This is a genomic window from Alteromonas sp. MmMcT2-5, from assembly GCF_022348315.1.
GTDB classification, from domain to species: Bacteria; Pseudomonadota; Gammaproteobacteria; order Enterobacterales; family Alteromonadaceae; genus Alteromonas; species Alteromonas macleodii.
In genome coordinates this window covers 57672-102804 of sequence record NZ_JAKRFB010000016.1, presented here as the reverse complement: position 1 = coordinate 102804, position 45133 = coordinate 57672, and the positions used below count along the sequence as shown (strand labels likewise).

Sequence of the window (45133 nt, the reverse complement as noted above, 5' to 3'; positions counted from 1 at the left end):
AGCAAGAAATAATCACTCTGTTTGAGGACAAAAAAGACGGTTTTAAGTGGATCCAATACGCCGCAAATGGGTGGATCTATTAGGGTGCCAATCGACAACTCTCGTTATGTCTAACGATTCATTGCTTTCTGCACTAGATGAAACCGTAGGGCTTCTCTCTGCATTTCGTCACTGTGACACTCAGATGCACAGAATTGTCGAAGCCATTATCGTAATGCTCACGAACACGGGTTATATCAACGTCGACATTAATGATTTCAGTCACATTCTCTCTCTAGAAGGGGATACTGCGCTAGGTGTGGGTATAGCTGAAGATGACAGTTCATTAAGCGCAGCATTAAAACATGCTTTAGAAAACCCATTGGTCGACAAACAAAATATAATTGGGGCGCAGGGTGTTATTGCGCAGCTTACGTGTAGAGAAGAGCCCAGCTTAGCAATGTATGAAGAAATGCTAGCGACACTCCAATCTTTAGTCGATGGCCCTCAAACTCTTATTATTACAGGCGTAACCTTATCTCCAGAATTACCACACTTTGGTGAAGTCTTAGTTATCGCCACAGGTGTGCCTTCTAAGACTCAAAACTTTGAACAAGAGAAAAATGTGATACCCATGAAGCAAGCATCTGTTCCAGCATCATCCAAAAAGGACGCTGCATATTTGGATATACCTGCTTTTGTTAGGCTGCAGGGTAGGGAGTTATCTTAGTCTGAAGGCAATGGTCTTTCTTGCGCAAATTTTTCCTGGTAAGCGAAGAATAACCTTTCAGAAAGCTCAACAAAATACTGCCTCAGTTTTTGAGGGGCGATGACCTCTATGTTGTCGCCTAAACCTCTTAAGAAAGCGCGTAATTTATTGGTATCTTTCACCGTGGCGATCAATAAAGATTTATCTGCATGACTTGATTGCATAATGACCTGGTCGTTACTCAGCCTGTAGCCGTGAAGTAAAAATAAAGAGTTATTTTTAACCAATAGCTTAAGTTTAATGTCTTCTTTATTGTTAGCCGACAAGGTTTGGATATTTTCCTGCTCACTGAATTCTTGTTGGCAGTCTTCGTCAGTGACAGTAATGTTTCTTATAAACTGTAACGGTAGTGCGTAGCGTCTTTTGTGCAGCGAACCAAAAGTACATACAAAGAGTTGTCTGCCATCTTGTTTAACCAGCCCCATAGGGTTAACTCTGTCGTAGTGCTTCCAAACCATTTCATTGCCGCCGCTAAAAATACGCTTAATATCGGCAGAGATTTGTTTTTTAAAAAAGATTGCGCTTTTTAATCTTTCAAACGAAGTTGCATCTATTTCGGGTGGAATGAGCGGCTGGGAAACTTGCGAATCCGCCACTGATCTTAGCCAGTTTGTAAGTAAAGAGTCACTATCTTGCTCTAAGACCTGGCTCGCCTTTGCAAAGTAAGGCTGCATTTCTTTAAGTGTAGAATTTGGCAGTGTGGCACCGGACTGTTCAAGCACCTTAAATGCGAGAGCGGTATTACCATCCATCAAGCTTAAATTGAGTTTCTTAAAATTAGCGTTTATAAACCAGCCGTAGGGTTTTGAACGTTTATCAACGTCTAACCCAAATAGCCCAATATTTTCTAGGCTAACTAAGTCCCGCTGCACCGTGCGCATATCGATATTGTGATGACCGCAGTTTTGTAAATTTTCAAAAATTTGTCGGCTAGATACCTTTCTAGGTGCAGAAGGCACAAATTGAAGAATGTCGAGCTTGCGTTGAAATGCACTCATTGGGGAAAACTGACTTTTGCAATTATGTCTTCACCATAGCATAGAGATAGCATGCGACAAAAATTGTCGCATGCTCTTAGAAAACTATCAATCATGGCTTAAGCTGCAGTAATGTCGCAGTATGTGCTTAAAAAATCTGAGCAATTCACTAAAATAAGAGCTATTTTAAAGGTACTAAACGAAAAATACGTCAATATTCTAAATCAAGGATGAAAATGTTTAACTTAGCAACATTCCGTAATAGTGTTTTCCTTCAACATGAATATGCATTGGCAACAGGGCGTTCAATCGTGAACTTAATGACTCGCTCTAGAGATATTCATGGAAAAACTAACTTTTCTAACTTTCTCATACAAACTCAGTCAACCAGCAGCCCAATTAAATGGCTAGAGTACGAAGAATCTCTTGATGCTAGTGTTAAACCACTTAAACAAGCTGCGACATTCTTATCAGAGCTTGAGGCGTTGGCAGGGGCTACTATTTCAGAGCTATTAGAGGGCTTAAAAAGAAAACACAGTGGTACAACGCTTCGTAAAATATTTGGTTTAGAAAGCGAGGAGTGGGCTGATGTAACTAAATCAGAGTTGCTCCCATTACTCAAAGAGTTCGACTTCTGGATACGCTATCTTGATGAACTTGGGGTCTCAGAACAGTTAACCTCTGCTTATGATGTCCAGACACTTCTCAACATGCCTCTATTTTCCTCTGTTAAGCGCTTAGCGGATGTTATTGATTTAAACAGTGCTGGCTGGGAGCATGATCAAAAGATATTCGATAATTTGGTAGGTAGACTGGACAAGGAGAACAGCAATTTCGTCTCAGAATGGTTAACTTCGCCAGTACTAGAGGCGCATTATAACGCTCATACCCATCGTCAATATGACTCTTTATTCTCATGGCTTTTTTTGTCTTTAATATCAGAGCACCATGGTTTTAAAAGTAATTTTTGGGCAACAAAGAAACAATGGGAGAAAATGGGATGTGAATTAAGTGTAGATGCGAAACCAGCTGCTGTTTTTCATCACTTCACAATAAAAGCTAAAGAAGACGCTGTTCAGCTGGCAGAAGATGAAGTTACGAGTGGATTTGGGAGAAAGGTATCTATTGTCTATAACGCGAGTCAAGTAATAGGTTTTGATGGCGCTGATGCTGTCGATGTGAAAGTTAAACCTCTTTCTAAGTTGGATGAGATTATTAAAGCGTTAAATGTTCGTATTGAACACACAATAGAAGGTAAGGCGTTTTACGATCCCAACGACGATTATATAACTATGCCACAGAAAGAGATGTTCAAAGGTAAGGACGCAACAAAAGCCTACTATGGTACGTTGATTCACGAAATGGTTCATTGGACAGGTCATGAAAGTCGCTGTAACAGAGAAATAGGACATGAATTTGGAAGCGCGAAATACGCTTTTGAAGAACTAGTTGCAGAACTCGGGTCTTGTTTTTTGTGTACGCGCTTTGGTATACGAAAATTGCCTGGTGTTAACTCTGTGAGATACATCAACAGTTGGCTTTCTAGCCTGAATGTAAAAGACACAATGAAAAAGCTGGAATCAGCAGCAAGAAAAGCAAATCAAGCTAGCAACTATATTTACATCCCTCAGCGAGATGATTGATGAAATGTAGCTCATTCTTTAAGTTCGCTGGGGATGTTGAGGTAAATACAGGGTTGCCTAGTAGAATCAGTTAGCTCTCTTTGAGGTTTCAACATAGCCTGACTTACTGAAATCCTTTAATCAGGCTCAATGATAGTGTTCACATTTCTTACGGGGCATGCACACTCTAGTTATGAAAGCTATTGAATTATCTGGAAGTTGATTAATCTTGAATTGACGACGTGACGATTCAAGCGGCACGTCGTCGTGTCCGCTCATATTAATATACACTCTTACATCAGAATCAAATTTAACTACATGATCTAATCATAATCATTGCACCACCTTTCATAATTGACTACTATTTAGCGATAAGGTTTTAAAAATTATAAAAATAATGTCATTACTGGAAACCGCCAATCATGCCCAACGTGAACGTTTGGCATTTATAGACTTTAACCTCCAATACTTTGGTCAAGTAGCTAGGGCTGACTTGATTCAACGCTTTCAAACAGGCCTGGCAGCAGCCACTCGTGACTTTTCATTTTATAAAGAGTGTGCTCCAAAGAACTTGGTGTTGAAGCACCAAACTAAAAAGTATCATCGAACAAATTTGTTCAAACCTTTATTTGAACATGAACCAGAGGCCGTACTAACAGGTCTATGTCGCGGCTTTGGAGATGGTATTTCTCATGGAGTGCAGCCAAGCCAGGTCTGCATTGATGCAACGAGATTAGTCCATCCAGATGCTGAAGTAGTTTCGACGGTGACCCGTGCAATCACGAACCATCAGCCCATAAAAGTTAACTATGTTTCACTCTCTTCTGGCGAGTCTGTTCGTGAACTAGTACCTCATGCTCTGATCAACAATGGCCTTCGTTGGCACGTCCGAGCTTTTGATCGTAAGCATGAGGAATTTCGAGATTTTGTACTGACTCGTTTAGTCAGCATTGAAGTGCTAGATGAGCCAATAGCCGCCCAGGAAGCTCGAGAGGCCGATAAGCAATGGAATCGGATAGTAGATTTACATCTGATACCCCACCCAGAGCTAAAACATCCAAAAGCGATTGAACTGGACTTCGATATGGTTGACGGAGAGTTAACACTGGAAGTCAGAGCAGCTTTGGTGGGCTATTTGTTAAACCAGTGGAAAGTTGATTGCTCTAAAGAGTACTCATTAAATAGTGATGAATATCAATTGGCACTTAAAGCCAATGAAGCAATATATGGTGTAGAGAATCTAATACTAGCTCCAGGTTATAATTAAAAAATAAAGGGATTTAAATGCATTTACCAGAACCGAAGAATTTACCTTACAAGGCTCTTTTAGCTGATATTGAAAAAGGCTTGATTAAGATCCCTCAATTCCAGCGTGACTACGTATGGAGTAAAGACCGCGCGGCAGGCTTAATTGATAGTATTTTAAAAGGTTATCCTATTGGTACGTTTATTACTTGGAAAACCAAGGAAGCTCTTCGTGTTGTTAAAGATTTAGGTGGTGTTGAGTTACCGCCGGTGCCTGATGGTGATTTTGCTGAATACGTATTGGATGGCCAACAACGTATGACAAGTTTGTTTTGTGCGCTTAAAGGTGTCCAAATTAATCGTGGTAAAAAGGTTGATGACTTTTCAGAAATATACATCGACTTAAATGCAGACGAACATCAGCAGATTGTCTTAACCGATATCAGTGAATTGGAAGAAGGTTCTTACATTAAGCTTAAAGATTTAATTAGCTTTGATCTGAATTTCTTACAGAAATACCAACAGTTCTTCCCCAAAATAACAGAGTACTCCCAAACACTTCAGGGCTATAACTTTTCGCTTATAGAAGTGAAGGAAGCACCACTAGATGTTGCAACAGAAATCTTCACACGTATAAATGTTGGTGGAAAACCGCTTTCACTATTTGAAATCATGGTTGCAAAAACATTCGATGCTAATGAAGAGTTTGACCTCTCTGAAAAGTTTGAAGCATTGGTTGATAGATTACGCGAAGTGGGATACGACACTATTTCAGATGCCACCGTGTTACAAACAGTGTCCCTGGTAATTGGCAAGGAGTGCAAACGTCAAAACATCTTACGATTGGATAAAAAGCGATTTATCGAAGAATGGCCTAAGGTCGCTGATGCGATAGAAGCAGCGGTTGACTACTTTAGAGGTTATTACCGTATCCCCGTTTCCAGACTTCTACCATACAACTCGTTGTTAGCTCCATTTGCCTATTTCTTTTATCACCACAAAGATAAGCCACTCGAGAACAAACAACTCTTCTTAGAGGACTTTTTGTGGCGAGTTAGTTTAGGTGGTCGCTATTCGAGTTCTGTTGAAGGCAAGTTAGCGCAAGATGTGAAACGTATCGATAAAATACTGCAAGAGCAGCAACCTGATTATGATTGGAAAATAGATACATCAGCGCAATTCATACAAGAAAATGGCTGGTTTAATGCAGGTAGGAGCTATATCAAAGCATTACTTTGTATTTTAGCTTACCAAGAACCCAAATCATTTATCGATGGTTCGATTGTCCATATTAGCAATGATTGGCTAAAGCGTGCGAATAGCCGAAATTATCACCATTATTTTCCTAGGGCGTACTTACGCAAGCAAGGTTTAGGCGATGAGCATAGCAATCATATTGCTAATATCACTATCGTAGATGACTTTTTAAATAAACGAAAAATAGGTGCTCAAGCTCCTTCTGCATATATGCGTAAGTTTACAGAGCAAAACTCGGACCTTAAAGCCCATATGAAAACTCACCTAATTGAGCTGGAAGCTTGGGGCATTTGGGATGATGACTATGACACGTTTTTAACTAAGCGCTGTGAAGTCCTTTCTGAAGAAATTAGAAAACGTCTTGTATTACGTGAACAAGACAAGAATGCACATCAAAGTGTAAATATTGAAGATTTAGATGAGCTGGCTTTGGAAGCTGACTTATAACCACAGATTATCGAGAAAAAAATGATTGTTAGCAAAGAAGTAAAAGATGTACTCGCCATCGAAGATGGCATGATGTTGGATTATTTGACCAATAATCCAATCAAACAAACGCCTAAAGAATTGGTTCGTCAAAAGACCTTACGCGCCTTATTCCATGAGTATGGTTTAAGCGCCGAAGATATGGCACTAGATGTTCCAGTAAAGGTTGATGGTAAGCGTAAGAAAATAGATATCGCTATCTATGATCATGGTGCAGAGCATTTACCTGAAAATATTCGTCGTATTGTAATTTGTGATAAAGAACCAAAGAAAGGTAAAAAGTCAGCAGTTAAAATTCGGGACCATGACCAAGCGCAAAAAGATCTTCAATTGATGGAGGATATGATGCGTGAGCAGGTTGGTGATAAATACGTATTGGAAAAATGTCATTGGGGCTTATGGACAAACGGCATCGAGTTCTTCTTTGTTGAAAAAGAAGAATCACGTTTTGATGCTAAATTTAAAGCGGTAGGCGATTGGCCGTTAGCTGATGAAACGATGGGGAGCCGCGACGTTGCTTCAAATGCACAACTAAGAACGGCTGACCGTGAAATGTTACTTACTGCTTTCCGTCGTTGTCATAACTTCATTCATGGTAATGAAGGGATGCCAAAAGATGCGGCTTTCTGGCAGTTCCTATATTTGATTTTCTCAAAAATGTATGACGAGCGTATCGGCAACAGAGAGAGAGAGTTCTGGGCTTCTGCGACTGAACAGTTCGACGATGAAGGTCGCAAAGTAATCAGAGAGCGTATTGAGCCGTTATTTGAGAAAGTAAAAAAAGCCTATCCAGACATATTTGCAGGCAATGAAGAAATTACATTGTCTGACAGAGCGCTTGCTTTTATGGTATCTGAGCTTGCGAAATATGATTTTACGCGCACAGAAATGGACGCCAAAGGAGCTGCATATCAAGAAGTAGTTGGTGATAACTTGCGTGGTGACCGAGGTCAGTACTTTACGCCTCGTGGCGCAATCAAACTAATTGTTGAAATGATGGCACCACAACCACATGAGAAAGTGCTGGACCCATCATGTGGTACAGGGGGCTTCCTCGAGCAGACTTTAAGCTTCATCAATAAGCAATTACATGAAGAAGAAAAAGTAAAATTGGGTGCTGAAACCACTGAAGAATTCATTTCTATTCAACAACAAATTAAAGAGTTTGCCGAAAAAAATCTGTTTGGTTGTGACTTTGACCCCTTTCTGTGCCGAGCATCGCAAATGAACGTGGTGATGGCAAGTAATGCCATGGCTAACATCTACCACATGAACTCACTGGAATACCCTCATGGACATTTAAAGGGCGTAGACCCCGCCAAGAAAACGATTCCTGTCGGTGATTCCAGCGGTAAAGAAGGCAGTGTTGATGTGATCTTGACCAACCCACCGTTTGGTTCCGACATCCCAGTTACCGACAAGCAAATTCTAGAGCAATACGACCTTGCCTATGTGTGGGAGCGCACTGACAACGGCGGCTTTAGAAAAACAGAACGCCGTAAAGATGCAGTTTCGCCCGAGATTTTGTTTATTGAGCGTTGCGTGCAGTGGCTTAAGCAAGGCGGACGTATGGGTATCGTGTTACCAGACGGTATTTTGGGTAACCCTGGTGATGAATACATTCGCTGGTGGCTAATGCAAGAGTGCTGGGTGCTAGGTTGCGTTGACTTACCGGTTGAGTCATTTATCGTTGAAGCTAACGTAAACATCTTAACTAGCCTACTGTTCTTGAAAAAGAAGACTGATACTGAAAAAGATGCTGTTGCCATCGGTGGAGAGCCCGAATACCCGGTATTTATGGCGGTGGCAGAAAAAGTAGGCTTCGACCGTCGTGGTAATACGCTTTATGAACGTCACCCTGATGGTGAAGAAAAAGTTATTGAAGAAGAGGTTGAGGAGCGTATTCGTATCAACGGTCAAAATGTCGTTCGCAAACTAAAACGTCGCAGTAAAATTTTAGACGATGACTTGCCAAAGATAGCCAAAGCATGGAAAGAATTCAGAGCTGAAAACCCGGAGCCTTCAATATGATCACTCGTATAGAGGCTTACCGTTACAGGTGTTTTAAAAGGCTCGACTTACAGCTAGAACATTTGCACATTTTTGCCGGCTCTAATGGTTCGGGTAAAACGACCCTACTGGATATACCTGCTTTACTGGGTGATATCTTAATGGTGACCGATATAAACGATGCTTTTTTTGCACCTATGAGCGGTAGAGATAGAGCTAGGGCTGATAATCCAAAAGAACTTATTCACATGCTTAAGGGGGATAACTTTACTTTAGTGATTGAGGCAGAGATCCCAGAAAAGCAACAAGTTTTAGTTCAACAATTAGGTCCTAAGCGATTTAGAGATAAGCCAGAATTGAGAAGCAATACCATTAGATACGAGATATCTATAGGCATCATTGGAGATAAGTTGGAAATCAAAGAAGAGCACTTGATGCTCTTTAATGATAACAACAGAGTTGACCATGGCGGAGAAATTCAAGGCGGCAGATTTGATAATGATGATGTTTTCCAAGTAATTGAAAGGTCTAATAGACAAAAAGCTGTTTATTCTGCGGAGTGGGCAGACAAAAGGAAAACTAAGGATATTGAATTTGCTTTACAGAATGAACGCTCTGCTTTTGCTTCAATGCCTGCTGACGAAGTTAGCTTTCCTGCAGCATTTTGGCTCCTTGAGTTCCTTAAGCAAGGAGCACAAAGTTACGAACCACAATGGCCAGCAATGAGGTTAGCAGCTAGTCCTAGAAATAAAAAAGCTTTTAAATCAGATGGCAGTAACCTCTCTTGGCAGGTGTATGAGCTGCAAGAAAATAGCCTTGAAGACTTAGAAGAATGGATCGAAGTCGTAAAGATGGCTCTACCATCAATACAGAATATTAGAGCTAATAAACGAGACGATGATGGTTATTGTTACCTGCAAGTAATATATGACAATGGAATGGAAGTACCCTCAAGTAGTTTATCTCATGGAACTCTTCATATTTTTGCCTTAACGATTCTTCCGTATTTGAATGATGCGCCTAAAGTTATAACTCTGGAAGAGCCTGAAAATGGTATTCACCCCAAAGCAATAGACGCAGTATTGGAGGCCCTTGATTGTGCTCCAAACACTCAATTATTCATGTCGACTCATTCGCCGACGGTATTAGCGCATACTGAAATCGAAAATATTATTACGCTAAGGTTTGATGATGAAGGGGCCACCCAGGTGTTGAAGGGAAGAGAGCATCCCGCTCTAGTCGATTGGAAAGGTGATCTAGATTTGGGAACCTTGTTTGCTGCAGGAATATTCGAATGAGTAGGAAAGTAGTATGTTTGGTTCCGTGTAATGGCATAAAAATGGCTGTTACCGGATTCTTTGAGCGCGAGAATCTGTTTTCAGATATAAATTGCTCTCCGTTTGAATTTAGCCCTGTTCGAGATATAAAAAAAACACCAACAGGGCAAACTGATCGAAGTGTTTGGCTCAATGCACATAAGTTTTTAGAGCCTCTCAAAACTAGTTATGAAAAAGCAATAATCTTAGTTGATGCTCAATTTCCAGGTTCACCAGGAGAGTTGCAAATTAAGGCTGATATTGAAAAAAATATGCTAGCGAGCGGGTGGCAAGTTGATGATTTTTCGGTTGGCGTATTAACGCCTGAGCTAGAGGTCGTTTTATGGCCGGGAAATGATGGCTTACTAGCGGATTTAGTTAGATTTAATTTAGCAGAAAATATAAATGACTGGTTAGCGTCGAATGGTTGGGTATTTGATGAACAAGGTATTCCTTCTAAGCCCAAAGAAGCTCTTGAGTTATTAATTAAAATAAACCGAACGGGCAAAAACGTAAAACACGCGTTGGTGTGTAAAAACTTCGCAAAATTAGCACCGATTGATAATTGTATACATAACTCCTTTAACTTTGTTACTGAAAAAGTTAGAGAGTGGTTTCCTTTGGAGCAAGTATGAAAGTAAAGACAATACCGAGCAATTGGCTTAGTGATGAAGGAAAGCGTTTAGATTGCGGTCCATATATGACGGGTGCTAAGGAAGCGGAACAACTGATAACTGAGTGTACTCTACCCAAGAAAGAGCTGAAAAAGCTGTTAGTTAATGAAGCTAAAGGGGCATTTCATGCGGGAAGAGAAGGTCGAGTCTGGGTTAAAGAAGAACTATATGGCACTCCATTTATGGGGAGTGTCGATATCATCCAGGCAAACTTAGCTAGATTACCTTTAATATCAAAAGAACAAGTAACTCGAAAGCCACTATTTAAAATTTTCAAAAATTGGATTTTGATTACTCGTTCTGGAACTATTGGACGTATGACTCTAGCTCGTGAAGAGATGGATGGTAATGCCTGTTCAGAACACGTGATGAGAGTAGTTCCTGATTCTGAAAAAGTATCTCCAGGCTACTTATATTGTTACTTAAGAAGCAAGTTCGGAGTACCCCTAGTAGTCAGCTCTACCTATGGTGCAATCATCCAGCATATAGAGCCTCACCATGTCATAAATCTACCAGTCCCAATAGTTGATAAATCTCTGGAGATATCTGTCCATGCAAAAGTCGAACAATGCGGTGTAAATAGGACGGAAGCTAACAGTTTACTAAAACAAGCTGGAAAGCTAATTACTGATTACTTTAGCTTCCCTGAAAAATTAGCCTTATCACATCGTGTTTTTACGCATTCATCAGCTTCTTCCAAGCTAGTTCAGAAACGGATGGACTCCACCTATCACGATAAAATTGCTCAATTAAGCGACGAATTAGTTGTTAGTGCTGGTGGGACTGAAACATTAGCCGAGCTGGGAGTGACAACTGGTGAGTCTGGCAGAATGAAGTTGCTCTTCACTGAAAGTGACCATGGCGTACCTTTTTCAACTAGTGGTGAAATTTTTAGGGCTCGTTATGAGCCTAAGCGCTTTTTAGCTAAGTCTAAACTAGGTGACGTGTCAGAGTGGGGAGTTCAGCAGCAAGATTTGTTGCTGGCGCGTAGCGGCCAAGTTGGAGGTATTATAGGGACGGGTGTTTGGGCCGACTCACGTTTTGAAGACGCTGCGGTGTCGGTTGATGTGATTAGAATTAAGGCTCAGAAATCTCAGGTATTGCCCGGTTACTTATACGCTTACTTGATGTGCACAGACGTCGGCTATAGACAACTCATCAGAACTGCGGCAGGAAGTTCGATACCTCATTTGTCTTCAGACGATGTGTTAAAGCTGAAGCTACCTAGGGTTAGTAAAGAATATGAGAAGCAAATACATGAGATGGTAGTAAAAGCTGGTGAATTAGCTGCTGAAGCTCAAAAATTAGAGGATGAAGCTGTTCGAATGGTTGAAGACGCAATCGAGGCTGCAGCACCAAAACATTAAGGAGCATTTATGGCACAGGTATTTGCAATTGGTGAGGCGGTCAATGATGAAGAACGTAAAGCCATAGCATGGTTAAAGGATAAGTTACCAGACGATTATTTTGTTATTCATAGTTTTGAAGTAGAACAATTTGATCAGCTTTTTGAAGTGGATATCTGTGTAGTAGCTCCTCATGCTATTTATTTAGTGGATGCTAAGGGTATTCATGGACAGGTTGAGGTGGCCGGAAATAGTTGGCACACGACTCACACAAGCTATCGCTCGCCTTTACCTAAGTTGCGTGGTAATGCGAAATCGCTTTCGGGCCTTATTTGTAATCAAAATAGAGCCAATAAAGATCTAAAGAATATTTATGTTGATACAGCAGTTGTTTTAACAATTGATGACTGTATGTTTCTTGATCCTGAAGATAGAGAGCGTGGTCATGTAGTTTCTTTAAAAAACAGCACTCGTTTCTTCACCGATAGCCTCAGAATCCCAGAACGATTTGAACGCAACGTTACTAAGTATATTCAAATTATCGCTGAGGCCCTTGGCAAATCAGCCAAGAAGCGCAGTCATGGCGAGCGTTATGGTAATTGGGAAGTTGCTGAGACTTTAACGGTTAACGAATACTTCACTGAGTATCGTGCTTTTAATGTAACAGCCGGTCGTAAAGGTGGAACTGTTTTAGCAAAAGCATATAAGGCCGAACCGTATTTACCAGAAGATGATCGCGCCAAGCAAAAACGTCTGTTAGAAAATGCATATCGTGCCGTTTCAAAAATGCCACCTCATTCTGCCATTGCTGGTGTAAAGGACTTCTTTTCAACAGAAGCGCAAGACAAATACATACTACTTACGGACGATATTCCGGGCGATAGCCTCAGCTCAAAGTTAAAGGATAGCTCTTTTTTACTAACGTTTGATCAGAAAAAGCGTGTGGTGAAAGAGATGCTGGCTGCTTTGAATCATATGTGCAGACATGATGTGGTTCACAGAAATATCACGCCAGATAACATATTGATTGGTTTGGATGGTCAACCTAGACTGGTTGATTTTGATTATGCACGTATAGGTGCAGAAAGTACGACCACAATTGCAGATGAAGTCCAAGAACGAATTTCTAACCGTTATAAAGCTCCAGAACTATGGGCAGACAATAATGCCGCTAGTTGTGCCTCAGATATCTATAGCCTTGGGTTAGTTATATTTGAGCTATTTAGTGGTGATGCCGCTTTCGAGACTGTTACGCAAGCGATTGAAAAGTCATGTGTGCTGACTAATAAACTTAGTTCTACCAATAAGCAGTTACCGAGTGAATTTGATAATTGGCTTCAAGCTTTATGCCACAAAGAGGCTTCTGAACGTTTAACTGCTGAACTGGCCTTAGAAAAATTTAATGAATTGTGGCGACCTAAACAAGAAGCCCAAATGTCTGGTGAGGAAGTTGTTGAGCCTGTACAAAATAAACCGAAAAAAGTGGATCCAGCACAAACACCAGCAAACTACAAAAGGCTTAAAAACGGTTATCAATTATCCAATAAGTATGTTGTACAACAGCCACTAGGTAAGCCTGGCGGTTTTGGAGTTGTTTATAAAGTTACTGATACTTTTGGTGATGTATCGCGCGCCATTAAGCTTATTCTTCAAGATCGAGAATCTGTATTAGAACGCTTAAAGCAAGAATATAGGACATTATTGAAGCTACCTGAGCACCCGTATGTTGTAAAAGTTTATGATGCTGATGTTTTACCCAATGATGGACCTCCATATATTGTCTTTGAATATTTAGAAGGCTTAGACGTTGGCGAGCTAATACAGCAAAGGTCACTCACCACACATGAAGTGTGGACGATGGCTAAGCAAGTAGCGGAAGGGCTCAAGCACTTGCATGACCACAATATCTATCACTGTGATATTAAGCCGCAAAACTTGATATGGAAAGACGGTAAAGTTCGTATCATTGACTTTAATGTTTCTGTTGATGCAGAGGATTTAAGTCTAGGTGGTGGCTCTAGAAAATATCTTCCGCCAGATTTAAACATTACTGAGACTCCACAATCATTCGACTTAGTTGATAGAGATCTATATGCCCTAGGCATCACCTTGTATCGAGCTATGACGGGTGAATACCCTTGGGCAAATACTCAATGTCCACCACTCGACGAATTGGCGCGTCATCCAAGTGAATTCACGCAAAGTTTTAACTTAACGGACGACGTGTCGTCGGTTCTTCTAAAGCTTATTTCTCCTAAACGTGTTGATCGCTTTGAATCGGCAGACCAATTATTAGAAGCGTTAAATAAAGTACAGCAACTTAAAAAAGCTCAATTCCAGTCGGACGAGAGTACATCTCAATTTCATTTGCCACCGCTGGCTGATGGTTCAAATCCAAGCAAGTCAGCATTTCATGATTATATGCTGACTTTGTACAGTCAAAGCCGACATTCAAACAGTGGTACTCGTGGATTAGATGATTACGCGAAACTGATATATGTTGAAACATCATTAGATACTGAGTTAGCTCCAGCGGTTTTAGCTGGTCAATTACGTCTAGTCCTGATCACAGGTAACGCTGGAGATGGTAAAACGGCATTTCTTCAACAGCTAGAATCTTTAGTTGAAAAACAAGGTACAACTTTAACTTTAAACCCGTTAGGCAATGGTTGCTCGTTTGAATTAGATGGTCACAAATATATTACTAATTACGATGGTAGCCAAGATGAGGGTGATAAAGAAAATGAAGTCGTTCTCGACGAATTCTTCAATGCTTATCATGGTGATGATATTAGTAAATGGCCTCATAACGAAACTCGCTTGATTGCAATTAACGAAGGTCGACTGATAGATTTCTTGACGCAAAATGCCGATGAGTTTTCCGCACTAAAAATGCTAGTTGAAGAAAGTTTGAAAGATGGTTCCGTTAAAAATGAGGTCGCTGTTGTAAACCTAAATATGCGCGATGTTTTGGCTTCTACTGAAACTCAGAAAAACTCGATATTTGAACGCCTTTTAAAGAAAATGACTTCGGCGAAAGTATGGCAAGGTTGTGATTATTGTGCACTAAAAGACAAGTGCTATGTGAAACACAATGTAGATACATTCCGAGATGAGCAAACCGGTCCTAAAGTAATTGAACGGTTGGGATATCTATACAAGCTAACTAGTCTAAGAAACCAGTTGCACATCACTATGCGAGATTTACGCTCTGCATTAAGTTACATGCTAGTTGGAGAATACTCTTGTTCTGAAATTCAAGAGATTTATGCGAACGGTGAAGCTGACAAAATTTTAAGTGGGTATTACTTTAATTCTTGGTGTGGTTCAAAAAATACTCAGGACAGATTATTAAAATTACTTAGTGAAACTGACATTGCGCAAGGTTCTGATGTGCGACTAGATCGCGGTTTAGATTTTCTAGGACTAGAAGCCGTTGATTGGCTTCAGTTTGAACAACGAAGTGGACATGAAACTCAATTGCTTGAAAATGCACATCAAGCGTTACCTAGTGGTACGGCTTTAAGTCAGAGCAAAGAAAGATACCTGTCTCATCGACATGTCGTCGGTATGCTAAGGCGAAAAGCTTACTTTGAACGCAGAGGTGAAAACTGGAAAGGACTATTACCTTATCGCTCCGCAAAGTTACTTGTCAGCTATCTAGAAGGAGAATACTCCTTAGCTGAGGCTAAATCGTTAGCAATCAACGCTATTAACCGAGGTGAAGGATTACACAATCCGGCTTACTTTAACGGACAACTTGCTATGCAGGTGCGAAAAGTAAATCAAGGGACAATTAAGAGCTACCGATTATTCCCAGCTGATGTTTTTTCAATAGAAGTTAAAGACTCGGCCATGAAGTCTTCTTACATTGAACACAGTCCACAATCACTCCTACTTAAATATCAGGATGAAACAGGTTTAACCGCCGAGCTAGATTTAGATTTGGATCTATTTGAAATGCTTCAACGTCTAAATCAGGGTTATATTCCATCTGCTCAGGCCGAACAAAGTTTCTATTTAAGTTTAACAGTATTTAAAAACGTGCTCGCTTCAGCCCCTTATCAAGAGGTACTTTTGACTACGAATGGCCAAAAATACGAAAAAATTACACGTGACAGCGGTGGTGTTTTACAGCTAGAGCATTTAATAGCGGAGGCGCAGTCATGAAATTAGGAAAAAAAGATAAAGCTTTCCGCACTAATAAAGTAAGCTATTTAGATTATAAAATAGTTGAAATGGATCGCGTTTTAACTCACTTGTTCGCCAGGCTAAAACACAATGGTGCTTCTAGCAAGTTAAGTGCTAAAGGTATGACGGTTGATCTGTTCAAAGATGAGTTCTTAGATTCACGTAATGAAAAACATTTTAAGGGCTTTTCCCAAGCGCCAATTACCATCGAAAAATGGATAGAAACACATCTAGTCGATCTTATAAACCGAGGTAAAGCAAATGAGGCCGTAGCTGCGCCAAGACCCCTTCACGGTAACACTTACCTATTTAGAAATCCTAAAAACTGCCGAGATTACGGGGCTTCAAAACAAGTATACGAATTACTTTACCATGCTAAAAGTGGTCAAGCAGCAATCTCTAGGTTAAAGCAATTCTTTTTTGCCGGTGTTGATTCGTCTACCGGTCAATATGATTGTCATTCTCAAGTTGATGTTGAAACACAAGCATTATTACGACTTTCCGATCAGGTTAAATCTGATGCGCCGGATCATTCTGATTTACAAGATAGGTTTGCACCACTTAATCAACAGGCGGCTGATACTTTGGCTGAAGATATTATTAAGTTGATGACTTATCGTCAGTATATTCCGCGCTCAGTGATGGTTGAATACATTAAGAACCTGTTAGCCTTTCACTTAGCCTTATACCAGTTAAAGCTATTTAAGCTGTTACCAGCTCTAGCTAAGAGTAAGGGTAGAAACCTAGAAGAAGGTGAGAAACAACAAACGGCAATATTTGTTGATATGACAAATGGCACTAACAGTTTAACTCATCAAATGGCAGAGCAAAGCGCCACTTTACATTACAAGCGCATACCAGCGTTTATTAAAGCATATTTTGGTGTTAAGAAATTAGACGAGTTTGCTGAGTACTTGTCGAAAAAAGGTAAGCTTCCTGGTTCGAAATCGGTGAAGCAAATGCCGGTTACTGAACTGTTTAAATTACTTGAAACTCCTCTTGAGCAAGATCGAGAGCAATTCTTTGGGCAACGAAATGCTGGAATATTAGATACATCAGCATCGTCAGCTAGTGAATCTGAAGAGATACCACCAGAGTTACATGCGATAACACAACTAGGTTTGCCGGAGTTTGAAACGTACATAGAAATTTTACTTTTCGTACAAGGAAATGCTATTCGCTCAGGGATGGTTAAAAACTTAGATAGTTTTATGCTGAAAAATAAACCTGGTGCTTTGTTGGAGCAAAATAGTGGTAACCATGGCGGTAGGCGTTTTTGTTTAGATGGAAGGCTGCTTGAAGTTATGTTGCAACTAGCAGTGTTATCAAAAGGGGGGGATTTGGGGTTCCACACAAAAGAGCTGCGCGTTGACGAGCTACTGAGTTTTCTAAAGACTCGCTATGGCATTTTTATCGAATCCCTTCCAAAGACAGATGTGTTTTGCGATCAGTCGATTGATGTAAATAGTGCATTGAGAGACAACTTGGCAGGCTTTAAGCGACGCCTAAGGGAGATTGGCTTTTATAGTGATCTTTCAGATGCATATGTTACACAAACGATCACCCCTAGATATCAAATTGACGAAAAACAAAATAAAAAAGTACAAGGAAGTAACGCATGATTAAGGGAATTAAAACGGTTGTAAGTGCAGATATCGAAAAAAGCTTAATCACTGTACTTTTACCAAAATTAAAGTTGCTCCTTGAAACTCGAGGTGCAGGTCATTGCATGAAGGTTTCAGATTTAGATACCAGCTTGATGTATAAGCTTTGTGAGGAATTAGCTAAGTCAGTAGATAATAGTCAGGTAGTTGTTTTAGCTAATAATGCAGAGAAAAACTATTCTGTTACGAGCACAAAGCTAGTTGAGCTGAGAAACCCTGATGAGCAAGGTAATTTAAGGTCTCCATTACTTGTTTTTGTGCCAAATGAATTAAAAACTTCTTCTGAGGATTCGTTCGGCGAGGCGACGTTTGAGCATGTCGATATTACGGACGTATATTCATTAGCTTTTCAGTCGATTAAAGAACAGTGTCCTGCTTCCTTGTCACAATTGGTTGAAGAGATCGTTTTTATACTTAACGAAAAAGCATCGCTGAAAATAAATCCATATCAATGGCTTAGGTATATCTTAACAATTCAAGTAAACGACTTTGATCCTAGTGTTTTAGGAGCTGCTTTATATGAACTAGGACTGATACCTGATTTGGAATTGCACCAAGACCACTCTATGCTGGTGCGAAAATTAGTAAAGAACCATGAATCTATTCAATTAATCAATAAATCGGAAAAATCCGCGATTGCTACGGTTTATGACCTGCAGCTTGAGGGAGAAGACTTTAATAGAAAATTGGCGCTGTTTTTTAACGATCAGGAAAGCCTAATCAATAAAGCTTGGTGTAAACAGCTTGTTGTTGATAGTAATAATTGGCCTCTTACCTTTGATAAATGGCGATTTCAATACGAAGAAGAGGTAACTGACTCAGTATGTTTAACCGTAACTGAAATTGGATTGCCTGTAATTCCTGAAGATGAAAAAGATCCTAATTTACAGCAGTTAGTAGGTCAGCAAGTACTTACCGTTGGTCAGGGAGGAATCAAAAACTTTTCTGTGTCATTTTCGGTAGAGCCAAACCCTAAAGAAGTAAATGGCCTTGCGAAATACAAAGCTCAAGTATTTAGCCAACATGGCGATTTTGTTGGTTTAATTAAAGTTGGCAAGGCAACTGCTAAGTCAACAGTAACGATTAAATTTAATAAGTTAACAGGCATCGAGTGGGAAGAAGGCTGGCATTACGTAAGAGTTCAGGCATTTGACGAAAATGAAGAGTTATTATCTTTGGTTGATGGCGATCAAAACCCTATTCCTTGGGGAACTTCTAGTGCCGATGACGCAGGTTCACGAATCAATGAAAGTGAGTTGTTTTATGTGTTGCCTGCTGTTGAGGCAGAGGTAGAGCCACTTCCTGGTAGAAAAGTCAGGGAAGCGTCGTTAGCTCATGCAAAAATTAAAGCAGAATTTACTCAGGTTACAGAGACTAATAAGTTCGTTAACGCTGAAGTAATTGAGTCAAATTGGCAGGAAACAAAGAGTAAATCCGAATCCTTACTAAACATTAAGTTTAAAAAACGCGGAAGCATACAGGTCCCAGTAGCCACTTACTTGAAAGACTTTGAACAAAAGATACTTGCTAACCCTATGTCTGCAATTACCTGGCGGGTTGAGATTCGAAATGAACAAGCACAAGAACCTGGACCTGACATAGTTGATTGGCCTGTTAGTGATGTAGAGCAGCAATTTGAAAACTTTAAAAAAGCGCGTGAAAATTACTTTGCTTTAATTTCTCAGGGTGAAAAAGAGCTAATTTCTGTTGCTCATAATCATGTATCTACTTCAAATGAAGCATACAAATATTCTAAAGCTTATTTAGAATATTTAGCGGCAGTATTTCAAGTTACTGAAAATGGGAAAGACTATACAGCTGAGCTATCTGCTTTGCTTCGCTTAGATTCTATTTCTATCGTTATGTGGAATTACGACGGTAGTTACAAGCAAGCTATGGTGCTTGGGCCGACCCACCCTTTGAGGTGCTTGTGGTTAGGAGGTTGGTCGTCACTAGCTGAAACTTGGGCTAGACAAAGTGAGAAAGTAAGTAAAGAAATTGCAATTGGCAGTAAAAATAGTCTCCTAGAAGAACTTTCTTTGACTAATTTTCCTTATGTACTGCCTGACGCCCAAGGACAGCTGATGGTTGCGCTCGATAGTATTCATCCGTTTTGGAGTGTATTGGCATCAGCCCAAGAACGAGAGCCGCAGTCGCTCATCGACAAAATAAAAACTGCGCTTGGAATTAAAAATGATTATCAACAGGTTGGTAAGCAAAGTAGCACTTACTTAGCAAATAAGGTAGAGCGCTATTTAGTTCAGCACCCTTACGTTTCTTGTTTATCAATTAATGTGTTCAATGCTGGCTCCGCAAGTGCGGTTGCGGGAATGCTGTTGACACTTAGAAAGAAGCAAGAATTAAAACACATTTATTTTGATATAAGGTTATTTGTTGAAGACCCATACGCTTTAGAGGTAGGAGCTGAGCTGTTTAAACTGATTAACAGTAATGATGATTCCAATGGAGATAATGAGCTATTTCAATCTTCTGACAATCATTTAGTACCAAGGTTAAGTGTTTCATTAAGATCTATTTCTGAGTTTGAAGAAGCGCCAGAAGAGTTTAGTTCTCACTTGAGTATGTTATTTGATGTTTTCCCTGCTGAAGAGTTGTCGGTCATTAGGCCTCAAGCAGATGAACAAGTTGCTCCTGTGTACGGTTTGTATCAAGACTATTGCGTTGATTATTTTGATGAAAATGGTGTTGTAGCTTGGGACCGTCACACTCGCCATGGTGCTGCTAAAATGCTATTCGGTGGACAAGTCTCCTCAACTTTAGCAAAGCTTCCAAAAATGATGTCTGCGATTACAGCTTCTCTTGCAACAGGTAGCTTTTCATTGGAGCAAGTTCCAGTTGTTAGGTTGTCACTGGACTCAAAAGAAAGGGCATTGCTCAATCAGTTACATGAAGTAAGTGATTGGGTGTTTACAGTAGATCGAAACTTAGGAATAGAGTTCTTTGATCATGGTGGTAAAGATGGTCGACCTGATTACCTTATTGATCATAGCCCTGAAATGGCTTCTTCTAATACTCACAATTTTGTAATTACTTCGCGCTCGACGACAGAAATTGAGGCTTTGTTAAAAGGAACGTTAGAGCAACACCAAATAGTACCTGATGTAAATAAAGCAACCAGAGTGCTAGATTCCTTGAGAGCTTTGTCGGGAAGGCTGGCACTAAAACTTGCCTCGAATAGCGCTTCAAAATCAGAAGCTTTGGGCTTGGCTTTATCTAAGTTATATCTGGAATACCAGGGCGTCTTTAAAGAACAGGTTGTAGTACCTTTAGATGCCCATATAGAACTTTACTCTGAGCTGCAAAAGGCTGATGGAGAGTTAGGTTCGGAGATTAGCTTTAAGCGTACAGACCTAGCATTGTTTGATTTAGATGCATCTACACGCACAATCAGGTGTAACCTTATTGAAGTAAAATGCTATTCAGAAGTCGGTGATTTATCGAAGTATGAAACACTGAAAAAAAGTATTGCGGAGCAAATATCTGAGTCAGAAAAAGTTTTACAACGCCATTTTGACTTAGCGAGAACTTCTCCTGACAGACCAGATAGATTAGTTAAAACACAGAAACTTTGCGTTTTATTAGAACACTACCTCAAGAGATCTGAGCGATTCGGTTTGCTTAGTGCTGATGTGATTGAAGAAGCTAAGTTTTTGCTGAGAACCCTAGAGCAAGGATACAAGCTAGCAATAACTCGTAGTGCTGTTATTTTTGATTTTGGTCAGGATAACAACGGTGTTGAAAATGAAGTTGGGATTGAGTTTCACCGAGTAGGTAGAAATCACATTGATGAATTGCTTTCAGCTACGGGGCTAGTTGAGGACGAAGAGTTGTCAGAAGTAACGCTGGACACCATAGAGCTGTCGTTACCAAAGTTAACTTCTGCGGAATTTTTGCATAAAGAACGTGATAGAACTGTTTCGTGGAAAGAGTTGGTTTCTCAAGCGTCGATAGAGTTAGAGCCCTTAGTAGATGTCGAAGCTGAAATCGAAATAACTCGAACTAACATCATTGAGAATGAAGAGTTAAATACGGAAGCAGCTGACATAAAATCTACAAAAGAGCGTGAAGTAGTAAGTAGTTTTAATTCAAACAGTAATAATTCTGCAGAGCCAGAGCCAGAGCCAGAGCCAGAGCCAGAGCCAGAGCCAGAGCCAGAGCCAGAGCCAGAGCCAGAGCCACCAGTTGGAGAGGTGGATATTGTACCTCACGATATTGTATTGGGTGTCAATGGTGATTCAGGGCAGTTTGGCCTTCTTGGAGAAGTCCACGGGCGTAAAGTCGCCCTGGATTTAAATCATACCCACACTTTGAGTTTATTTGGAGTTCAAGGCGGTGGTAAAAGTTATACCTTAGGCTCTGTAGTTGAGATGGCAACCAAATCAATTCCAGCGATTAATACTCTGCATAAAGAGCTGGCAAGCGTAATTTTCCATTATAGCCAGACTCAGGACTACAAGCCCGAGTTTACATCTATGATTGCCGCAAATGACGACGCATTTCAATTAGAAAGGCTCAAAGAGGTTTATGGAGCAGAGCCGACGTCATTAGATGATGTTGTGCTGCTTACTCCTGAAGATAAACTTGATGAACGCCGTAAAGAATATCCTGGTATTGAGGTATTTCCATTGAAGTTTTGCTCTTCGGAGCTTCAGGCAGGCCATTGGAAATTCTTAATGGGGGCTGTTGGAAATCAAGCTGCTTATATTCGTCAATTAGGAAATATAATGCGAAAAAATCGGCGAAATTTGACTATTGAAGCGATCAGAAATGGCATTCAAAACTCCAGCTTATCCGATGCGTTAAAAGACTTAGCTGATATGAGACTCGATTTTGCTGAGCAGTATATTGATGACAAATTAAGTGTAGCATCATTGATCCGACCAGGCAGAATGATAGTTGTTGATATTAGGGATGAATTTATAGAAAAAGATGAAGCTCTAGGATTATTTGTAGTTCTTTTACAAATCTTCTCAGAAGCAAAATATCAAGATCAAACGTTCAATAAGTTAATTGTTTTTGATGAGTGTCATAAATACATTGATAGTCCTGATTTAGTGAAGGGCTTGGTTGAAACCGTGCGTGAAATGAGACATAAAGGTACTAGCGTGATGATAGCTAGCCAAGATCCTCCTTCAGTACCTGTAGAGCTCATTCAGCTGTCTTCACAGATTATTTTGCATAAATTTAATGCTCCAGATTGGCTGAAGCATATTCAAAAGGCTTGTATTGGATTAAAAACATTAACACCTGAAAAGCTAGGGTCGCTTAAGCCAGGCGAGGCTTACATTTGGTCAAGTAAAGCCAATGATAATGCTTTTGTTAGTGACGCAATGAAAATTCAATGTCGGCCAAGAGTAACAAAGCATGGCGGAGATACTTTGACAGCTATTTAGGTAAGTTCGTCGAATCGTCAATTCAGTGTGTTGAAGATAATTAGGTGAACTTGAACAGCGATTCCAGAATCACTGTTCACACACTGAAATGGAATATGTATTGAAGGCGGAAAATAAATCATCGTTATAAATTTCGTGTAGAAAAATAGTTTTCTACATCGAAACCGAACTCACTATTTATAGCGGCGGGAATATCTCTCTCACTTAGCTCTGTTGAAGAGAAAGTCTGTGGCATTTGACGGGAAATCATTACCATGCTCCCCATTCACCACATTTAGGACACTTTATATTGAACGGCTCGATGGCTCTTGCTGAATGATACGTCCAATAAGTGCCATTCTTGATAAGGCGTGTGTTAGTTTGATTGCAATGATTGAAGCTCATAAAGTGATTACAGTCGTTACATTGCATCCAAACAGATCTATGGGTTCGCGAGATAGGCTTTCCGAATCGAGTGTTATTTGATTTTGATTTAACTTGCAGGTCAGAAGAACCACACCGAATACAAAAAGGGACAGCGGAAGTTCTATCATCACGCCGCTCGCTGTTCAAAGTATTTGCGTCTTCTAGGGCCTGTTGATCTTTGCTGTACATATTTCACTCAGCAATACCTAGGGCCTGTTGATCTTTGCTGTACATATTTCACTCAGCAATACATAGGTAGCCACATCATTGAAAATGCCAGTGACACCATACTGGCATAATTCCTCGCCAATTTTTCATACCTAGTTGATATTGAACGATAATGTTTAATTCGTGCGAATGCATTTTCAACTAAGTGCCTATATTTATAAAGGCACCAATCGACACTGTTTTTGTCTATATCTTGGCCATAATTGCGTTTCGGTATGACTGAAGTGCCTCCCTTGGCTTCAATATATTCCCGCAAAGAATCACTATCGTACCCTTTGTCGCTGACGAAAATATTTATTTCTTGCAAATGGTCAACCAAACTTTGAGCACGAGTAATGTCGTTTCTTTGGCCTTCCGATAGCTCGAAATATATAGGAAGTCCGCCACTATCCACAGCCAAATGGATTTTCGTAGAATTACCACCTCGGCTCTTACCTATGCATTCATTATCTGATGTCGCAGCACCTGTACTATGCTGATGGGCTTTAACAATTGAACCGTCCGCAAAAACCCAGTCATAATCAGCAAGTTTTGCTAACTCATTGAATAACATATTTAATAGACCTTTCTTTGACCACAAATTGAAGCGTCGATAAATGGCACTCCAGCCACCAAACTCTGTGGGTAAATCTCGCCAAGGGATACCAGTTCTCAGGCGGTTGGCATGGTATTGAGTTGTTAATTTATTTTTGACGAAACGAATTATAACGCTTTACCATGCCGGTCAAAAACTAATCACGAAAGATCAACAGCCCTTAGGCACCGTTGGAATGTTGCTCTCAGTTCCGTTAACCATGGTGGTAAAAATAGCATTAGAGTCTCGCGAGGAGAGCAAGTGGCTTGCGGTGCTGTTATCGAGTGAAGGTGAGAAGTCTGCGTCGTAACTTAGTGGAAGTAGAAAGTGGACAGACACTCAATCGATTTAAAAAAAACTCTCATTGGTCTCTAGCTAAACAGTCAATTGAGAATGTGTCAGTCCCCCCAAACTTTTGTGCAAGATTAAGTGTGTGTCCGCTTTCCATACGCCCCAACTTTTGTAGGAACTCAAGTGTCTGTCCACTTTCATACTAGAGCAATTGAAAGCTCGAGGATTTAACGGTCATGCACAAACTTCGTTGTACTTTTTAAAGCACTATTCGTGATTGGGAAATTGAATAACGATACGAGCACCGCCAAGCGAACTGTCCTCGATGAGCATTCTACCTTCGTAGATTGAAACTAAATCGGCCGCCAACGCCATGCCTATTCCGTGGCCTTCTGTATAGGTATCAAGTCGAGTTCCTCGCTCTAACAAAAGCACCTTTTTGTCGTCAGGAATACCAGGGCCGTCGTCTTCTACTTTAATTGTTAGCCAACCAGCACGCTTCGACGCTGATACGATAATTCTATTGGTCGCTGCTTTGCATGCATTGTCTAGAAGGTTGCCACATAGTTCCATGAAGTCGGTCTCGTCTCCTTTAAACTGAGTATCCTCATCCAGTTCAAACTCTATAGTAAGGGCTTTATCTTGGTAGACCTTATCCATTGCATCGGCAAGCTTGTGCAAAATGGGTAATATATAGATAGCTTGTTGCCAGCCAGATTTTCCAGCACTCGCTCTTTTCAGCTGGCGTTTAATGATTCGGTCAATTTGCTGTAATGCTTCGTTTACCTCAGTAGGTAAATCGCTAGTGCCCGATGCTACTGCCAAAGGCGTTTTTAAGCTATGTGCTAAGTCTCCTAAACTGTTTTTATATCTCGCCCTTTGGGCGGCCTCAGTTTGAAGCAAACCATTAATGGATTGTTTTAAGGAATCGAATTCAACGGGATAGCGTGATTCTAACTGGCGTTTATGTCCACTTGAGGCTTGTGAAATTTCGTCAATTAACTTTCTAACAGGAAGAAGTACTAGGCTAATCCCGATAATAATAAAAATTAGGAGCGCTATACAGAGCGTGAAAATCCACTGCCACGTCGTGTCTAAGAACGTATTCCGCTCTGCTTCAAAAAGTGCTTTATTGTTAAATATATAAAACCGAACAGGCTCGAAGTCTCTACTTGAAGCAAATTCCGCAGTAAAGGCGTATACAAAAAACTCGGAATCTTCTTCAAACTTAGGTGTATGAGAATCCAAAAATAACTCGTTACCGACTGCAACGTCTATCTCAGGTGGTGCAAAGGTATATTCAAGAGCTGAGGCTGACTGCCAAATTACTTCGTCTCGAAACACAATCACGCCAAGATAACCTGATCCCGGAAGGTTTAACTGCTCTTCGTATAAAATTTCAGGCATATAGGGCAGGTCGCCATCTAACTCGAAAGCCGATAACAGACCTAAGTTCATCAACCTAAGCTCACTCATCTTGGCTTGCGTAAGGCTATCAGTATATGCCTCGTCTAAAATGACAACAGTAAACGGCGCAAATAACGCTAGAAGAACAATCGCTAGAAAGATACTCCGAAGACGTAGCGACAATTGCCTCATAAACTTCTATTTATCCTATAGCCTCTACCTCGAAGGGTTTCGATTGGCTTTAACTCACCGGTCGGGTCCAGCTTTTTCCGCAGTCTTCCAACGAAAACCTCTATGACATTACTATCTAAATCGAAATCTTGGTCATAAATGTGCTCGGTTAGCTCTGTTTTTGAGATGACCTTTTGCGGGTTAAGCATAAGGTACTCCATGACTTTGTATTCGTAAGCTGTTAGATCCAGAGCTTGACCGTTTAACGATAGTTCTTCACTAACGGTATCCAGTGAGATAGGGCCGAACTGAATGGTTGGGTTCGCTTGTCCTGAAGCTCGTCGAATTAGTGCTTTTGTTCGAGCAAGTAACTCTTCGTTATGAAAGGGTTTGGTGAGGTAGTCATCGGCTCCGGCATCAAGGCCTTCCACTTTCTCTTGCCACCTATCTCTAGCAGTTAAAATGAGTATAGGGCAGGAAATATCAGCTTGACGGGCTTTTCGTATAACCTCAAATCCGTCTAGCTTTGGCATGCCGATGTCGACGATAGCCAGGTCATAGCTATATTCTTTAATGAGAAAAAGCGCGTGCTCACCATTATCTGCGAGGTCTACGCTATAGCCATTTTGCTGAAGGAGCGCATCAAGCTGGGTTAATAATCTGCTATCGTCTTCGGCTACGAGGATACGCATGTTAGTCCTTATCTTTATTTGTTTTTACCTTGCCTGAGCGTTTGTCTACATCTACTGATACTACTCGCCCTGACTTTTTAAGTACTTTTACCCGGTAGTTTTTTGAGGTCTGTTCAACTTTTAAGACGCGTCCATTTACAGCAACGCGAGCACGCTCAGCAGCTTCGCTTTTTGATATATCGCCGCCAGAGTCTTGAAACGCCAAAGCTGGCGCTGTGTTAGACAAAGCTAACACTAAACAAACTACTGCAACACGAAGCGATAATTTCATACAACCTCACAATTATTATCCCACTCAGGCCAAACTACAGATAAGTATAACTTGGTTAACTGAACCCATTCTGAACTAGGTTTAGTCTACCTTGCGGAGCAAAAGCTGTATATAAGCCTTAAGTAAATGGCATTTACGAAAGAGCAAATATTGTGGACAGACACTTAGTTGCTATGAGGCCACAAGTCAAAATGAGAGTGTCTGTCCACAAGTCTATTTCTAAGCTTCAAAGTGGCGCATATATTTAAGTGCTCTCGTTAGTAAGTCATATTGAGTAATCTTTACTCTTATTTTGAAAAAGTGTCTGTCCACTTTGTTGATTGTTATTAAGGGGGACCAATGTTTATTGTGCAAACGAGTGACTGTCCACGGTTTTTGTAAATTAGTTCACAACGCTCGTATGGATGTATGAGTGTGTGTCCAAAGCTTTACCTAACTAGTGTGTAGTGAAGAGCTTACGTTTCTCAATAACTCTTTTGGCAGCTGAGCGGGATGATATTGACTTTTTTGGCATGCCACGTGCGAGGCATAAGCTTCAGATGAATCAATAAAATGAAAATAAGGCGTTTAGTTCAACTGCTCCATTCAATAGTAACGTCGGACAGACACTTATTTTCAACAAGGAGGAGCTATGTCTAGCGATATTAAGAAAACAATGTGGAAAGCAATGTCAGATAGTCCAAAAGTCATGGTAAGTCTGGTAGGCGAGGATATGCATGCCGAGCCTATGTACGCCCGGCTTGATAAAGACGCTGATAGTGAGTTTTGGTTTTACACTAGTCGAGGCAACCGCATCGCGAAAGGTGGAAAAGCTATGGTTCACTTTGCATCTAAAGGTCACGATGTATTCGCTTGCATTCGAGGTAACCTCACTGTTGAATCACGTAAAGAGGTGATTGATAAATACTGGTCTAATCCCGTAGAAGCATGGTTTGAGAAAGGTAAAGATGATCCTTCTTTATTAATGCTTCGCTTCGAACTTATAGATGCAGAAGTGTGGGATGCAGACCCTTCACTCAAAGGCATGTTTAAAATGCTTACTGGTAAAACGGTAAAGCCAGAAGAGATGGGTGAACACGAAAAGGTCGATCTTTAAACGCAGTATAATGGGCCAATTTTATGACGAAGCTTTGAGGCGCTGGGACACTTACTCAGAGGAGCGAGTGTCTGTCCACAAGGGATTGGTTATTACGGTTGTTGGCTGATTATTAAGTAACTGCCCATTATCAACCAAAGGAAGCTTGGCAAACAATTACGAGTGCGTGTCCTCATTAGTCTAGCAATTGAGTGTCTGTCCACACTAGTTTAATGAATAAGTGTTAGCTTTGTTACTGTTGAAGCAACAAAAAAGCCCCTTAAAACCGGAGCTATTCGGTCTCAAGGGGCTTTCGTTATTTATCGCAGTTTGCTACTTAGCGTTTAGCTAAAAACTAAGGCAAAACCCTTTTGTAAGGTTTAACAACAACACTTTCGTAAACACCTGCTTCGATGTACGGGTCAGCATCGGCCCATGCTTGAGCAGCTTCTAGTGAATCAAACTCTGCGACTACTAGCGAACCAGTAAATCCGGCCGGACCTGGGTCTGGGCTATCAACAGCAGGGAAAGGGCCTGCCATGACTAAACGGCCCGCATCTTTTAATGCATTCAAACGTTCAAGGTGAGCAGGGCGCGCCGCTAGGCGTTTTTCTAAACTGTCCGCCACATCGGTTGCACAAATCATATATAGCATACGCTTATCCTTTTGCCGTAGCTGCTTTCATGCTTTCAACAAAGCTGCCGAGCTCGCTTAGCATTTTGTGACTGTCCGATAAATTGGCAGCGATAATATTCACTGTCGCCGAGCCTGAAATTGCGCCAGCGGCACCTGCGTCAATAGCAGATTTAACCTGTTCCGGTGTAGAAATACCAAAACCTAACAATGCTGGTGCTGCTTTGTGCTTATTCAAGCGCTCAATAAGCTCTGAAGCAGGCACGTTTGCGGCAGTTTCTGCGCCAGTAACGCCCGCACGACCCAGTAAATACGTGTACCCTTTCGAGTATTCCCCGATTTTTTCCATGGTTTCGTCAGTAGCATTAGGTGGTGCAATCAGAATTTGTGAAATGCCAGTGGCTTCGGCTGCTTTTTGAAAAGGTGCCGCTTCGCGAATAGGAACGTCAGCGACCAAGATTGAGTCAACGCCTGCCTCTTGCGCTTTATTGTAAAAATTTTCGATGCCTTGGGCCATTACTAAGTTGCTGTACAGTAGCAAGCCGATAGGCACATTAGGATATTTTGCGCGAACACGTGAAATAACACCCAAGCAATCTGCTACCGTCACCTTATTATTTAACGCGCGAATGGCTGAAGCTTGTATTGTGGGGCCATCAGCAATGGGGTCAGAGTAAGGTATACCTAACTCAAGTGCGTCAGCACCGCTTTCTACTAGCTGGCAAATAATGGCTTCAGATTGCGCTAAATCGGGGTCACCTACCATTACAAAAGGTACGAAAGCGCCTTGGTTCTTTTCATCAAGGCCGGCAAACATCTGTGCATATCTATCCATTATAAATCGTCCCCTAAAATGTTGATAACGTGCGCTAAATCTTTGTCGCCACGACCTGATAAGTTAACTACGATGATGGTTTCTTCTTCCGCTTCATCTGCCATATTAAGCGCGTGCGCTAAGGCATGCGACGATTCAAGGGCAGGAATAATACCTTCTTTTCTTGCAAGCAATTGGAATGCGTTCAGCGCTTCTTCGTCGGTGGCGGCCACGTATTCCGCTCGGCCAATGTCGTGAAGATAAGCATGCTGAGGGCCAACAGCAGGGTAGTCGAGACCAGCAGATACTGAGTAGCTCTCTTCAATCTGGCCTTCTTTGTCTTGCATAATGAAGGTGTATGCGCCGTGAAGAATACCTTTTGTACCCGTCACGATAGTTGCGCCGTGCTCTTTGGTGTGCACACCTTTACCCGCAGGCTCAACGCCAACTAGGCGTACAGATGGCTCATCAATAAAGTCTGCAAACATACCGATAGCATTTGAGCCTCCGCCCACACATGCCACTACTGCGTCAGGTAAGCGACCTTCTTTTTCCATAATTTGTGCGCGAGTCTCTTCGCCAATCATGCGGTGATATTCACGAACAATAGTCGGGAACGGGTGAGGGCCCGCGGCTGTGCCTAACAAATAGTGCGCTTTATCATAGTTTGCTGACCAGTCGCGCATGGCTTCGTTTACGGCATCTTTGAGCGTACCTGAGCCTGCGTTTACAGGAATAACCTCTGCGCCCATCAGCTTCATACGGAACACGTTTGGCGCTTGGCGTTCAACGTCTTTCGCACCCATATAAATACGCGCTTTAAGCCCCAACAACGCACATGCTAACGCGGTTGCAACACCGTGCTGACCCGCGCCAGTTTCGGCGATAACTTCTTTTTTACCCATGCGCTTAGTAAGTAGCGCTTGGCCCAACACCTGGTTAGTTTTGTGTGCGCCACCGTGAAGCAAGTCTTCACGCTTTAGGTATAATTTTACCTTCGGGTTACTTACTAGATTGCGAGTTAACGTCATTGATGTGGGGCGACCGGCATAATCTTTTAACAGAGATAAAAACTCTTCGTTAAATGTTGGGTCGTCCTTGGCATCCAAGAATGCTTTTTCCAGTTGGTCTAGTGCTGGAATAAGTAGCTCGGGCACGTACATGCCACCAAATTCACCAAATTTTGTATCTAACTGGTTCATTACGTTGTCCTGTATTTAAATTAGTAACGGCGGCAAATAGCAAAAAGCGCGTCGAGTTTTTCTTCGCTTTTCACGCCTGGGGCGTTTTCTACGCCTGAATTCACATCAATAGCACCACAGCCGGTTGCAATAGCTTCTGCAACATTCTGGGCGTTAATGCCGCCAGCAAGCACTAACTTATGCTTCGCTTCGATATCGTTTAATAGCTGCCAATTGAACGCTTCGCCTGTACCGCCTTTGGCATCACCCACTTGGCAATCCAGAAGAACGCGGCTTACAAGGCTATTTTTTAAGTGTCTGTCCACTGCGTCTGGTAGTGCGCCAGAAGAGGTTGCTTTAACACCTTCGACTTTCCAAATTTCACAACCTTCCGGAAGCTTGGCAGCAAGCGCTGAAATGTAGGTGTCATCTTCGCTGCCGTGAAGCTGCACGGCAAAAAGGTTGAGCGAAGCAGCGAGTGATGCCACTTCATCAATGTCGTGATTAACGAACACACCAACAAAAGCACCGTCTATGCTCTGCGTTATAGTCAAAGCCTGTGCTTCGCTCACATAGCGTGGCGATTTTCCAGCGAAGATAAGCCCGCCAAAGCTAGCGCCTTTATCAAACGCCATTTGCGCTTGTACGGGGGTGGTAAGTCCGCACACTTTAACTGCACCATTCACTAACGTTTTCACAGCGCGCGGTAGGTCAGACTCTGCCATTAACGCACTGCCCACCAAAAAGCCTTGGGATACAGGCGCTAAACGAAGCACATCTTGGTGTGTGTATATGCCCGACTCTGAAATAACCACGTAGTCGTGCGTAGCTTTTTCTAGCATGGGCACAAGGCGTTCGGTTGTGGCTAAATCGGTAGAAAGGTCGCGTAAGTTGCGATTATTGATACCAATAATTTTGGCTTCAAGGGCAATAGCGCGCTCCATTTCTTCTTCATTACTTACTTCGGTAAGAATGTCTAATGACAGAGCATTGGCAACGCTTGCCAACTCGCGATATTCGTCATCATTTAGCACACTAAGCATTAATAGCACTGCGTCGGCATTATAGTGACGGGCTAGATACACTTGATAGGTATCAACGAAGAAATCTTTGTTAAGCACAGGCTGAGCAACACGCTCAGTAACATAAGCTAAGTACTCAAATTTACCTTGGAAGTACTTCTCGTCTGTCAGCACAGAAATACCGTCAGCATAAGGCGTGTAAGCCGCTAAGATCTCGTCTAAATCGAAATGCTCTCGAATTAGGCCTTTTGAAGGCGATGCTTTTTTGCATTCGAAGATAAAGCCTGCGTTTGGCTCACTAAGTGCGGCAAATAAACTCTTTTCGGAAGGAACTAGATTCGCCTTGAAGCTTTCCAGCGGCAGTGCATCTTTGCGTGCGGCCACTTCTTCTCGTTTGTCTGCAACAATTTTCTCAAGCACATTAGCCATTCGTGCTTACCTCCTGAGTAATTTTGGCAACCTTCGTTAATAACTGCATGGGTAACCCTTCGGCCATAGCGTTCATCGCCATTTCAGCCCCTTCTTTGAAGGTTGAGGCTTTGCCGGTTACTTTCAACAGTGCCCCGCAGTTCATGGCGATAGCGGCACGGTGCGCCTCTTTACCTTCGCCGTTTAACGCTGCTTCAACAAATTGTCTGTTTTCTTCAGGTTCACCGCCCTCAATCGCAGAAAGAGGATAATGAGGTAAACCGAAGTCTTCGGCGGTAACGGTAAGCTTGCGAATATCGCCATGCTCAAGGTCGTAAATCATTGATTCGCCGTGAAGTGCCAGTTCATCCAAGCCATCGCCATGCACTATCATTGCGCGGTGTTGGCCAAGCAGCATAAGGGTTTTTGCGTAAGGTTCAAGCAGTTCAGGCGAGTATACGCCGAAAACGCCGTGAGTTGGACCCGCCGGGTTTGCCAGCGGCCCCAGTATATTAAATAAGGTTCTGGTCTTCATCGCAGCGCGCACGGGGGCTGCGTGGCGCATACCGGCGTGATAAACCGGTGCAAAAAGAAATGTGAAATTTGCTTCATCTAAGCACTTGCGGGATGTTTCTGGGCTAATTTCTAAATTAAGACCAAACTGGCGAAACAAATCAGCAGAGCCAGACTTACTCGATATACTGCGATTACCGTGTTTCGCCACCTTCACGCCACAAGATGCGGCAACTACACCGGCTGCACTGGAAATATTAATGGTGTTGTGGCCATCTCCGCCTGTACCAACGATATCTGCAAACTCATAAGACGGTGTGGGAAAGGGCAGTGCATTGGCAACCATGGCACTCGCGGCACCCGCAATTTCGCTGGGAGATTCTTTTTTCATCTTCAGCGCAGTCAGCACTGAAGCAATCATCACCTCGCTTTGCTCACCGTGCATGATGCTGTTAAACAAGCTGTATGCCTCGGTTTGCGACAGTGATTCTCGCAACATAATTTGTTCTAGTAGAGGGCCTGCGTTAAGCATGGTTCGCTCCCTGTAACGTTAAATAGTCAATACTTTGCTTTAACAGCAAACTGCCGTGGGCTGTTAAAATAGATTCTGGGTGAAATTGGTAACCCAACATGCGATCTTCGCTATTGTAAACTGCCATTACGGCCTCACTGCCGTCATCGTTTATTGTAGATGCGCAAACAGTAAGGTTTTCAGGCAATGAATGTGCCACTAAAGAGTGGTAGCGTGCGACATGTAAGGGCTGCTGTAAGCCTTTGAACATAGCATCTTCAGAATGAGTAATGGCAGAAGATTTGCCGTGCATAACTTGGCTGGCGCGACCTACGGTGCCGCCGTAATGCTCAACAATAGCTTGATGGCCTAAACAAATACCAATTACGGGGAACACGCCGTGTACTTTTTTAAGTAGCTCAGGCATACAGCCAGCTCCACTTGGTGCGCCTGGGCCTGGCGACAACATAAGAAGCACAGGGCCTTTCGTTGCTTGTTCCTGCATTCTTTCAAACAAGGCATTTGCTGAAACCGTGTTGCGATAGACTTTAATGTCTAGATTTAAGGTGCGCAGTTCGTCCACAAGGTTGTAGGTAAAAGAGTCTACATTGTCGAGCAAAAATAGGGTGGTCACTTGCTGATTCATGCGTTGCCTCCTTCATTTAATGCAACGTTGATACTTTCAGCTTCTTCTTGTAGCGCTGCTTTTACTGCACCAATTACCGCTTGTGCCTTAGCGCGGGTTTCATCAGCTTCAGCTTGTGGAACCGAGTCATATACTACACCTGCACCCGCTTGAATATAAGCCGTGCCGTTTTTCACAAACGCTGAACGAATGACAATACAAGTGTCCATATCGCCTTGACCATTCAAATAGCCAACCGCGCCGCCATAACTGCCGCGGCGTTTTTTCTCTACTTCGCGAATTAACGTCGCTGCGCTTACTTTTGGTGCGCCAACCAGGGTGCCCATGTTCATGCAGGCTTGATAAGCGTGCAGTGGATCTAAGTCGTCACGTAGCTGGCCAACCACGCGCGACACCAAGTGCATCACGTGAGAGTAACGGTCAACTTTTAGTAAGTCTTTCACATAGCGCGTACCTGGGCGACTCACTTTTGCAACATCGTTTCGGGCAAGGTCAACCAGCATAATGTGCTCAGACTTTTCTTTGGTGTCTTCGCGAAGGTTAAGCTCAATACGGCTGTCTAAATCTCTGTCGATACTGCCATCAGGGCGTTTGCCGCGTGGACGGGTACCGGCGATAGGGTAGATTTCTACTTGATTGCTTTCTCTTTCGTATTTAAGCGCTGATTCAGGAGAGGCACCAAATATGCTGAAAGCGGCATCTTGCATGTAAAACATGTAAGGGCTTGGGTTTGATTCTTTAAGTTTAGCGTAAGCAAGTAGCGGCGACGGGCAGGGGAGAGAGAATGTGCGCGAGGGCACAACCTGAAAAATGTCGCCTGCTAAAATGTGCTGTTTTAAGTCCAGCACATGGTTGCAGAACTGTTCATCGCTTAAATCAACGCTAACTTCAACGCTTGGGTCAAAAGAAGAAAGTGACTGTCCGTTTTCGGTTTCGTTTGGGCTTTCTGAGTCGGAAGCGAGTGACTGTCCGCTTTGTGCTTCACTATCTACATCAGAAATCTTCACACCATTTGTGCTCACTAGCACAGGCTCAGCGGGCATATCGTGTAGCTGCTGATGAATTGCTTCTAAGCGCTGAGCAATGGCAAAGTATTGCTGGGCAACGTCTTGTCCGCTAAAAACACTGCCAATTAAATGTGTCTCGCGGGTTTGGTGGTCAACGGTAATTAAAGTTTCTGCTAAGTAAAATACAAAGTCTGGACAGTCATTTTCACCTTCTGCAACGTTAGGTAATTTTTCAAAGCCTGCTAGCATGTCGTAGGCAAATACACCGCCTAAGAAAACCGCGTGGGGATGTTGGCGGATTGGCGTAATCTTATTGATAACAATGCGAAGCGCGTCCATTACGCTTGCGGCCTTTAAGCGGCTGTCTTCGTCAAGTTCACCGTCGGCTTCATCACACACCAACGTAATTGAAGTGTCTGTCCTTTCTTTGATGTGTAGGCCGTCAGGGGCGTGGTCTACAAATAAAGGTAACACTGAAGCGCCGTTGCCTGTCAGAGCTTTCACTTCAACGCGGTTGCCCCGGCATTCCATGCGCAGTGCTGCATCAACCATTAGCAAGCTTTGTAAATCGTCTTTAGAATCAATTTCTGCCGACTCTAAAAGCAATGCGTTATTTTTATTGCCACAAAGGTGGGCAAACGCGGCAAGTGGATCATCGACATAGTGTCCCACCTGCTCAATTGTTTCTACCTTACCTGGAGAAATCCCCAGTTCCGCTAAACTCATTTTTGCTACTCTCCAACTGCAAAAAGACAAAAAAAAGGCCCGTATAAACGGGCCTTTATGTGTATTCATTCACGCACTACAGTGCACACCGCCCGTTAAGTCAGGGAGTGCCACCACCAAGCTGCAACTGTCATTGCTGTTGAAATATTGTATGAATGCATGAATTACTCGTTGTTTTTCCAAACTTCAATAGGATTTGAAGCGGTTAGTACGTATACTTTGTGTGTATAGAAGAAAACAAATTGCCGTTTGTGTCAACCTAAAATTTGCATAAGACATTGAAAATAGATCTACACAGTCATACAAAATTCTCTGATGGCCACCTAACGCCAGAAGAATTAATCCTTCGCGCGCACACCATGCAGGTGGATGCGCTTGCCGTTACCGACCACGATACCGTTGCCGGTTTAGAAGAAGCACACGCCACTCAATCGAAGCAAAAACGTGCATTAACTATTATTGATGGTGTTGAAATTTCCACCACTTGGCACAGTTTCGATATCCATATAGTTGGATTAAATGTGGACAGACACTGCCCAACGTTTCTTGAGCGGCTTCAAGGCCAGTCTCAAACCCGTGAAGCCCGGGCTGAAAAAATTGCCGATAAGCTCGAAAAGTGTGGGTTTGAAGGTGTTTTAGCGCGAGCAAAAGCGCTAGCTGGCGTTGGACAAGTAACGCGGGCTCACTTTGCGCGAGTATTGGTAAATAACTACGGTGTGCCCAGTATGGACGCCGCGTTTAAAAAGTATTTAGGAAAAGGCAAACGCGCGGCGGTTAAAGCAGAGTGGCCAAGTATTGAAACGGCTATCGAGTGGATCCACGATGCAGGTGGACAAGCTGTACTGGCTCATCCTGCTCATTATGATATGACAGCGAAGTGGCTCCGGCGCTTGGTGGCCTTGTTCGAACAAGCCGGTGGCGACGCCATTGAAACCGCATTTCCAGGTATCAATAAAACCAAACAAGAGCTTATTAATGAGCTTGCACAAACCCATAAGTTACTAGCATCAGCGGGCTCTGATTTTCACTTTCCGTCTCGTTGGACTGAGCTGGGTAAGAACCTCGGCATTAGCAGTAAGCTCACACCCGTATGGCATAATTGGAAACAATTTGAAGGGCAGATGGCCGAGAGCTAAGGAAATCTAATTTGCAACGCTCTCGGTATAAATGGGCAAGGTAAGGCAAATGGTTCACGTACGGTTGATGAGCACTATCGCTAATTTAAATGCCGAGAGTTGGTTAGTAGAAAGCCCAAGAGCGAGTTTAACCAACGAGCTCAACCAGCAAGCTCAACAAGTGGACAGTCACTTAACCTATTGGCAAAGTAGTATCATTCTGCGCGTTTAAGAAAAGGAAGTAATTATGAGTCAATTTTTCTATGTGCACCCCGACAACCCGCAAAAGCGCCTAATTAGTCAGGCTTGTGAGTTAATTCGAGAGGGAGCAGTGGTGGTGTATCCGACAGACTCAGGCTACGCCATAGGTTGCCAAATGGAAGACAAAAAGGCGCTTGAGCAGTTGTGTCGTATTCGTCAAATCGATAAAGATCACAACTTTACCTTAATGTGTCGAGACATGTCTGAGCTATCAATTTACGCAAAGGTAGACAACACGGCGTTCAGACAAATTAAAAACAACACGCCAGGGCGTTACACCTTCGTGTTGAAAGCGACCCGCGAAGTACCAAAGCGTTTGCAAAACCCTAAACGTAAAACCATTGGAATTCGCGTGCCCGATAACGCCATTGCACTTGCATTATTGGAAGAGCTGGGCGAGCCATTGATGTCAACGTCTTTGATTTTGCCAGGCAACACCATGGCTGAATCAGACCCGGATGTCATTCGCGACAACTTGGAAAAGCAAGTAGGGCTTATTATTCACGGTGGTTACATTGGTGAGCAGCCCACTACCGTGGTTGATTTGTCGGAAGACACGCCAGTAATTGTGCGACATGGCACGGGCGATCCGTCTCCCTTTGAGTAACTTTCGTTTTCCTGTTTTTTGAACAGATTGTTGTAAATAGCCTATTTTAAATAGCTTCTTTTGCTTGTTGTGGGTGAAAGTTATAGTAGGAAAACGTTAGCTATGTTGCGAGGGCCTGTAGCGCTTCGGTTTACAGCGAAGCACTAGAGGCCCTCGCGTGAACGCGTAAATAATAATATCAATAATCGCCGCTTTGTTAGCGCGTAAAAACGGTTGTGGAACTGTGTCAGAGCTTGTTAAAGAAAACAATAACGATAATGAGGCCTCTGTTGAGAAGGGGCTTTCGACACCTGTTCAGCAGCCGTTGCCACTTGCGTTTATTAATGGCGAAGCGCTAATTGAAAAGCCTGAAGATCTCTTCATTCCCCCCGATGCCCTAGAGGTCATATTAGAAACCTTCGAAGGGCCGCTCGACTTACTACTTTATCTGATTAGAAAACAAAAGTTTGATATCACCACACTGCCCATCGCCGATGTTACCAAGCAGTATATGGAGTATGTGGATGCCATGATGTCGCTAAAATTAGAGTTGGCGGCAGAGTACTTGCTGATGGCAGCCATATTGGCAGAAATTAAGTCCAGGCTTCTACTTCCTAAACGCAGTGACGATTCCGACGAAGAAGAAGACCCTCGAGCAGAGCTTATTCGCCGATTAAAAGAATACGAGCTAGTAAAGCAAGCGGCAGAAGATTTAGATATTCAGCCTAGACTTGAACGGGATATTTTCACCACTCACGTTGAACTAAGTGAGAATGTGGCGCCAATTCGCATTGAGCCCGATGTGTCTTTAGCTGAAATTGTATTGGCGTTCAGTGCGGCCATGAAGCGCGCTGAAGCGTTTGAACACCATACCATTGCCCGGGAAGCACTGAGCACGCGAGAGCGCATGTCGCTCATCTTGTCGTTACTCACAACAACAGAATATACGCCACTTGAACGCCTATTTACGGTTGAAGAAGGTAAAGCTGGGGTAGTGGTTTGCTTCTTAGCAATTTTAGAATTAGTAAAAGAACAGCTAATTTTATGCATTCAGGCAGGTCCTTATGCAAAAATTCATGTAAAATTAGGTGCCCATGAAGAAAATTAACACGGCGCAGCTTAAACAATTGGTAGAGGCAGCAATATTTGTTGCTGATAAACCTATTTCAAAGCAGCATTTAAAAGAAACGGTACTCAATGAGTTTACCGTCGCTGATAGAACCTTGAGTAAGGTGATTAACGAGCTAAAGTTAGACTATCAGCCAAGAGGCATTCAATTGGTGGAAGTAGCAAGTGGCTATCGCTTTCAATCGTTAGATGCGTTAAGCCCGTGGTTAAGCAAATTGTGGCAGGAAAATGCGCCAAAGTATTCTAGAGCAATGCTCGAAACCTTGGCACTCATTGCCTATCGTCAACCTATAACCCGCGGAGAAATAGAGCAGGTAAGGGGCGTGGCGGTAAGCAGTAATATTATAAAGACACTCACAGAACGAGACTGGGTAAAGGTAGTAGGTCACAAAGAAGTGCCTGGGCGACCAGCGCTTTATGCAACTACCAAAGGCTTCTTAGACTATTTTTCGATGACGTCGTTGAGCGATTTGCCCAATGCTGATGCTTTCGAAAACATGGCTGAAAGCGTTGCGTCAGACTCGCCGCTTAAGGTGTTAAATGAGGCACCGTCTGAATAGACCGTGCGACCGTAAACAAGCAATTAAAGAGTGAAAACCCATGACTGAAAAGTTGCAAAAAGTACTGGCTAACCAAGGGCTAGGCTCGCGACGAGAAATGGAACGTTGGATTGAAGAAGGCCGAGTATCGGTCGATGGCACCAAAGCAACATTAGGAGATAGAGTCGATCACACCGCACAAATTCGTGTTGATGGTCATTTGCTATCTCGTCAAACAGAACAGCCAATTTGCCGTGTGTTGATGTACAACAAACCCGAAGGTGAATTGTGTAGCCGTCACGACCCTGAAGGTCGCGATACGGTATTTGACCGCCTTCCCGCCATTCGATTAGGGCGCTGGATCACCGTTGGTCGTCTAGACATGAACACCAGTGGCCTGCTGTTATTCACCAACGATGGTGAACTAGCCAACCGCCTAATGCACCCAAAATGTGAAGTAGAACGCGAGTACGCAGTGCGTGTATTCGGTGAGGTAACTGGCAAAACGCTACATACCCTTCAAAAAGGTGTAGAGCTGGAAGACGGCGAAGCAAAGTTCCTGACAATTTCAGGTGCGCCTACGCCGCAGCATGCTGAAGATGAAAGCATGAACCGTTGGTACAACGTAACGTTGAAAGAAGGGCGTAACCGCGAAGTGCGTCGTCTTTGGGAGTCGCAGGGCGTGCAAGTTAGCCGCTTGATCCGCGTTAAATATGGTCCAATTGAACTGCAGAAGCGTCTACCGCAAGGTGCGTGGGTAGAACTAGGGTTAGAAGACGTGAACGCGCTTCGTAGCCATGTTCAACTGCCGGATGAAACGCAAACTATGGTTAATGTACGCCAGGGCAAACTTGACCACGCTCGTTTAAGTCGCATGCGTCGCTCGGTTAAAAAGCATAAAGTGCGTAAGCAACAAGGCTTAAATAAACGAGCTGGGCGTCCCGCCAAACGTAAGTAATACTTAATTTATTCTTCACGTGTAAGTGATTACTTAAAGCCGCAAGCGTTCGCTAGCGGCTTTTTTATTTCAGTGACGTGCATTCTTCAACGTAATCACTAGGTTTGTCTCCAATTTAATTCTGATTTCAGTCACGATGATTACGATCTTCTTTCTAAGCGATGGCGTAGCAAAGTGTGAAGCTGCTACGTCAAGTAGTGTAAGACAAACACGGAAAAGGAGAGAGTAATGAAAGATATGCCTCAGTTAGGAATGGGAACGTTTCGATTGAAAGGTGACGAGGCCCGTGAGTCAGTAAGTAAAGCGCTAGAGGTTGGTTTCAGACACATTGATACCGCACAATTTTATGACAACGAAGCACAAGTTGGCGATGCCATAAAAACCAGCGGCCTTGATAGAAGCGAACTGTTTGTCACCACCAAGGTGTGGCACGAGTCATTGGGCGATACCCATTTTATTCCAAGTGTTCACGAAAGCTTAGAAAAACTGAAGCTAGAATATGTTGATTTGCTTCTTATTCATTGGCCATATCCTGGCACTGATATTTCACTCGAAAGTTACTTAGGCAATCTTGCGAAGGCGAAAGAGCAAGGGCTTACTCGTCATATTGGGGTGTCTAATTTCACTATTGATTTGTTAGATAAGGCCGAAAAGGTTCTTGGTAAAGGCGAGATTTACACCAACCAAATTGAAATCCATCCTTTCATGCAAAATAAGAAAGTTGTTGAAGCGTGTAAGGAAAAAGGCATAAAAGCGACTGCATATATGCCATTTGCGGTAGGAAAAGTAATGAAGGACGAAACTTTATTGCGAATAGCGCAAAACCACGATGCGACGCCAGCGCAAGTTGTTCTGGCGTGGATGGAGAAACGTCACATTTACGCAATCCCTTCATCAACCAGTAAAGTACACTTGGCAGAGAATTTAGCTTACGGTGGTGTACATTTAACTGATTCAGAGCTCGCGCTTATTGATGATCTTGATAACGGCGACCGAATTGTAAACCCAGATTTTGCTCCAGACTGGGATTAACGATTTATAGAGAGCGTTTGTCTTTAGACTACTAACGGGATAGCGTTTAATTTTACCTAGCTCTGTGTACTGGGCTAAAATCAGGGGCCGCCTTTGAGGTACTAATGGCGGCCCCTGAAGAGTCTTTGAATTACCGGTTCAGATTAAATCGATAGATGTGACTTGGTATGGACTCGTGTAAAGGTGTTTTTTAAGGCATGTGATACCGAAAACATCACATGCTCTATTCGGCTTGCTCTATTTCTTTGATGACTTTGGCAGGGTTACCACCTATGACCACATTGTCGCCAAAAGACTTAGTTACCACCGCGCCAGAGGCCACAACCACATTGTCTCCCAACGTTACGCCAGGGTTTATGACCGCCATACCACCAATCCAGCAATTATCGCCAATAGTAATGGGCTTGGCGAACTCGATGCCGGTTGCCCTTTGTACCGGATCTAATGGGTGCGTAGCGGTGTACAAACCGACTTGAGGCGCAATCATGCAGTTATCACCTATCGTGACCTTCGCTGCATCTAAAATCACACAATTGAAGTTAGCGAAAAAATTTTCGCCTACGTGAATATTTTCGCCGTAATCACATTTGAATGAAGACTCAATGTAAAGCCTTTTTCCAGTACTACCAAACAGCTCTTTTAGTAGTCTTGTACGCTTTTTGTGGTCACTTTGACAAGTTGTGTTGAGCTCGTCTAATTGCATACGGCATTGCTTGCGCAATGCCGATAATGTTTTGTCTGACGGAAAGTATAAATCGCCAGCAAGCATCTTTTCTTGTTCAGTCATGCATTTCCAGTAGGTAAGCTTAAATGATTAAGCCAATACGTTACTGTGCACTGCCGTAGCTTACAATGACTTTTTGTTTTAGTTCATCGCTTTCAATATCTAAGTTAACTGGACGGTGCAAAACAATGCTGCCGTCCACAGTAACCGATGCACTAATCGATAGGGTAGGTTTGTTGTCTGATTTCTTGCCCCAAGCGCTTTCACTTTCCTTATATACGATATCGCCTAAAATGTGAGAAGAGCCAGACAAAGTAATATCGCCGTTGAGTGTTTTGATGTGTTTTTCAATGGTTGTATCGACGGCTGTTATGTCTCCATTCACTGTTTCAACGCTACCGCCAATTGCACTTTGCGTAGGAAGCGTAACATTTCCATTCACGGTCTCTACACCCTTAAGCACATTGAGGTGTGAAGCTGCACTTACATCGCCATTTACAATATCGATATTTCGGACAGACACATGGCTACCCATTTCAAGATTGCCGTTAACGATACTGACTTCATCCGCGCCACCATGATCGCTAATTTCCACATTGCCATTAACAGAAGAAATATCGCCAGCGTGCTTCCCTTCAGCTATGTCAATATTGCCTAGAATAGAACTGAAATCGCTGCCTTCTAATGCACTAGCGTCGCCAACATGGATAACGCAGCCAGTAAGCAAAGAGGCTGAAAGCAACATAGCTGCACTGGCAATAATAGACTTTTTCATATTCTTATATCCTTGATTATTTTATAAATACTTAATAACACGCTTTAACGGTATTAATATCAAACACAAATTTTGTTGTGTATTTATAAAATACATTTCACGTATCATGCCACTCTTAAAAAGTATTTTAAATCAAAAAGTTAGTTTAATATGCCAAAGGGGGGAGACTGGCTCAATGGTGTAATGACTAATTTTATAGTTTCATCTGCCACCGGATGGCGAATTTGACCATTTTGTACCACATGGCTCTAAGCTCAGAAGGGATTTCAGAAGGGGACAGACACTCGCTTGAAGAAATTATTTAAAGAAATGGACAGACACTCAATGTGAATACATCTTTTTGGTTACAAGCTACTTTTTTGAGTGTGTGTCCAAGAAGTACAGGTAGCTATTAGAGTGTGTGTCCAACGAGTACAGGCAAGGTTTTAGCCTATGTGAGTGTCTGTCCTCGAATTTTAATAGTATGTTGGTATATGTGGTTTTTACTTTTTAGTGAGGTTAGGTGGCATGATAAAGATTTATCACAACCCAGAGTGCGGCACATCTAGGAATGTACTGGCGGTGATCAAGGCCGCTGGGTATGAGGTGCAGGTTATTGAGTATTTACGTGTTGGGTGGGAACGTGAACAACTAACTTATTTATTGAATGCAGCTAACCTTAACCCTCGACAAGCGCTTCGCACAACAAAGTCTCCTGCTGCTGAATTAGGGTTACTTGATGAAACAGTGAGTAACGAAATCATCTTTGAATTGATGCTGGAACATCCCGTTTTAGTGAATAGGCCTATTGTTTGCATTCCCGAAGGTGAACACGAAAAAGAAGTTTCTTTACCTCTTGGGAGAGTTGAAGGTAATTCCTATTCGAATAACGCGAAAGAAACAGTGAAATTATGCCGGCCAAGTGAAGCTATACTGGATATTTTGCCTGTATGGCCACAAGGCCCTTTTGCTAAAGAAGACGGCACACCACTTATAGACCAAGATGGTAAACGAGTAATTTAAACGGAGTAGTTTATGCAGGACAAGTACACGCAATTGAATAAGGCTAAAAGGCTTGCATTGGCCTGTTTGATTTTTGCCGCAAGTGTATTTGTTTTAACGGTTTTACTTCCCAAGTTTTATCCAAACTTGCAAGGAGCATGGTGGTTGGGGCTTATTAAGATGGCCAGTGAGGCGGCGCTCATCGGTGGTCTAGCTGACTGGTTTGCAGTGACAGCATTATTTAAGCCAATTCCAGCGAAGTACCCCATTCCGCACACCAATATCGTGGCTAGTAACAAGTCTGTTATTGCTAATAACCTGTCATTGTTCGTTAAGGAAAAGTTCTTTCATCCTGAAGCAATAGAGAAGCTAATTCGGGACAGCGACCCTGCAAAGGGCGCGGGAAGGTGGTTGTCACAAGATAGAAACGCTACCCGTTTAAGTCGCTTTCTATGCGATGCCTTTGCAGGCGTTCTTCGCGTGCTCGATGACAAACCTGTGAAAGCGTTTATCGCTAAAACCGCACAGAAGGGCATTAACCAACTTGATCTTAGGCAATTGATGGCAACCTCGTTAAGCGCCGTTACGAAAGAGCGCCAGCATCAGGTAGTGCTTGATAGGGTGTTAGGGAAATTGGCCTCACTGCTTGCAGAACCTGAAACCCAAATCTACATAGCAGATACGTTAGTAGTCTGGCTAAAAACTGAATACAGTCGTATCGAAAAGCTATTGCCGTCTAGTTGGCTAAGCGAGCAGGGGGCACTCATTGCTGTTAAAGCGGTTTCAAGTATTTTGGAAGATGTATACGAAGATGAGCATCACCCCATTCGCCATGCATTTGATGAGCAAGTACACGAATTCCTCTACGAACTACAGCACAGCCCGTTAATGGAGAAAAAGGTAAACAGCTATCGGGAAAAAATTATTAATGACCCAGCGTTAAACGCGTATGTTCAGCAATCATGGGCCAAGTTTCATCAATGGCTTTTAACGTCTCTTGAACAGCAAAATGGTAAAGCAGAAACAAAGGTGTCGAGCCTTTTAAACGATTTGGGTACCACGTTAACGCAAGACAGTGAGCTAGCAAAAGCGTTCAATAAGCACATTGGAGAAGCGGCTAAATATATGGCGCCTGAGTTGGCTGAATTTCTAACCCGTCACATTCGCGACACCATCAATAGTTGGGATGAACGTGAAATGGCTGAGCAGGTAGAGTTGAATATTGGCCGCGATCTTCAAAAAGTTCGCATAAACGGCACGATCGTAGGCGGGTTGATAGGTGCAATATTGTTTGGCATAGAGGCACTGCTTGGCCTCTAGTCATTTATTTAAGCAAGTCGCATTAGCTGGTGTGGGTATGAATAGCTTTAGTGTCGCTGTTAATCAGCGCTAAAACGCAAACTATAAAGCAACCATTTCAACGCTTTCTATTGGCAACAAATCTTAAAAAAGTCTACTTCGCCGTTAGTGCAAATACCAAATTATCAGCGTCTACTTTGCCTTTCAAA

At 42.5% G+C, this 45133-nt stretch carries 36 protein-coding genes and 1 pseudogene (1 of these 37 running past the window's edge); 21 read left to right on the top strand and 16 right to left on the bottom strand.

Going from position 1 to position 45133, the window contains the following annotated elements:
- Positions 1-46 precede the first annotated feature (46 nt).
- Positions 47-709 (top strand): hypothetical protein, encoded by a 663-nt coding sequence (locus tag MHN09_RS09230; RefSeq protein ID WP_239240313.1) that lies wholly within the window; start codon positions 47-49, stop codon positions 707-709.
- On the opposite strand, the gene MHN09_RS09225 is transcribed toward MHN09_RS09230, so the two are convergent.
- The gene (locus tag MHN09_RS09225; protein ID WP_187447781.1) at positions 706-1746 is read right to left on the bottom strand and encodes a WYL domain-containing protein; all 1041 of its coding nucleotides are present in this window, start codon (positions 1744-1746) and stop codon (positions 706-708) included. The genes MHN09_RS09230 and MHN09_RS09225 overlap by 4 nt on opposite strands.
- 215 nt (positions 1747-1961) lie before the next feature.
- Between MHN09_RS09225 and MHN09_RS09220 the strand changes: the two genes are divergently transcribed.
- The 10 genes from MHN09_RS09220 (at position 1962) to MHN09_RS09175 (ending at position 22950) form a co-directional block, all read left to right on the top strand.
- Complete coding sequence (locus tag MHN09_RS09220; RefSeq protein ID WP_187447780.1) at positions 1962-3368, top strand: zincin-like metallopeptidase domain-containing protein; 1407 nt, start codon at positions 1962-1964, stop codon at positions 3366-3368.
- A gap of 376 nt (positions 3369-3744) precedes the next feature.
- Positions 3745-4614, top strand: a complete 870-nt coding sequence (locus MHN09_RS09215) for a WYL domain-containing protein (protein WP_239220245.1) — start codon at positions 3745-3747, stop codon at positions 4612-4614.
- A gap of 17 nt (positions 4615-4631) precedes the next feature.
- Complete coding sequence (locus MHN09_RS09210; RefSeq protein ID WP_239240311.1) at positions 4632-6296, top strand: DUF262 domain-containing protein; 1665 nt, start codon at positions 4632-4634, stop codon at positions 6294-6296.
- 21 nt (positions 6297-6317) lie between these two features.
- Positions 6318-8366 (top strand): N-6 DNA methylase, encoded by a 2049-nt coding sequence (locus tag MHN09_RS09205; RefSeq protein ID WP_187447629.1) that lies wholly within the window; start codon positions 6318-6320, stop codon positions 8364-8366.
- Positions 8363-9643, top strand: a complete 1281-nt coding sequence (locus MHN09_RS09200) for an ATP-binding protein (protein ID WP_187447628.1) — start codon at positions 8363-8365, stop codon at positions 9641-9643. Before MHN09_RS09205 ends, MHN09_RS09200 begins: the two co-directional genes overlap by 4 nt.
- Positions 9640-10296, top strand: a complete 657-nt coding sequence (locus tag MHN09_RS09195) for a hypothetical protein (protein WP_187447627.1) — start codon at positions 9640-9642, stop codon at positions 10294-10296. Before MHN09_RS09200 ends, MHN09_RS09195 begins: the two co-directional genes overlap by 4 nt.
- The gene (locus MHN09_RS09190; RefSeq protein WP_187447626.1) at positions 10293-11702 is read left to right on the top strand and encodes a restriction endonuclease subunit S; all 1410 of its coding nucleotides are present in this window, start codon (positions 10293-10295) and stop codon (positions 11700-11702) included. Before MHN09_RS09195 ends, MHN09_RS09190 begins: the two co-directional genes overlap by 4 nt.
- 9 nt (positions 11703-11711) lie before the next feature.
- Positions 11712-15851: a protein kinase gene (locus MHN09_RS09185; protein ID WP_187447625.1), complete on the top strand. Its 4140-nt coding sequence runs from the start codon at positions 11712-11714 to the stop codon at positions 15849-15851.
- Positions 15848-17494, top strand: coding sequence for a hypothetical protein (locus MHN09_RS09180; protein ID WP_187447624.1), 1647 nt, complete (start codon positions 15848-15850; stop codon positions 17492-17494). Before MHN09_RS09185 ends, MHN09_RS09180 begins: the two co-directional genes overlap by 4 nt.
- A complete protein-coding gene (locus MHN09_RS09175; RefSeq protein ID WP_239240309.1) occupies positions 17491-22950 on the top strand; it encodes an ATP-binding protein in 5460 nt (1819 codons plus the stop codon). Before MHN09_RS09180 ends, MHN09_RS09175 begins: the two co-directional genes overlap by 4 nt.
- A 124-nt stretch (positions 22951-23074) precedes the next feature.
- On the opposite strand, the gene MHN09_RS21415 is transcribed toward MHN09_RS09175, so the two are convergent.
- The 5 genes and pseudogenes from MHN09_RS21415 to MHN09_RS09155 all read right to left on the bottom strand — a co-directional run bounded on the left by MHN09_RS21415 (position 23075) and on the right by MHN09_RS09155 (position 26989).
- On the bottom strand, positions 23075-23200 hold the full coding sequence (locus tag MHN09_RS21415) for a hypothetical protein (protein ID WP_262385828.1): 126 nt from the start codon (positions 23198-23200) through the stop codon (positions 23075-23077).
- Between the two features lie 396 nt (positions 23201-23596).
- Positions 23597-24241 (bottom strand): annotated as a pseudogene (locus MHN09_RS09170) (IS5 family transposase); the annotation flags it as partial.
- A gap of 474 nt (positions 24242-24715) precedes the next feature.
- Entirely contained in the window at positions 24716-26047 is a 1332-nt protein-coding gene (locus MHN09_RS09165) for an ATP-binding protein (RefSeq protein ID WP_187446821.1), read from the bottom strand.
- Positions 26044-26718: a response regulator transcription factor gene (locus tag MHN09_RS09160; RefSeq protein WP_014948936.1), complete on the bottom strand. Its 675-nt coding sequence runs from the start codon at positions 26716-26718 to the stop codon at positions 26044-26046. Before MHN09_RS09160 ends, MHN09_RS09165 begins: the two co-directional genes overlap by 4 nt.
- Before the next feature lies 1 nt (position 26719).
- Entirely contained in the window at positions 26720-26989 is a 270-nt protein-coding gene (locus MHN09_RS09155) for a PepSY domain-containing protein (RefSeq protein ID WP_014948937.1), read from the bottom strand.
- Between the two features lie 631 nt (positions 26990-27620).
- Here MHN09_RS09155 and MHN09_RS09150 point away from each other — a divergent pair.
- Positions 27621-28085, top strand: a complete 465-nt coding sequence (locus MHN09_RS09150; RefSeq protein WP_239240307.1) for a pyridoxamine 5'-phosphate oxidase family protein — start codon at positions 27621-27623, stop codon at positions 28083-28085.
- Positions 28086-28419: 334 nt separating this feature from the next.
- Here MHN09_RS09150 and MHN09_RS09145 read toward each other — a convergent pair whose 3' ends face one another.
- From MHN09_RS09145 to MHN09_RS09115, 7 genes are read right to left on the bottom strand one after another with little or no spacing between them, the layout of a single operon-like run.
- Positions 28420-28719 carry a YciI family protein gene (locus MHN09_RS09145; RefSeq protein WP_061094662.1) on the bottom strand — a complete coding sequence of 100 codons (300 nt, stop codon included), beginning with the start codon at positions 28717-28719 and terminating at the stop codon, positions 28420-28422.
- 4 nt (positions 28720-28723) lie between these two features.
- On the bottom strand, positions 28724-29533 hold the full coding sequence (trpA, locus tag MHN09_RS09140; RefSeq protein WP_049586837.1) for a tryptophan synthase subunit alpha: 810 nt from the start codon (positions 29531-29533) through the stop codon (positions 28724-28726).
- Entirely contained in the window at positions 29533-30714 is a 1182-nt protein-coding gene (gene trpB / locus MHN09_RS09135; RefSeq protein ID WP_014976090.1) for a tryptophan synthase subunit beta, read from the bottom strand. Before trpB ends, trpA begins: the two co-directional genes overlap by 1 nt.
- 20 nt (positions 30715-30734) lie before the next feature.
- Positions 30735-32144: a bifunctional indole-3-glycerol-phosphate synthase TrpC/phosphoribosylanthranilate isomerase TrpF gene (gene trpCF, locus MHN09_RS09130; protein WP_239218341.1), complete on the bottom strand. Its 1410-nt coding sequence runs from the start codon at positions 32142-32144 to the stop codon at positions 30735-30737.
- Positions 32137-33168: an anthranilate phosphoribosyltransferase gene (trpD, locus tag MHN09_RS09125; protein ID WP_239240305.1), complete on the bottom strand. Its 1032-nt coding sequence runs from the start codon at positions 33166-33168 to the stop codon at positions 32137-32139. The genes trpCF and trpD overlap by 8 nt, the downstream gene beginning before the upstream one ends.
- Entirely contained in the window at positions 33161-33793 is a 633-nt protein-coding gene (locus tag MHN09_RS09120) for an aminodeoxychorismate/anthranilate synthase component II (protein WP_061094664.1), read from the bottom strand. Before MHN09_RS09120 ends, trpD begins: the two co-directional genes overlap by 8 nt.
- Positions 33790-35526: an anthranilate synthase component 1 gene (locus MHN09_RS09115; protein ID WP_061094665.1), complete on the bottom strand. Its 1737-nt coding sequence runs from the start codon at positions 35524-35526 to the stop codon at positions 33790-33792. The genes MHN09_RS09120 and MHN09_RS09115 overlap by 4 nt, the downstream gene beginning before the upstream one ends.
- A gap of 278 nt (positions 35527-35804) precedes the next feature.
- On the opposite strand from MHN09_RS09115, the gene MHN09_RS09110 reads away from it, so the two are divergent.
- From MHN09_RS09110 to dkgB, 7 genes are all read left to right on the top strand, one after another.
- Entirely contained in the window at positions 35805-36662 is an 858-nt protein-coding gene (locus MHN09_RS09110; protein ID WP_239240303.1) for a PHP domain-containing protein, read from the top strand.
- Positions 36663-36711: 49 nt separating this feature from the next.
- A complete protein-coding gene (locus MHN09_RS09105; protein WP_239240301.1) occupies positions 36712-36873 on the top strand; it encodes a hypothetical protein in 162 nt (53 codons plus the stop codon).
- A 15-nt stretch (positions 36874-36888) separates the two neighbouring features.
- Positions 36889-37509 carry an L-threonylcarbamoyladenylate synthase gene (locus tag MHN09_RS09100; protein WP_014948946.1) on the top strand — a complete coding sequence of 207 codons (621 nt, stop codon included), beginning with the start codon at positions 36889-36891 and terminating at the stop codon, positions 37507-37509.
- Between the two features lie 223 nt (positions 37510-37732).
- The gene (locus MHN09_RS09095; protein WP_076012357.1) at positions 37733-38596 is read left to right on the top strand and encodes a segregation/condensation protein A; all 864 of its coding nucleotides are present in this window, start codon (positions 37733-37735) and stop codon (positions 38594-38596) included.
- A complete protein-coding gene (gene scpB / locus MHN09_RS09090; RefSeq protein ID WP_014948948.1) occupies positions 38583-39176 on the top strand; it encodes an SMC-Scp complex subunit ScpB in 594 nt (197 codons plus the stop codon). The genes MHN09_RS09095 and scpB overlap by 14 nt, the downstream gene beginning before the upstream one ends.
- 40 nt (positions 39177-39216) lie before the next feature.
- Entirely contained in the window at positions 39217-40113 is an 897-nt protein-coding gene (gene rluB, locus MHN09_RS09085) for a 23S rRNA pseudouridine(2605) synthase RluB (RefSeq protein ID WP_014948949.1), read from the top strand.
- Positions 40114-40341: 228 nt separating this feature from the next.
- Positions 40342-41145 carry a 2,5-didehydrogluconate reductase DkgB gene (gene dkgB / locus MHN09_RS09080; protein ID WP_239218335.1) on the top strand — a complete coding sequence of 268 codons (804 nt, stop codon included), beginning with the start codon at positions 40342-40344 and terminating at the stop codon, positions 41143-41145.
- A 223-nt stretch (positions 41146-41368) separates the two neighbouring features.
- On the opposite strand, the gene MHN09_RS09075 is transcribed toward dkgB, so the two are convergent.
- Both MHN09_RS09075 and MHN09_RS09070 read right to left on the bottom strand, forming a co-directional pair.
- Complete coding sequence (locus MHN09_RS09075; protein WP_039230376.1) at positions 41369-41932, bottom strand: sugar O-acetyltransferase; 564 nt, start codon at positions 41930-41932, stop codon at positions 41369-41371.
- A 40-nt stretch (positions 41933-41972) separates the two neighbouring features.
- Positions 41973-42644, bottom strand: coding sequence for a hypothetical protein (locus MHN09_RS09070; RefSeq protein ID WP_075176271.1), 672 nt, complete (start codon positions 42642-42644; stop codon positions 41973-41975).
- A 507-nt stretch (positions 42645-43151) separates the two neighbouring features.
- On the opposite strand from MHN09_RS09070, the gene MHN09_RS09065 reads away from it, so the two are divergent.
- Positions 43152-43646, top strand: coding sequence for an arsenate reductase family protein (locus MHN09_RS09065; protein ID WP_239240299.1), 495 nt, complete (start codon positions 43152-43154; stop codon positions 43644-43646).
- Positions 43647-43658: 12 nt separating this feature from the next.
- Positions 43659-44945, top strand: coding sequence for a DUF445 family protein (locus MHN09_RS09060; protein WP_061485351.1), 1287 nt, complete (start codon positions 43659-43661; stop codon positions 44943-44945).
- Positions 44946-45078: 133 nt separating this feature from the next.
- On the opposite strand, the gene tmpT is transcribed toward MHN09_RS09060, so the two are convergent.
- On the bottom strand, positions 45079-45133 hold the 3' end of the coding sequence (tmpT, locus tag MHN09_RS09055; RefSeq protein ID WP_239240296.1) for a thiopurine S-methyltransferase. Its footprint extends 599 nt past the window's final position; 55 of the gene's 654 nt are visible here — the last part of the coding sequence; the start codon falls outside the window, past its right edge; it ends in the stop codon at positions 45079-45081.

Bases quoted from the DNA above. Each gene is read 5' to 3' on its own strand.
- MHN09_RS09225 (WP_187447781.1), bottom strand. From the start codon at position 1,746: ATGAGTGCATTTCAACGCAAGCTCGACATTCTTCAATTTGTGCCTTCT.
- MHN09_RS09220 (WP_187447780.1), top strand. From the start codon at position 1,962: ATGTTTAACTTAGCAACATTCCGTAATAGTGTTTTCCTTCAACATGAA.
- MHN09_RS09215 (WP_239220245.1), top strand. From the start codon at position 3,745: ATGTCATTACTGGAAACCGCCAATCATGCCCAACGTGAACGTTTGGCA.
- MHN09_RS09210 (WP_239240311.1), top strand. From the start codon at position 4,632: ATGCATTTACCAGAACCGAAGAATTTACCTTACAAGGCTCTTTTAGCT.
- MHN09_RS09205 (WP_187447629.1), top strand. From the start codon at position 6,318: ATGATTGTTAGCAAAGAAGTAAAAGATGTACTCGCCATCGAAGATGGC.
- MHN09_RS09200 (WP_187447628.1), top strand. From the start codon at position 8,363: ATGATCACTCGTATAGAGGCTTACCGTTACAGGTGTTTTAAAAGGCTC.
- MHN09_RS09195 (WP_187447627.1), top strand. From the start codon at position 9,640: ATGAGTAGGAAAGTAGTATGTTTGGTTCCGTGTAATGGCATAAAAATG.
- MHN09_RS09190 (WP_187447626.1), top strand. From the start codon at position 10,293: ATGAAAGTAAAGACAATACCGAGCAATTGGCTTAGTGATGAAGGAAAG.
- MHN09_RS09185 (WP_187447625.1), top strand. From the start codon at position 11,712: ATGGCACAGGTATTTGCAATTGGTGAGGCGGTCAATGATGAAGAACGT.
- MHN09_RS09180 (WP_187447624.1), top strand. From the start codon at position 15,848: ATGAAATTAGGAAAAAAAGATAAAGCTTTCCGCACTAATAAAGTAAGC.
- MHN09_RS09175 (WP_239240309.1), top strand. From the start codon at position 17,491: ATGATTAAGGGAATTAAAACGGTTGTAAGTGCAGATATCGAAAAAAGC.
- MHN09_RS21415 (WP_262385828.1), bottom strand. From the start codon at position 23,200: ATGATTTCCCGTCAAATGCCACAGACTTTCTCTTCAACAGAGCTAAGT.
- MHN09_RS09165 (WP_187446821.1), bottom strand. From the start codon at position 26,047: ATGAGGCAATTGTCGCTACGTCTTCGGAGTATCTTTCTAGCGATTGTT.
- MHN09_RS09160 (WP_014948936.1), bottom strand. From the start codon at position 26,718: ATGCGTATCCTCGTAGCCGAAGACGATAGCAGATTATTAACCCAGCTT.
- MHN09_RS09155 (WP_014948937.1), bottom strand. From the start codon at position 26,989: ATGAAATTATCGCTTCGTGTTGCAGTAGTTTGTTTAGTGTTAGCTTTG.
- MHN09_RS09150 (WP_239240307.1), top strand. From the start codon at position 27,621: ATGTCTAGCGATATTAAGAAAACAATGTGGAAAGCAATGTCAGATAGT.
- MHN09_RS09145 (WP_061094662.1), bottom strand. From the start codon at position 28,719: ATGCTATATATGATTTGTGCAACCGATGTGGCGGACAGTTTAGAAAAA.
- trpA (WP_049586837.1), bottom strand. From the start codon at position 29,533: ATGGATAGATATGCACAGATGTTTGCCGGCCTTGATGAAAAGAACCAA.
- trpB (WP_014976090.1), bottom strand. From the start codon at position 30,714: ATGAACCAGTTAGATACAAAATTTGGTGAATTTGGTGGCATGTACGTG.
- trpCF (WP_239218341.1), bottom strand. From the start codon at position 32,144: ATGGCTAATGTGCTTGAGAAAATTGTTGCAGACAAACGAGAAGAAGTG.
- trpD (WP_239240305.1), bottom strand. From the start codon at position 33,168: ATGCTTAACGCAGGCCCTCTACTAGAACAAATTATGTTGCGAGAATCA.
- MHN09_RS09120 (WP_061094664.1), bottom strand. From the start codon at position 33,793: ATGAATCAGCAAGTGACCACCCTATTTTTGCTCGACAATGTAGACTCT.
- MHN09_RS09115 (WP_061094665.1), bottom strand. From the start codon at position 35,526: ATGAGTTTAGCGGAACTGGGGATTTCTCCAGGTAAGGTAGAAACAATT.
- MHN09_RS09105 (WP_239240301.1), top strand. From the start codon at position 36,712: ATGGTTCACGTACGGTTGATGAGCACTATCGCTAATTTAAATGCCGAG.
- MHN09_RS09100 (WP_014948946.1), top strand. From the start codon at position 36,889: ATGAGTCAATTTTTCTATGTGCACCCCGACAACCCGCAAAAGCGCCTA.
- scpB (WP_014948948.1), top strand. From the start codon at position 38,583: ATGAAGAAAATTAACACGGCGCAGCTTAAACAATTGGTAGAGGCAGCA.
- rluB (WP_014948949.1), top strand. From the start codon at position 39,217: ATGACTGAAAAGTTGCAAAAAGTACTGGCTAACCAAGGGCTAGGCTCG.
- dkgB (WP_239218335.1), top strand. From the start codon at position 40,342: ATGAAAGATATGCCTCAGTTAGGAATGGGAACGTTTCGATTGAAAGGT.
- MHN09_RS09075 (WP_039230376.1), bottom strand. From the start codon at position 41,932: ATGACTGAACAAGAAAAGATGCTTGCTGGCGATTTATACTTTCCGTCA.
- MHN09_RS09070 (WP_075176271.1), bottom strand. From the start codon at position 42,644: ATGAAAAAGTCTATTATTGCCAGTGCAGCTATGTTGCTTTCAGCCTCT.
- MHN09_RS09065 (WP_239240299.1), top strand. From the start codon at position 43,152: ATGATAAAGATTTATCACAACCCAGAGTGCGGCACATCTAGGAATGTA.
- MHN09_RS09060 (WP_061485351.1), top strand. From the start codon at position 43,659: ATGCAGGACAAGTACACGCAATTGAATAAGGCTAAAAGGCTTGCATTG.